The sequence below is a fragment of the Anaerohalosphaeraceae bacterium genome (assembly GCA_037479115.1).
Lineage (GTDB): Bacteria > Planctomycetota > Phycisphaerae > Sedimentisphaerales > Anaerohalosphaeraceae > JAHDQI01.
On sequence record JBBFLK010000012.1, the window covers coordinates 1 to 57,671 of the forward strand.

General features: G+C 57.3%; 32 protein-coding genes (1 of these 32 running past the window's edge). 16 read left to right on the plus strand and 16 right to left on the minus strand.

What is annotated here, in order from left to right:
- Positions 1-384: 384 nt before the first annotated feature.
- The 6 genes from WHS88_07290 to WHS88_07315 all read left to right on the plus strand — a co-directional run bounded on the left by WHS88_07290 (position 385) and on the right by WHS88_07315 (position 18,530).
- Entirely contained in the window at positions 385-2,511 is a 2,127-nt protein-coding gene (locus tag WHS88_07290) for a carbohydrate-binding protein (protein MEJ5259974.1), read from the plus strand.
- 45 nt (positions 2,512-2,556) lie between these two features.
- Complete coding sequence (locus WHS88_07295) at positions 2,557-7,368, plus strand: family 43 glycosylhydrolase (GenBank protein MEJ5259975.1); 4,812 nt, start codon at positions 2,557-2,559, stop codon at positions 7,366-7,368.
- Between the two features lie 159 nt (positions 7,369-7,527).
- On the plus strand, positions 7,528-12,495 hold the full coding sequence (locus WHS88_07300) for a family 43 glycosylhydrolase (GenBank protein MEJ5259976.1): 4,968 nt from the start codon (positions 7,528-7,530) through the stop codon (positions 12,493-12,495).
- A 22-nt stretch (positions 12,496-12,517) separates the two neighbouring features.
- Complete coding sequence (locus WHS88_07305) at positions 12,518-14,086, plus strand: glycoside hydrolase 43 family protein (protein MEJ5259977.1); 1,569 nt, start codon at positions 12,518-12,520, stop codon at positions 14,084-14,086.
- A gap of 21 nt (positions 14,087-14,107) precedes the next feature.
- A complete protein-coding gene (locus tag WHS88_07310; GenBank protein ID MEJ5259978.1) occupies positions 14,108-16,180 on the plus strand; it encodes an alpha/beta hydrolase-fold protein in 2,073 nt (690 codons plus the stop codon).
- A gap of 28 nt (positions 16,181-16,208) precedes the next feature.
- A complete protein-coding gene (locus tag WHS88_07315; GenBank protein ID MEJ5259979.1) occupies positions 16,209-18,530 on the plus strand; it encodes a glycoside hydrolase N-terminal domain-containing protein in 2,322 nt (773 codons plus the stop codon).
- A 72-nt stretch (positions 18,531-18,602) separates the two neighbouring features.
- On the opposite strand, the gene WHS88_07320 is transcribed toward WHS88_07315, so the two are convergent.
- From WHS88_07320 to WHS88_07340, 5 genes are all read right to left on the minus strand, one after another.
- The gene (locus WHS88_07320; GenBank protein MEJ5259980.1) at positions 18,603-19,427 is read right to left on the minus strand and encodes a DNA methyltransferase; all 825 of its coding nucleotides are present in this window, start codon (positions 19,425-19,427) and stop codon (positions 18,603-18,605) included.
- Positions 19,428-19,545: 118 nt separating this feature from the next.
- Positions 19,546-20,289 carry a hypothetical protein gene (locus tag WHS88_07325; GenBank protein MEJ5259981.1) on the minus strand — a complete coding sequence of 248 codons (744 nt, stop codon included), beginning with the start codon at positions 20,287-20,289 and terminating at the stop codon, positions 19,546-19,548.
- 407 nt (positions 20,290-20,696) lie between these two features.
- Entirely contained in the window at positions 20,697-21,032 is a 336-nt protein-coding gene (locus WHS88_07330) for a hypothetical protein (GenBank protein ID MEJ5259982.1), read from the minus strand.
- A gap of 299 nt (positions 21,033-21,331) precedes the next feature.
- The gene (gene recJ, locus WHS88_07335) at positions 21,332-23,071 is read right to left on the minus strand and encodes a single-stranded-DNA-specific exonuclease RecJ (GenBank protein ID MEJ5259983.1); all 1,740 of its coding nucleotides are present in this window, start codon (positions 23,069-23,071) and stop codon (positions 21,332-21,334) included.
- A gap of 91 nt (positions 23,072-23,162) precedes the next feature.
- Positions 23,163-24,263, minus strand: coding sequence for a MauE/DoxX family redox-associated membrane protein (locus WHS88_07340; protein ID MEJ5259984.1), 1,101 nt, complete (start codon positions 24,261-24,263; stop codon positions 23,163-23,165).
- A gap of 181 nt (positions 24,264-24,444) precedes the next feature.
- Here WHS88_07340 and WHS88_07345 point away from each other — a divergent pair, with 181 nt between their 5' ends.
- The gene (locus WHS88_07345) at positions 24,445-25,638 is read left to right on the plus strand and encodes an acetate kinase (protein ID MEJ5259985.1); all 1,194 of its coding nucleotides are present in this window, start codon (positions 24,445-24,447) and stop codon (positions 25,636-25,638) included.
- Here WHS88_07345 and WHS88_07350 read toward each other — a convergent pair.
- The 3 genes from WHS88_07350 to WHS88_07360 are packed head-to-tail and all read right to left on the minus strand — an operon-like array spanning position 25,629 to position 30,045.
- The gene (locus tag WHS88_07350; protein MEJ5259986.1) at positions 25,629-26,570 is read right to left on the minus strand and encodes a DMT family transporter; all 942 of its coding nucleotides are present in this window, start codon (positions 26,568-26,570) and stop codon (positions 25,629-25,631) included. The genes WHS88_07345 and WHS88_07350 overlap by 10 nt on opposite strands.
- A 5-nt stretch (positions 26,571-26,575) precedes the next feature.
- Complete coding sequence (locus WHS88_07355; protein ID MEJ5259987.1) at positions 26,576-28,321, minus strand: hypothetical protein; 1,746 nt, start codon at positions 28,319-28,321, stop codon at positions 26,576-26,578.
- Positions 28,321-30,045 (minus strand): AAA family ATPase, encoded by a 1,725-nt coding sequence (locus tag WHS88_07360; GenBank protein ID MEJ5259988.1) that lies wholly within the window; start codon positions 30,043-30,045, stop codon positions 28,321-28,323. The genes WHS88_07355 and WHS88_07360 overlap by 1 nt, the downstream gene beginning before the upstream one ends.
- A gap of 214 nt (positions 30,046-30,259) precedes the next feature.
- Between WHS88_07360 and WHS88_07365 the strand changes: the two genes are divergently transcribed.
- A complete protein-coding gene (locus WHS88_07365; protein ID MEJ5259989.1) occupies positions 30,260-33,148 on the plus strand; it encodes a glycoside hydrolase family 2 TIM barrel-domain containing protein in 2,889 nt (962 codons plus the stop codon).
- Between the two features lie 28 nt (positions 33,149-33,176).
- On the opposite strand, the gene WHS88_07370 is transcribed toward WHS88_07365, so the two are convergent.
- The 4 genes from WHS88_07370 to WHS88_07385 form a co-directional block, all read right to left on the minus strand.
- Positions 33,177-35,411 (minus strand): ATP-binding protein, encoded by a 2,235-nt coding sequence (locus WHS88_07370; protein ID MEJ5259990.1) that lies wholly within the window; start codon positions 35,409-35,411, stop codon positions 33,177-33,179.
- 16 nt (positions 35,412-35,427) lie between these two features.
- Positions 35,428-38,121: a response regulator gene (locus WHS88_07375; GenBank protein ID MEJ5259991.1), complete on the minus strand. Its 2,694-nt coding sequence runs from the start codon at positions 38,119-38,121 to the stop codon at positions 35,428-35,430.
- 298 nt (positions 38,122-38,419) lie between these two features.
- Positions 38,420-39,361: a bile acid:sodium symporter family protein gene (locus tag WHS88_07380; protein MEJ5259992.1), complete on the minus strand. Its 942-nt coding sequence runs from the start codon at positions 39,359-39,361 to the stop codon at positions 38,420-38,422.
- Positions 39,362-39,721: 360 nt separating this feature from the next.
- On the minus strand, positions 39,722-40,606 hold the full coding sequence (locus WHS88_07385) for an AraC family transcriptional regulator (protein ID MEJ5259993.1): 885 nt from the start codon (positions 40,604-40,606) through the stop codon (positions 39,722-39,724).
- Positions 40,607-40,809: 203 nt separating this feature from the next.
- Here WHS88_07385 and WHS88_07390 point away from each other — a divergent pair, with 203 nt between their 5' ends.
- The 6 genes from WHS88_07390 (at position 40,810) to WHS88_07415 (ending at position 47,167) form a co-directional block, all read left to right on the plus strand.
- The gene (locus WHS88_07390) at positions 40,810-41,829 is read left to right on the plus strand and encodes an aldo/keto reductase (protein MEJ5259994.1); all 1,020 of its coding nucleotides are present in this window, start codon (positions 40,810-40,812) and stop codon (positions 41,827-41,829) included.
- A gap of 43 nt (positions 41,830-41,872) precedes the next feature.
- On the plus strand, positions 41,873-43,570 hold the full coding sequence (locus WHS88_07395; GenBank protein ID MEJ5259995.1) for an alpha-L-fucosidase: 1,698 nt from the start codon (positions 41,873-41,875) through the stop codon (positions 43,568-43,570).
- The gene (locus tag WHS88_07400; GenBank protein ID MEJ5259996.1) at positions 43,567-44,631 is read left to right on the plus strand and encodes a zinc-binding dehydrogenase; all 1,065 of its coding nucleotides are present in this window, start codon (positions 43,567-43,569) and stop codon (positions 44,629-44,631) included. The genes WHS88_07395 and WHS88_07400 overlap by 4 nt, the downstream gene beginning before the upstream one ends.
- A gap of 497 nt (positions 44,632-45,128) precedes the next feature.
- On the plus strand, positions 45,129-45,716 hold the full coding sequence (locus WHS88_07405) for a DUF4433 domain-containing protein (GenBank protein MEJ5259997.1): 588 nt from the start codon (positions 45,129-45,131) through the stop codon (positions 45,714-45,716).
- Positions 45,717-45,731: 15 nt separating this feature from the next.
- Complete coding sequence (locus tag WHS88_07410; protein ID MEJ5259998.1) at positions 45,732-46,850, plus strand: macro domain-containing protein; 1,119 nt, start codon at positions 45,732-45,734, stop codon at positions 46,848-46,850.
- 74 nt (positions 46,851-46,924) lie between these two features.
- Positions 46,925-47,167, plus strand: coding sequence for a hypothetical protein (locus WHS88_07415; GenBank protein MEJ5259999.1), 243 nt, complete (start codon positions 46,925-46,927; stop codon positions 47,165-47,167).
- A gap of 34 nt (positions 47,168-47,201) precedes the next feature.
- Here WHS88_07415 and WHS88_07420 read toward each other — a convergent pair whose 3' ends face one another.
- The 3 genes from WHS88_07420 to nadB form a co-directional block, all read right to left on the minus strand.
- Positions 47,202-48,284, minus strand: coding sequence for a glycoside hydrolase family 88 protein (locus WHS88_07420; GenBank protein ID MEJ5260000.1), 1,083 nt, complete (start codon positions 48,282-48,284; stop codon positions 47,202-47,204).
- 20 nt (positions 48,285-48,304) lie between these two features.
- The gene (locus tag WHS88_07425; protein ID MEJ5260001.1) at positions 48,305-49,858 is read right to left on the minus strand and encodes a hypothetical protein; all 1,554 of its coding nucleotides are present in this window, start codon (positions 49,856-49,858) and stop codon (positions 48,305-48,307) included.
- Between the two features lie 86 nt (positions 49,859-49,944).
- Positions 49,945-51,558: an L-aspartate oxidase gene (nadB, locus tag WHS88_07430; protein MEJ5260002.1), complete on the minus strand. Its 1,614-nt coding sequence runs from the start codon at positions 51,556-51,558 to the stop codon at positions 49,945-49,947.
- Between the two features lie 508 nt (positions 51,559-52,066).
- On the opposite strand from nadB, the gene WHS88_07435 reads away from it, so the two are divergent.
- Complete coding sequence (locus tag WHS88_07435) at positions 52,067-52,594, plus strand: sigma-70 family RNA polymerase sigma factor (protein MEJ5260003.1); 528 nt, start codon at positions 52,067-52,069, stop codon at positions 52,592-52,594.
- On the plus strand, positions 52,591-56,289 hold the full coding sequence (locus WHS88_07440) for a carboxypeptidase regulatory-like domain-containing protein (protein ID MEJ5260004.1): 3,699 nt from the start codon (positions 52,591-52,593) through the stop codon (positions 56,287-56,289). The genes WHS88_07435 and WHS88_07440 overlap by 4 nt, the downstream gene beginning before the upstream one ends.
- Before the next feature lie 8 nt (positions 56,290-56,297).
- Here the strand turns inward: WHS88_07440 and dnaA are convergent, their stop codons facing one another.
- A protein-coding gene (dnaA, locus tag WHS88_07445) for a chromosomal replication initiator protein DnaA (GenBank protein ID MEJ5260005.1) crosses the window boundary here: on the minus strand, positions 56,298-57,671 show its 3' portion. It continues 9 nt past the right edge of the window; the window shows 1,374 of its 1,383 coding nt (coding positions 10-1,383); its start codon lies off the right edge, out of view; its stop codon occupies positions 56,298-56,300.

Genomic DNA, 57,671 nt, shown 5'->3' on the forward strand with positions numbered 1-57,671 from the left:
CGGTGGAGATTGCTCAGGAGTACATGGCGGTAACGGGTGTGCCGTCGGTCTGCAACCGGGAAATCTACGACATGGGCATGTATGACGCCGACGGCGACTGCCGGATTACTTTGGCGGACTTTGCGGCGTTTGCAGCCCGGTGGCTGGAAGACGACCGCATCTACCGGAATCCGTAAGCGTTTGATACCGGGGACAGCGCTTCTGTCTTCCTGAGAAATGATTCGAAGCACCGCTCCGGCCAAAACAGCGGCCGGAGCGGTGTCTTCCGAATTCGGAAGACAGCAAGGATTCATAAGATTCAAAAGGGCTTTTCATACCAGGCGGCAGGAGAAAAACAAGGTCTTATAAACGGTTGATAGTCCTGACTCCGCAAATGGGGGGTTTATGAGCAGAAAACAAGGTCGGCTGTTTCGATTCATTTTTTGTCTTGTTTCAGCGTTTCTCTTTCTTGGAAGCGGCTACGGCTGGCAGTCTGACAACGGCGACGGAACGTTTACCAATCCGATTCTTTATGCGGACTATCCTGACCCGGACATCATCCGGGTCGGTTCCTATTTTTATATGGTCACCACGACCTTTGCGGACTCTCCGGGCCTGACGGTTCTGCGTTCGGAGGACCTGGTGAATTGGGAGATTCTTTCCCATGCGGCCTCATTTCTCGATATGGGGCCGGAATACAATATGCAGAATGAAACGACGGCGTACCGCCGCGGGATGTGGGCCTCGAGCATTCGCTATTACAACGGGATGTTTTATATTGTGGTCAATCCGTGGGGAGCGCCGGGCGCTCGGGTGTACTATGCTTCCGACCCGGCGGGGCCGTGGAATTACCATCAGCTCGACCGCGGCGCCCACGACCCGGGATTTTTCATCGATGATGACGGAACGGGATATATTTTCTATGGGTCGGGATGGATTTCCGTCCTGACGCTCAACTCCAATTTTTCGGCGGTGGTCGCTCAGACGAACAACGTTGTCAACGGCGGCGGGGAAGGCTCGCACGTCATCAAACGCGGCAATTATTATTATCTGTTTAACGCCAACCCCGGCACCTGGCCGTTTCAGCTCCGCTGCTCGCGGGCAACCAGCATTTTCGGTCCGTGGGAAACCGGACGGATTTGCCTGCTGGCAACGACGGGCGGCCACCAGGGAGCCATCGTTGACATCGATGACAACGACAACTGGTACGGCTTTGTGATGCAGGACAGCGGGGCAGTCGGACGGATGACCCGCATTGGGCCGGTCTTTTGGGAGAATGACTGGCCGGTTTTCGGAACGCCGACTGAGCGGGATGTAATGGCGGCAACATATCCCAAACCGATTCAGGGCAAACCCATCATTCAGCCGCCGACCAGCGACGATTTCGATTCGCCCGTTCTGGGGCTTCAGTGGCAGTGGAATCACAATCCGGACAACAGCCGCTGGTCGCTGACGGAGCGGCCCGGCTGGCTTCGGCTGCGTCCGACCCGGGCCTCGGGCTTCTGGACCGCCCGCAACACGCTCACCCAGAAGGGACAGGGGCCCTGGAGCCGCGGCCAGGTCAAGCTGGACCTGCAGAATCTTCAGACCGGCGACATCTGCGGCTTCGGAACGCTCGGCAAATACAGCGCCCACATTGCTGTTCATCGGGATGCCGGCGGAAGCCTCTTTTTGAGAATGAATGTCCTGCAGGACACCACCAGCGGCATTCAGACGGAAACCCGCGTGTCGTCGGTTCCGATTTCCGCAAGCATTCTTTATCTTCGGACGGATATGAATTTTCAGACCAACAAAGGGCTGTGCTCCTACAGTCTCGACGGGCAGAGCTGGACGGCGCTGGGCGGGGAGTTTCCGCTGGCTTTCGACTGGCAGACCGGCACGTTTCAGGGTGAAAAATACGCCCTTTTCTGTTATAATCCCAATACCGCCGCCAGTCCCGGCTGGGTGGATGTGGACTGGTTTGAGTTTTTCGACTCGCCGCCGCCTCGTTCGGCCTTCCGGCTGATTGAAGCGGAGGATTTTGACGAAAAATCCGGCACCCAGACGGAATCCTGCAGCGAAGGCGGCCTGAATGTCGGATATATCCAGAACGGCCATTATTTAGTCTATAAAAAAGTGAATTTCGGCCGCGGGGCGGTTTCATTTCAAGTCCGGGCGGCTTCGGCAACCGCCGGCGGAACCATTGAACTGCGTCTGGATTCGCCGAGCGGCCCGCTGATTGGGACCTGCCCGATTTCCAACACCGGCGGCTGGCAGACTTGGCAGACACGCTCCTGCGCGGTCAGCGGGGTTGCCGGTATCCGCGATTTGTATCTGAGATTTACCGGCGGCACCGGCTATCTTTTCAATCTCAACTGGTGGCAGTTTATTCGCTACGGCGACCTGAATGCCGATACGATTGTGGACAAGAGCGACCTGTCGGCCTTTGCCGATTTGTGGCTGCAGCCGCACAGCGGCCTGGACCGGGACGGCAACGGTCTGCTCAACCTGACGGAGTTTGCCGACCTGGCCGCCGTCTGGCTGGAGGAATGAATGATTGGTATGCAAAAAAATCATAACTGTACAAATGGGGGAATTATGAAAGTCCGAAAAACAGACAAGGGGTTCAGAAAAAGTTTGCAATGGGTCTTTGCGGTGCTGTGTCTGGGGTGTCTTTCCGGTTCGATGCGGGCGGATTATCCGATTATGTCGCATCACTACGCCGCCGACCCGACGGCCGTCGAATGGAACGGACGACTGTACGTGTACTGCTCCAACGATGAGGAAAACGGGGAGAACACCGGCTACATTATGAGGTCTATCGTCTGTTTTTCAACGGATGATTTGAAGAACTGGACGGACCACGGTGTGGTCTTTCATGCCGACCAGCTGTCCTCCTGGTATTCCGGGACCGCCTGGGCCCCCTGTATCGTCTATCACAACAACAAGTTTTATCTGTACTTCGGGGATGCCTACTGGGGCATCGGCGTTGTAACGAGTGATTCGCCGCTCGGACCGTTTACCGCCCCGAAAAACGCGCTGGTCGTGACCCGGTCCACGCCGGGGGCAAACAGCACCTGGATGTTCGACCCGTGCGTGTTTGTGGACGATGACGGCACACCGTATCTGTATTTCGGCGGCGGCGGCCCCAATCAGGGGCGTGCGATTCAGCTGCATACAAATATGATCGATACGGTCGGGTCGGCTATCTCGATTGACGCCCCGGACTTCTTCGAGGCGTCTCATATGCACAAATACAACGGCGTCTATTACTACTCTTACGCCGACAACTACGAAGACTGGACCCCTTCGTCTCAGATTGGGTATCGGACCGGACCTACTCCGCTGGGGCCGTTTACCTATCAGGGGGTTGCGGTTCCTCAGCCGCCGTACAATTACGGCAACAACAATCATCACTCTTTTTTCACATTTCAAGGCGAATGGTACTGCGTTTATCACAACCGCTATCAGGCGACGATCGACGGCGTATCCACCACGGAACACCGGAATATCGGCCTGGACCGGCTGTATTACAACCCGGACGGCACCATCCAGCCGCTCGTGCATACCCAGGACGGGCTGCCGCAGCTGAAATTCTTGAATCCGTATGTGCGGGTAGAAGGGGAAACGCTGGCCCAGCAGAGCGGCATTCGCACACAGGTCTGTTCGGAAGGGGGGTTGAATGTCACCGCCGTCGATAACGGCGACTGGATTCGGCTTCGGGGGGTGGATTTCGGCACCGGTGCCGGCAGCTTCAAGGCCCGTGTCGCCTCCACCAAAACCGGCGCAGCCATCGAACTGCGTCTGGATTCTCTGACCGGCCCGCTCATCGGCACCTGTTCGATTCCGAATACCGGCGGGCCTCAAAACTGGACAACGGTTTACTGCAATGTCAGCGGTGCCGTGGGCGTACGGGATTTGTATCTGAAGTTTACAGGGCCCGCCGGCGGCGACCTGCTCAATCTGAACTGGTGGCAGTTCCAGACCGAACCGCTGACAATGGTGCCCGTCAACATCAATCCGGCCATCCTCTTTCAGACCATCGAAGGTCTGGGCGGCGCGATTTGTTTCTACAACGGCTGGGTGACCGCTCATCCGTATAAATCCGAAATTTACACCCATGCCTTCGCCGGACTGAATCTGTCGATGCTGCGGGTGGGCAACTGGTGGCGGGGCGTGAACGGTCAGGATACGGCGATTTATGAAATCGTGGCCGCCGCCAATCAGCGGCTGGGTCGGCCTGTGCCGATTCTGATGTCCTCCTGGTCGCCGCCGGCCTATCTGAAAAGCAACGGCCAGACCGGAGGCGGCGGCACCCTCATCCAGGTCAACGGTCAATACGACTATGCGGGATTCGCCGAGTACTGGTACCAGTCTCTTCAGGACTACATCTCCCGCGGGGTCAACCCTACCTGGATTACCATTCAGAACGAACCGGACTGGACGGCGGATTACGATTCCTGCCGGTTTGACCCGACGGAAGGCCAATACGCCAGTTATGCCCTGGCTCAGGACGCTGTGTTCTATCGGCTCCAAAGCATGGCCTCGCCGCCCAAACTGCTCAGCCCGGACTGTGTGGGGCTTTGGGGCAACGCCGCCGGCCTGCGCAATTACCTGAATGCCCTGAATCCGAATACCTTCTACGGCATTGCCCACCATCTTTACGGCGGCAGCACCGACGGAACGCCCGACGGATACAATTCCGCCTTTACGACGGTCTTGAATACCCGGAATACGCAGTTTCCCGGCAAGCCGATTTTTATGACGGAGTTCGGGGATATCAAAGGGCTGATTCCGGTGGCCAATTTGATTCACAACTCCCTTGTGGTTGAACAGGTCAGCGGCTATAACCACTGGTGTCTGGTCTGGCCCGGCGACATTGGGCTGGTGGAGATTGAATTCCCCTGGAGCTACTACGGAACAGGCGGCTCCTGGACACATCCCAAAGGATACTGGCTGAATCCCTCCTACTGGTCGATGAAGCATTATTCGTACTACGTCCAGCCGGGATTCCGCCGCACCCAGTCGTCCAGCGGCCATTCGAATCTGCTGGCGTCCTCGTTTTTATCTCCGGACGGCAAACGGCTCGTGGCGGTGCTCATCAATCGTCTGGAAACGGAAACCCTGTACGCCAACCTGAACATCAGTTCGTTTGCATATAATTCCTCCAGCGTCTTCCAGACCGTCGGCGACCAGTATTTCCAGGCCCTGGGGCCCATGGGGTCTCCGGTGGTCCTGCCGCCGCTGTCTGTGACGACGATTGTTTTGGACTGCTACGGTCCGGCGGCTCCGACGGGGCTGGCGGCGACGGCGATTGTCGATTCGCAGATCAACCTGACCTGGACAGCTTCTCCCGGCGCCCTGTCCTACAATGTCAAGCGCTCCACCGTCAGCGGCGGGCCCTATACAACCATCGGTACGAACATCACAGGCACCGCATTCAGCGATACCCGCGTGGAGCCGGGGATGACCTATTATTATGTGGTCAGCGCCAACACGCTCAGCGGTCAGAGCGCCGACAGTGCGGAAACCAGCGCTGCCCGCGTGCGCACGTATCTGCGGTTCAATGAAACCAGCGGCACGACGGCGGCAGATGCCACCGGCGGCGGACGAAACGGCACGCTGGTTAACGGCCCGACCTGGGGCGCCGGCAAGTTCGGCAACGCCGTCTATCTGGACGGAACCAATGACCATGTCACACTGCCGGCCGGCGTCGTCAACGGCCTGACGGACTGCACCATCTCTCTGTGGGTGTACCTGAATTCCGTCAGCACTTGGTCGCGGGTGTTTGACTTCGGCACCGGCACGACCGTCAATATGTTCCTGACCCCGCGGCACAGCAACACCTCCGGCACCGTACGGTTCGCCATTACCACAAGCGGCGCCGGCGGCGAACAGCGCATCAACGGCACGTCGGCTCTGCCGACCGGCGTCTGGACCCACGTGGCCGTTACGTTCAGCGGCAATACCGGCATCCTGTATGTCAACGGACAGGAGGTCGGACGCAACAGCTCGATGACGCTCAATCCGTCCTCGCTGGGCAATACCACGCAGAACTATCTGGGCCGCTCGCAGTACGCAGCCGACCCCTATCTGAATGGGCGGATTGATGAGTTCCGCATCTATTCGAGGGCTCTGAGCGATGTGGAAATCGCCCGTCTGTATGAAGAGCAGATTCCGACGGCAGTCCCGCCGGCCCCAACGGGCCTTTCGGCGACAGCGGTTTCCGGCACCCGCATCGACCTGACCTGGAACGCATCCGACACTGCAACAAACTATGACATCAAACGTGCGCTGACAAACGGCGGCCCGTACACCCATCTGACCAGTGTTTCCGGAACCTCCTGGAGCGACACCGGCCTGTCGGAGCAGACCGCTTACTATTATGTCATCAGCGCCGTCAACAGCGTCGGCAGCAGCGCCAACTCGGCGCAGGCCCAGGCCGTCACACTGGCCGACCCGCCGGCCGCCCCGACCGGCCTGACCGCCCAGGACATCGGCGGCGCCGTGCAGCTGACCTGGAATGCCAACACGGAAAGCGATTTGGCGGGGTATTACGTCTGGCGTTCCACAACCCCCGGCAGCGGCTATACACGGCTCAACAGCACTCCGCTGAACAGTCTGACGTTTACAGACAGCGCCATCACCTACTACACCCCGTATTATTATGTGATCACAGCGGTGGATACCGACGGCTATGAAAGCGGCTATTCCAATGAAGTGTCTGTCACGCCGGCGGACCCGCTGGTCATCGTCCTGACAGCCGTCGATTTTGAAAGCGGCTTCGGCAGCTGGGTCAACCTGACCGGTGTGGATAATCAGGACTGGCTCCGCAATTCCGGCCATACGCTGACGCCCAACACAGGGCCTTCGGGCGGAGCCAACGGAACCACGTGGTATGCGTATCTGGAAACTTCTCCGGGCTGGGCGTATATGCCCGGTGATACGGCCATTCTCGAAAGCCCTGTGCTGTACGGCACCCAGCGCCGGCTGACCTTCTACTATCACATGTACGGCGTGGACATCGGCTCGCTGTTTGTGGATGTCGAACACAACGGGACCTGGCAGTACGGCGTCTGGAGCCGCACCGGCCAGCAGCATACATCCAACAATGAGCCGTACTCACAGGCCGTTGTCGATTTAAGCGGTTTTACAGGCCCGATTCGAATTCGCATCCGGGCCGTAGCCGCCGGCGGTCCGCGCGGCGATACGGCGATTGATGAAATCGTGGTAACCGGACGCTGGCTCTACGGTGATTTCAACGGCGACGGAACAGTGGATTTGGAAGACTTGACGGCCTTCAGTGCCCTGTGGCTGGACACTCATTGCGAACTGGACCGAAATGGAGACTGCCGGATTGATCTGGAGGAAATGGCTGAACTGGCCGCCAACTGGATGAAGAGCCTCTGATTGAAAAACTCGATTCCGTCTTAACCGTATGACAGGGACTGTCGATTTGACAACAGATAAAAAGAAATAAAAAAAACAGCCGGAGAAAGGGTTGCCTGAACCGTTCTCCGGCTGTATCTTTGGAACAAAGGGATGTATCGGAAACAATGGAGGTTTTTTATGAAAAGGACGCTGTCTGCACAGGTTCCCGCCGCAAGTCTGTTTTGGCTTTTTGTGATTATTTCCGCCGTCGGTTTTGCCGCCGCTCCGATTGCCTTTGAGCAGTTTGAGTACAGCGGCCAGGACATCTACTCACCGGCTAACCTCGAAGCCGGACATTTTCGCAACCCGATTTTGGCCGGCTTTCATCCTGACCCGAGCATCTGCCGTGTCGGAGATGATTACTATCTGATTAACTCAACATTTCAGTATTTTCCCGGTCTTCCCATCTTTCACAGCAAAGACCTAGTCAACTGGAAGCAAATCGGCCATGTGATTCACCGGCCGGAGCAGTTAAACTACACATCCCGTCGAACCAGCGGCGGCTTGTTTGCCCCGGCTATCACATATCACAAGGGGCTGTTCTACGTTGTTTGCACAATGGTGGATAATCTGGGCAATTTTGTCGTCACAGCCCAAAACCCCGCCGGCCCCTGGTCGAACCCGGTCAAACTGGACTTCGGCGGCATTGACCCGTCCATCTTTTTCGATGAGGATGACCGGGCCTGGATTGTTCACAACGATGCCCCGCAGGGACCGCCGAAGTATGAAGGCCATCGAGCAGTCTGGATTCAGGAGTTTGACTGGAAGAATCTGAAGATGATCGGCCCGCGCAAGATGCTCATCGACGGCGGCGTGGACATCACCAAAAAACCCATCTGGATTGAAGGCCCGCACATCTACAAACGCAAGAACTGGTATTACCTTTGTTGTGCGGAAGGCGGCACGGGCCCGGGACATTCTCAGGTCATCTTCCGCAGCCGCAGTGTGGACGGCCCTTATACCCCCTGGGAGAAAAACCCCATTCTCACCCAGCGCGATTTAGACCCGGAAGTCCTCGGCGCTGTCACCTGCACGGGCCATGCCGACCTTGAAATCGGTCCGGACGGAAACTGGTGGGCGGTCTTTCTGGCTGTCCGGCCGTATCAGAGGGGCCTGTCGCCCATGGGCCGGGAAACCTTCCTGCTGCCCGTCACCTGGACGGAGGACGACTGGCCGACCATCCTGCCGACCGACCAGAGGGTTCCGCTGATTGTCAAATCGCCCAACGGCGTTTCCGTCCAGCCGTCCGATGCTCCGTACACCGGTTCCTTTACCTGGCGGGATGATTTTAAACAGAAAGACCTTTCCCTCGAATGGATTATGCTCCGCCAGCCCAAACAGACCTGGTGGCAGATTGATGCCGCCGCCGGACGGCTTCTGCTGACACCGCAGAACGAAAAACTGTCCGGCACGGGCAATCCGAGTTTTCTGGGCCGGCGCGTCCGGCATCCGGTTTACACCGCCTCGGTAACAGTGGAAGTGCCCAAAGAAAACAACGTCTCGGCCGGACTGGCTTTGTTTATGAACGAACGCCATCATTACTTCTTTGCCGTTCGGCGCATCGGCGGCAAGCCGCGCATCTTTGTGGAATGCGTCAAACGCGGCCAAACCAGCGAGTTGGCCTCTTTTGACCCACACGCCGCCCAGAGCGTTCGGCTGACCATCGAGGTCGACAAAGCGGTCTGTGCCTTCCGCTACCAGCTCCCCGGCGAAGAACGCAAGACCCTGCTGGAAAATGCCGATGCAACGATAATTTCCTTCTCGGTTCCGGATGCTCTGTTTCTGGGAGCCACCGTCGGCCCCCACGTGCGCCTCGATGCGTCACCCTTCCCGCCTCCGCTGGCCAGGGGCTCTGCCTTCCAAATTCAGGGCAATCCGATTTTCCGGGACGCCTTTACCGCCGACCCGGCCCCGCTGGTGGACGGCGACACCCTCTATGTCTATGTCGGCCATGATGAGGCCAAAGACGGCGAGCTGTTCAACATGACCGGCTGGCTGTGCTACTCAACGAAAGATATGAAAAACTGGGTAGCTCACGGGACGGTCCTGAGGCCCACAGACTTCCAATGGGCCGTAGGGGACGCCTGGGCCTCTCAGGTTATCAAAAAAGACGGCAAGTACTACTTCTTTGCAACTGTTCAGCACGGTCCGCCGCACGTCGGCAAGGCCATCGGGGTAGCCGTCTCGGACAGCCCGACCGGACCGTTCAAAGACGCCCGCGGCAGTGCGTTGGTTTATGACCAAATGACGCCCAACTCCAAAGTTCCCTGGGAGGACATCGACCCGACCGTATTCATCGATGATGACGGCACAGCCTGGATGGCCTGGGGCAACGGCGACTGCTATCTGGTCAAACTCAAACCCAACCTGATTGAGCTCGACGGGGAAATTCAGAAAATCGACTTGCCCTACTACACGGAAGGCCCCTGGCTTCACAAACGCGGCAATCTTTATTACCTGACCTATGCGGCCTTTGCGCATCAGGGCACGGCGGAAAAGATTTGCTATGCCACCGCTCCGGCGATAACCGGGCCGTGGACCTATCAGGGCATTCTGACCGGCTTTGCCAAAAACAGTTATACCATCCATCCGGGGATTGTTGAATTCAAGGGGCAGTGGTATTTCTTCTATCACAATGCCACGCTCACGCTCAATGGTCTGGGGCCCGCCACCGGGCGGCGAAGCGTCTGTGTCGAATACCTGTATTACAACCCGGACGGAACGATTCAGCCGATATCTCAAACGGAAGAAGGCATCACCGTCCCGCCCAAAAAGGAAAGCAGTGTTTCCTCCTGCTTTTTCCCCCTGAAGGAGGTGCGGCTTTTGCCGAGCCCTTTTTCCGAGGCCGTGGGGGTCAACCGGGCGTATCTGCTGGCACATAAGCCGGACCGCCTGCTGGCTCCGTACCGTCGGGAGGCGGGGCTGGAACCCAAGGCGGCTCCCTACGGCAACTGGGAAAGCAGCGGCCTGGACGGGCATACCGCCGGACATTATCTGTCGGCCCTTTCGCTGATGATTGCGGCAGGAGCCGACCCGGACGGCGAGTTCGGCCGGCGGCTTGACTATATGCTCGAGGAGCTGGCTGATATTCAAAAGGCCAACGGCAACGGATACATCGGCGGCGTCCCCGGAAGCCGTTCGTTCTGGAAAGGCGTCTCCGAAGGACGCATCGACCTGTTTCGCACCAAATGGGTGCCCTGGTACAATGTCCACAAGATGTTCGCCGGACTGCGGGATGCGTATCTGCACGCAGGCCGCCCCAAGGCCCTCGAGCTGCTGACGGGACTGGGCGACTGGTGCGAATCGGTCGTCGCCGGCCTCAACGAACAGCAGATGCAGCAGATGCTCGATACGGAATACGGGGGGATGAACGAGGTGCTGGCCGACCTGTATGAGCTCACCGGAAACCGCAAGTACCTGGAACTGGCCAAACGATTCAATCACCGCAGAATCTTCGAGCCCCTCGAAAACCGCCGGGACCGTCTTACGGGACTTCACGCCAACACGCAGATTCCGAAGATTATCGGGATGCAGCGAATTGCGGCCCTGACCGGCGATGACAAGCTGCACACCGGGGCCTGCTTTTTCTGGGAAACCGTCACCCGCAATCGCAGCGTGGCCTTCGGGGGCAACAGCGTCAGCGAGCACTTCAACGACCCGAAGGACTTCAGCGGAATGATTGCCCATCGGGAAGGCCCGGAAACCTGCAACACCTACAATATGCTCCGGCTGACTGAAGCGCTTTTTGAAGCAGAGCCGAAGGCCGAGTACGCCGACTATTACGAACGCGCCCTGTACAATCATATTCTGGCTTCGATTCATCCCCGCAGACCGGGCTATGTGTATTTTACACCGATTCGTCCGGAACACTATCGGGTGTATTCGCAGCCGGAGGTGTGCTTCTGGTGCTGTGTCGGAACAGGGATGGAAAATCCCGGTCGGTACGGCCGGTTTATTTACACCCGGGCTCAGGACGGGCTGTATGTGAACCTGTTTATTCCGTCGGTGCTTACGGCGGCGGACAGGGGACTGGTGCTCAAACAGGAAACCTCGTTTCCGGACGAGCCCCGTACGAAAATATCCATTCAGCTGGCCAAGCCGGCGGACTTTACCCTGTATATTCGTCATCCGGTCTGGGTCAAAGCGGGCGAATTTGTTGTGAAAGTCAACGGACAGCGCTTCAACGTGTCCTCTGCACCGTCCTCTTATGCCGCCGTCAAGAGGGAATGGAAGGACGGCGACACCGTTGAGGTGGACCTGCCGATGCACCTGTACACAGAGCGTCTTCCGGACGGCTCCGATTGGGCGGCGATTCTGTATGGGCCGATTGTGCTGGTCCGGCCGGCCGGCACAGACCGACTGGACGGTTTGTTTGCCGACGGAAGCCGGATGGGCCACGTCGCCCATGGGCCGATGGTGCCGCTGGACCGCGTGCCCGTTCTGCTGACCACAGAAGAAGGTCTGCTGAAGCATATTGCACAGGACCCCTCCGCCGGCCCGCTGCACTTTCGAATCCAAGACATTGTCGAGCCGCCTGCGCCGCAAGGGCTTTTGCTGATGCCGTTTTTCCGCCTGCACGAGCAGCGCTATCAGATGTACTGGGAATTGACAACTCCGGAGAAGGTGGCGGCCCGACGGGAAAAACTGGCCGCGCAGGAGCGTGCCCGACAGGCCCTGGAAGAGGCAACCCTTGACCGGGTGGCCGTGGGAGAACAGCAGCCCGAAACCGAACACGACCTGCAGGGCGAGGGGCTGGAAACCGGCATTCACAACGGCCGGCGCTGGCGGCACGGCTCCTGGATTCAATACACGCTGGACCCGAAGGGGGCCCAGGAGGTTATCCTGTCCGTCACCTATTCCGGCGATGACCGCGACCGGGAGTTTGATATCCTGGTCAACGGCACCGTCATTGCCACCCAGCGGCTGACCGGCGAAAAACCGAATCACTTCATCGAAAAGCGGTACCCAATCCCCGCAGAGATTCTTCGGGCTGCCGCAGGCAAACGGCTGACGGTTCGTTTCGTTGCCAAACGCTGGCTGGCCGGCGGCCTTTATGATGTACGTCTGATTCGTCCGGGAGCTCCGGAAATCGAGCCGTTTCAATGAATCTTTTTTCTGAGGGAAAACAATGAATCGAAACTCGCTTCCAATGGTTTTGTCGGCCTGGCTTGTCTGTTTTTCAGGAGGTCTGCTTCAGGCCGAACCGGCCCGCAATCCGATTATCTGGGCCGATGTGCCCGATGTGGCCGTCATCCGCGTCGGCGATACCTATTATATGAGCAGCACCACGATGCATATGAGTCCGGGCCTGCCGATTATGAAGTCCAAAAATCTGGTCAACTGGACGCTCGTCGGCTATGCCTATGACCGGCTGGTGGAAAACGACGCGATGAATCTCGAGAACGGCAAAAACGCCTACGGCGCCGGCTCCTGGGCCAGCTCGCTTCGGTATCACAACGGCACATACTACGCCTCCACGTTCTCCAGCACCAGCGGCCGCACCCACATTTACACCACGCAGGACATCGAGAAGGGCCCCTGGAAGGAAATTTCGTTTGCCCCGTCCCTGCATGACCATTCGCTGTTTTTTGATGACGACGGGCGGGTGTATATGGTGTACGGCGGCGGCGACATTCGGCTGGCGGAACTCAAAAGCGATCTGTCCGGCCTGAAAGAAGGCGGCTTCCACGACATCATCATCAAAAACGCCAGTGCCGTGGCGGGCCCCAATATCGGTCTGCCCGCCGAGGGCTCCCAAATGCTCAAGGTTCACGGCAAATACTACCTGATGAATATTACCTGGCCCCGCGGCGGAATGCGGACGCAAATCATCCACCGCGCCGACAAAATCACCGGCCCCTACGAAGGCAGAGTCATCCTGCAGGACCGCGGCATCGCACAGGGCTGTCTGATTGACACCCCCGACGGCCGCTGGTACGCCGTCCTCTTTGAAGACAACGGCGCCGTCGGGCGAAGCCCCTGGGTGGTGCCTGTTCAGTGGGTGGACGGCTGGCCGGTGCTCGGCACAAACGGCAAAGCCCCCGATGTGCTCGACATCGAGGACAGCGGCGAAGGCCTTTCCAATCTGGTCTGCTCGGATGAATTCGACCGCGAACCGGGCAAGCCGCTGCCGCTGGCCTGGCAGTGGAATCACAACCCGGATAATCGCTTCTGGTCCATCGGTGTTCGCAAGGGGCATCTTCGCCTGACGACCGGGCGCACCGACAGCAGCGTCCTGCAGGTGCGCAATATGCTCACCCAGCGCACCTTCGGGCCGGTCTGCTCGGCCCGCACCAAACTGGACACGGCCGGCATGAAAGACGGCGACTGTGCCGGACTGATTGCCCTGCAGAAACGGTACGGTTTTGTCGGGGTGCGAATGGAACAGGGCGCCAAATCCATCGTAATGGTCAGCGCCCAATCCGACAACCCGCAAACCATGGAAACCATTCCGCTCCAACAGGATATTGTATATCTGCGCATCGACTGCGATTTCCGCAAACGCACGGACAAGGCCTATTTCTACTACAGCCTGGACGGCACAACATGGACCCGCATCGGTTCGGTTCTGCAGATGGCCTACACGCTGCCGCACTTTATGGGCTACCGCTTCGGCCTGTTCAACTGGGCCGCACAGACGCCCGGCGGCTTTGTCGATTTCGATTACTTCCGCATCAGTCCGCAAATCATGGAATAATTTTTTCGAAGGAGACTTCTGATGAAACACAAAGGACTCGTTTGGCTGATTTTATTGAGTATCGGACTGTACGGCCGGGCCCAGACGGATGCGCCCGCCCCCAAAGACGATTTCAGACCGTCCCCCCTGAACCAGCCGGGCCGTCAATACCCTCAGGTTAATTCGGAAGGACGCGTTCTGGCCCGGATTTCCGCACCCGAGGCCCGCAGCGTCTTTCTGGACATCGGCGCCGTCAAATATCCGATGACCAAAGATGAAGAAGGGGTCTGGACGGGCATGTCCGCCCCGCAGGACGAAGGGTTTCATTATTATCAGCTGATTATTGACGGGGCGGCGGTGCCGGACCCGGGCACTCTCTATTTTTACGGCGCCAGCCGCTGGGGCAGCGGCGTGGAAACTCCCGCCCACGACCAGGATTTCTACGCCCTGAAGGATGTCCCGCACGGACAGGTCCGCCAGCACATCTATTTTTCCAAAATCACCAATGCCTTCCGTCGGTGTTTTGTCTATACACCCCCGGATTATGAAACGAACACCTCTGCCCGCTATCCTGTGCTGTATCTGCAGCACGGCGGCGGAGAAGACGAAACCGGCTGGTCCAACCAGGGTCGGGTCAATCTGATTATGGACAATCTGCTGGCCGAAGGCCGTGCCGTGCCGTTTCTGATTGTGATGGACAACGGGACCTGGACGGCGCCGGGACAACCCCGCCCGCGGCGGGAAGAAGGCCGCCCCTGGCCGCCGCCCGGCTGGGCCGATACCTTCGAAAAGGTGCTCCTGCAGGAAGTCATCCCGATGATTGACAGCCAATACCGCACCCGGGCCGAGCAGCCCTATCGGGCCATGGCGGGTCTGTCCATGGGCGGCATGCAGACCAATGTGATCGCCATGCGCAATCTGGATGTGTTCTCGCATATCGGCATCTTCAGCGGCGGCACCGTCGGCGACCCGGCCACAGCCCACGGCGGCGTTATGGCCAACGCGGAAGAATTCAACAAAAAGGTCAAACTGATTTTTGAAAGCTGCGGCTCCAAAGAAAACCCCGACATGATTCGAAACCATGTCGAGCAGCTGAAGGCCGCCGGCATCAACGCCGTCTGCTATATCTCCCCCAATACCGCTCACGAGTGGCAGACCTGGCGGCGCAGTTTCTATCAGTTTGCCCAGCTGGTCTTTCGAACGGATTCCAAATCGCCCGCTGCTTCTGCCGCCTCCGCCGCTTCGTCGGAACCGCCTGCTCCTGCGTCCCGCCGACCCGGCGGATTCGGCCAGCCCGTCGCCCTCGAAGCGGATGACAAGCCCGTCTTTGATGAACCGCCGGCGGGCTTTAATCAGAAACGCGACGGCATCCCGCGCGGCCGGATGGAGATGATTGAGTACGATTCCAAAACCGTCGGCACGCGCCGCAAGATGCTCGTCTATACCCCGCCGAATTATTCTCCCGATCGCAAATACCCTGTGCTGTATCTGCTGCACGGCATCGGCGGCGATGAAACCGAATGGCAGCGCTTCGCCTCGCCCGATGTCCTGATGGACAACCTGCTGGCCGACGGCCGCGCGGTGTCGATGATTCTCGTGATGCCCAACGGACGGGCCCAGCCCAACGACCGGGCCGAAGGCAACGTGTTCAGCCACGCTCCCGCCTTCGAGCGGTTCGAGCAGGACCTGCTGAACGATGTCATCCCGGCCATCGAAAGCCGGTATTCGGTGCTGAACGACCGCGAACATCGTGCGCTGGCGGGTCTGTCGATGGGCGGAGGCCAGACCCTCAATTTCGGCCTTAAACACCTCGACAAGTTTGCCTGGCTGGGGGCCTTTTCCGCCGCTCCCAACACCAAACAGCCGGCGGAGCTCGTGCCCGACCCGGACAAAACCCGCACTCAGCTGAAGCTGCTTTATCTGGCCTGCGGCAGCCAGGACGGCCTGCTGCCCATCGGCCGCCGTCTTCATTATTATCTGAAGGAACACAACATCCCCCACATCTGGCATGTGGATTCGCACGGCCATGACCCGACCGAGTGGCAGAACAACCTGTACTGGTTCCTCCAGCATGTCTTCCGCTCGCCGGCGGATTTCCCGAAACCCAAATCGTAAGAAAGCGACATCTCTTTCGGAGAGCACTATGCCTTCCCAACGGATTCGAATCATTCCGGCGGCGGTCTGGATGGCTCTGGCCGCCGTCTCGCTTGCGGAAAACCGCAAACCCCTGACCCTCTGGTACACCCAGCCCGCCCGGCAGTGGGTCGAGGCCCTGCCGGTCGGAAACGGCCGTCTGGGGGCGATGGTCTTCGGCGGCCTCGATACAGAGCGGCTTCAGCTCAATGAAGATACGCTCTGGGCGGGCGGTCCCTATCAGCCGGACAACCCCGAAGGCCCGCAGGCCCTCCCCGAAATCCGCAGGCTTATCTTCGAAGGCCGCTACCGAGAAGCCGCCGACCTGGCTTCCCGGACGATGATGGCCCGCCCTTTGCGGCAGATGCCGTATCAGACCGTCGGCGATTTGCGGCTGTCCTTCGGCTCCGTCGAACCGGTGCAATCGTATCGGCGCTCGCTGCAGCTCGATACGGCTGTTGCCGAGGTCTCCTACAAAAAAGACGGCGTGCTCTTCACCCGGGAGGTTTTCTCTTCGCCGGTTCATCAGGTTCTCGTCTGCCGGCTGGCCGCCGACAAACCCGGGCAAATCTCCTTCCGGGCCTCCTTTAAGACCCCGCAGCAGGCCCGCGTGGAAACCGAAGACGACTGTACGCTCGTTGTCCGCGGAACCAACGGCTCCGCCGAAGGCATCGCAGGCGCTCTGAAGTTTGAGGCTCGCATCCGGATTCTCCATCAGGGCGGTCAGTGCCGCGCCGACGGTGACGCCCTGAGCGTTTCCGGCGCCGACAGTGCGGTGATTCTCATCGCCGCCGCCACCAGCTACAAAAATTATGAAGATGTCAGCGGCGACCCGCAGGCCCTCACTCAGGAACACATTCGAACGGCCGCTGCAGTGTCTTATGAGCAGCTCAAAGAAGCCCACATCCGGGAGCACCGGCGTCTTTTTGACCGTGTGCAGCTTGATTTGGGCACCACGCCGGCGGCGGAGCTGCCCACCGACCGGCGAATTGCCCTGAACAACCCGGCGGACGACCCGGACCTGGCCGTGCTGTTCTTCCAGTACGGACGCTATCTGCTGATTTCTTCGTCGCGTCCGGGCGGTCAGCCCGCCAACCTGCAGGGCCTCTGGAACGAGAGCATGACCCCGCCCTGGGGCAGCAAATACACCATCAACATCAATGCGGAGATGAACTACTGGCCCGCCGAGCCGACGAATCTGCCGGAGTGCACGCAGCCGCTGTTTGGAATGATTAAAGACTTAAGCCGCACCGGCGCCCGAACCGCCAAAGTCACCTGGGGCGCCGGCGGCTGGACGGCTCATCACAACACCGACCTGTGGCGGGCATCGGCGCCCATCGACGGCGTGTTCTGGGGACTCTGGCCCACCGGCGGGGCCTGGTTGTGCATCCATCTCTGGGACCATTATGAATACCACTTCGATAAGGAATTCCTGAAAGAGTACTACCCCATTTTGAAAGGAGCGGCTCAATTCTTCCTCGATACGCTCGTGGAAGAGCCCCGGCACAAGTGGCTGGTCACCTGCCCGTCTCTTTCGCCGGAAAATGCCCACCCGAAAGGCGCCAGCATCTGTGCGGGCCCGGCGATGGATATGCAGATTCTGCGTGACCTGTTCGCCTGCTGCATTCAGGCGGCGGAGATTCTGGATATCGACGCGGACTTCCGCGCCCGGCTGGCCGCCGCACGGCAGCGTCTGGCCCCGCATCAAATCGGGACCGCCGGCCAGCTGCAGGAATGGCTCGAGGATTGGGATATGCAGGCGCCGGAAATGAATCACCGCCATGTTTCGCACCTGTACGCGCTCTATCCGAGCTGGCAAATCAACCGCTTTGACAGCCCGGAGCTGGCACAGGCGGTCCGCAAATCTCTGGAGATTCGCGGCGATGAATCCACCGGCTGGGGACTGGCCTGGCGGCTGAATCTCTGGGCCCGACTGGGCGACGGCGAGCGGGCCTACAAAATCCTTCAGATGCTTTTGAGCCCCGACCGCACCTATCCGAACCTCTTTTCCGCTCATCCGCCGTTCCAGATAGACGGCAACTTCGGCGGCACGGCGGGCATCACCGAGATGCTCCTGCAGAGCCGGCGGGCCGGCGACGTCTGGGAGCTGATTCTGCTGCCGGCCCTGCCGAAGGAGTGGCCCTCCGGCTCCATTAAGGGTCTCTGCGCCCGCGGCGGCTTTGTCGCGGATATCCGCTGGAAAGACGGGCGGCTCGAGCAGGCCGTCATCCAGTCCCGATTCGGACATCCCTGCCGCATCCGCTATGGAGACACCCTGCAGACCCTCACCGTTCCCAAAGGCCAAACCGCCGTCTGGAAACCGGCGCCGTAGAGCATCCGACGTCTTTTGTGGTTCGGATAAGACTTTCCGTCATCGGTGAAGGCCCCTCCTCGAAAGGGGCCTTTAGCATTTGGCAGGGCGGCGGGAATCCTTCAGCCGGCTCAGGTCCTCCCGCGGGGCGGGTTTGCGGAAGACAAACAGGTGCTCGTGCATAATCAAATAAAACCGATTCCTTCGCGCTGCGGCAATCCACCGTCCCGTGCACGTGCAGTTGTGCTGGACCTTGATGATGTCCTCCTTGAGAACGAAACCGACCTCCAGAAACTGCTCCATTACGCGGAAGGCCAGCGGGACAAAATGGCGGCCCCGGCGGGTGTCGCCGATGAGGATGGCGCAGAAGCGGCCGCCTTTGAGCACGCGGTACAGTTCGGCGGCGGCCTCCCGCATCGCCCGGCAGAATTTGTCCACACTGGAAATGTTGGACAGGTCGCCGGAAATCCGGCCGCTGGAATAGCGAATCAGATTCAGATAGGGCGGATGCGTGAGAATCAGGTCCACGGACGCGTCGGCCAGAAACGACAGGTCCCGCACATCCGCACAGACGATTTGTCCGCCCGCATCGGGACCGTCCAGCGGAAAATCGACCGCCTGTTCGCACAGGGCCACAGCTGCGGGATTGATGTCGCAGCCGATGTAGCGGCGGCCCAGCAGACGGCACTCAATCAGCGTGGTGCCGCCGCCTGCCATCGGGTCCAGCACCGTCTGGCCCGGCTGCGAATACATCTGGATGATATTGCGGGCCACCTGCGGAGCAAAATTGCCCCGATAGCGGCTGCTGTGCGTCGCCCACGAGCCCCGTACCGGAAACGACCAGACCGTCGTCGCCTCCGGCTGACTCGGATTTTTTACATGAGCAACAATCGATGGCCGTATCTTGGATTTTCTCATAACCAATCCTTCCATAGGTTTTGTGACACTGACTGCGCAGTATCATAGAAAGGAAAAAAGGAAGATCGACAGACTATAGACTGCAAAAATGAAAATTATCTTATTAGATGCCGGTCTTCTATGAAAAGTTGGGAAAATCGAAAGCGGAAAGAGCCGACTGTTTCTCGTAGGTGGCGGATAAATCCTGGTAACTCCAAAATCGAACAAAACGAGCAATCGGCTCAAACGCACGGGAATGAAGCACCTCTTCAAACTCCCGCCTGCGGTGCGCATCGGCCACGATGGTCATTTCAGTTCGAAAATCCGCCAGCTCAACGTATTTAATCAGCGAATTTTTTATGTCCGTGGAATGCTCCACTTCAAAAACGGCCATGGGCAGTTTACGATTGTTAAACCATATAACGTCCACACTTTTGACCCGATTGACTATGTCAGGATAGGTGAAGGACGGTATTTCCGTTTGTCCGGCCATGGAACCGAGAGTCTGTTTCTCCAGAAAGCGGCGGTTTTTGTCCTGGGCAGGGATATACGTGATGTAATTTTTCCAATTGCCCAGCTGAACCAAAAGTCCCTGATAGTAAGTATGGTCGAAACGGCGTCTTTCTTTAGTGTCTTGTCCGGCTTTTTTAGAGGCCTGCAGCGGTGCAGGAAGTTTTTCTTTGTATTTCTTCAGTGCCCACAAACCCGGGCGAATTTTGAAAAACTCTTCATGCTCCTGAACAATTCGACGGATGGAAGCACAGGGGGTTTTCGTACCCCACTTGACACCGGGAATTTTCAGAGTGGCCGCATAGAGTTCACCTAAAGTTGCATACCCTCCCAATTGTTCGAGCGCCATGATCACCGCTTCGTATTGTTTCATAAACAAATCTCCTTCACCTCGCCTCTATCTTAATCCGGAAAGTGCCCGACAGCAAGAACCCCGGTTGCTCTTTTCAGGATGAAACAGTCGGTTTCTGTTGTGTCACCCCCGCGGCTTGTGCTCCGAAGCTTCAGCGAAGGAGGAAGGCGGGGGTCCAGAGTTTTGAATTCCTGGATTCCGGCCTTCGCGGGAATGACGGCGGCTTGGGCGTGGGAAATAGCCCCGGGCGACAAGCCCGGGGAAAGAAACGGCGCACCTCCTCTCTTGCTCTTTTTCCCCGCCCTGGCGGGCGGGGCTATCTTTCGGCGGACAGGGTTCAGACGCCAGCGGCCAGTTGCCAGTTATCAGTTATCAGTCATCAGTTATCAGTTATCAGTCATCAGTTATCAGTCATCAGTTATCAGTCATCAGAATTCGTTTGCTTTTTTTGAATCTGTGGAACCCCCGCAATCTGTGGTGAATTGTTTCGGATTTCGAATTTCGGATTTTTCCATCCGCTGGATTCCCGCCTTCCTTCTTCGCTGAAGCTTCGGAGAACAAGTCGCGGGAAAGGCCTGGATTCCCGCCTGCGCGGGAATGACGGCGGCCTGCGCGGGAAGGACACGGGCCTGCGCGGGAATGACGGCGGCCTGCGCGGGAATGACGGCGGCCTGCGCGGGAAGGACACGGGTCTGCGCGCGAATGACGACGGCTTGGGCGCGGGAAATAGCCCCGGGCGACAAGCCCGGGGAAAGAAACGGCACGTCCCCTACCTGCTCTTTGTCCCCGTCCTTTCGGGCGGGGCTATCTCCCGAGGGACATTGTCCAGACGCCAGTGTCCAGCCTCCAGCGGACAAGCCGCGGACTCATAATCCTTTCTGTCTATACCCTTCCTTCTTTTTCGAGTATCGGATTTAAAATTTAGGACTTCAGAATTCCCCGTCTTTCTTCCTTCAGCTTTTTTTCCCCTTCCTTTTTTAATCCGTGTAATCTGTGAAATCCGTGGTGAAAAATTCCTTCCTTCCCCCAATCGGTGAAATCTGCGGTTCAAAACCCAAGAGGGTTATTCAAACTGGATGTCCTCGAGGACAAACTGAAGGGTGGTTGAGCCGTTGTAGGTGTTGTACTGAGGCTGGTAGGCAATGTGGAAGGCATCGGTTTCGAGCAGTTTCTTTTCGAGCGAGCCCATCCCGAATCCGATGCACCGCACGGCGCCGGTTTTGTCCTGAATCGACAGCTGCAGGTGGTCGTTTTTGGCCCCGCACCGCCGCGGGGGCGCAATCAGCCGCACCCCTCGCGTGGCAAACACCGGCCGCGGATTGCCCTGCCCAAACGGCTCCAGCGACGCCAGCTCCCGCATAAACTGCCCGGAAATCTCCCGCACGGACGCCTCTGCATCAATCGTCAGGGCCGCCGCGGGCGGCACATCCGCACATTGCCGGCGGGCGTATTCCTCCACGGCCTGGGCAAACGCGGCCACCTTGTCGGCCTGAATGCGAAGGCCCGCCGCCATCTCGTGCCCCCCAAAGCGAATCAGATGCTCTCCGCAGGCACACAGGGCCTCATACAGATTAAACCCCTCCACCGACCGTCCGGAGCCCTGGCCGGTGCCGTTTTCCAGATTAATCAGGATGGCGGGCTTGCCGAACTCCTCAATCACGCGCGACGCCACAATGCCGATGACGCCCGGGTGCCAGTTTTCGCCGGCCAGAACAATCGTCCGGCGGTCCGGATGATTCAGCCCCGCATCCAGAATCCGCTGGCGGACCTGTTTGAAAATATCCCGCTGGCATTTCTGGCGGAGCTTGTTCTGCTCCTTCAGATACTGAGCAATCTGCATCGCCCGGTAGGGGCTGTCAGTCGTCAGCAGCTCCACAGCCAGCCGGGCGTGCCCCATTCGGCCGGCGGCATTGAGCATCGGGGCCAGCGTAAAGGCAATGTCATAACTGTCCAGCCCGCGTCCGGCCAGGTCGGCCGCCTCGATGAGGGCACGGATGCCGCACAGATTCGATTCCTCCAGGGCCTTCAGACCAAAGCCCGCAATCACCCGGTTTTCTCCGCGCAGCTCCACCACGTCGGCAATCGTGCCCAGCCCCGCCAGCGTTGTGGCATTAAGCAGGTACTGGCGCAGTTCCGGCGGCATCTGTCCGCCGCGCCGGTACGATTCGGCCAGCGCCCAGGCCAGCTTAAAAGCAACCATTGCACCGGCCGCATTTGGATTCGGATAATCCGCGTCCAGAAGCGGATGAACAATCGCCTGCGCCTCCGGCAGCACAGGCCCCGGGCGGTGATGGTCCGTAAGAATCACATCCATTCCGAGTTGACGGGCCAAAGCCGCCTCTTCACAGGCACTGATGCCGCAGTCCACCGTAATCAGCAGTTTCATCCCCGCTTCGGCCAGCTGACGAACGGCTTCGGCGTTCAGCCCATATCCCTCATCAACGCGATGGGGAATGTAGTAATCCGCCCGAACATTCAGCAGACGGAACAAATGCCAGAGGATTGCCACGCTGCTGATGCCGTCCACATCATAATCCCCATACAGAACAATGGGTTCCTGACGCTCGATGGCTCGACGGATGCGCTCCACGGCCTCCGTCATCCCCGGCAGACGCCCCGGCTCAATCAGGTCCGTCAGCTTCGGCGACAGAAACGACTGGGCACTCTTCGGGTCGGAAATCTGCCGATTCAGAAGCACCTGAGCAAAAAGCGGCGTGATTTTGAGCTGTTCGGCAAGGGTCTTGGAATGGGCACAGCGAGGGCGAATCTCCCAGATTTTCCGCTGCATCCTTGCCTGAGCCATCGAATCAATCCCTCGCTGAATGACAATTTACGGTACTTAGGCAAACTATACAACCATAGGAGAGGATTGTCAATCGAAGCGGGGCAAAGAATCAGGGGTGCTCAAAGATTTCATCGAGGATGGTCTCGGGCTGGGGAGCCGTACCCTGCGGCCAGTCTCTCACAAACCCGCCGTCAACCAGGGCCACTACATAGGGGCTCATAATCGCCCATTTTTGCTTGTCGCTCAGCCGACCCTTCAGGCAGGGGGTGTCCGCCGGTACAGGCCCGGCCTCGCCATAGGGAGGCACTGCCACAAAGGCGATGGTCATCAGCGTCTCACCCTGCTTAGCCATCTCCTTAGCATACTCATCGTACAGCGGAACCATCTGGGCACAGGTGGGGCAGTCATGATGATACATCAGAATGACCGCAATGCCGCTTTTGAGCTGGTCGGCAATATCAATATACTGAAGCCACGGCCATTGGGGCACTTCTGACCGAACCGCCGGAGTTTCCTTGACAGGCTCCTCTGGGGTTTCCGGAACGACGTTATCGGGCGTTGCCGGCTCTTTTGTGTCCGGCTCTTCTGTTTGGGCAATCTGGGTATTCTGGGGAATATTTTCCGGCTGGGGCGTTTCCACTTTTGGCGGAAGCGGAATGAGTATAGGACGAACCGGTTTCGCCACCGGCGTCCACTGCTCCGGTTTCTTAAATTCCGGACGAAGTGCAACCAGAATGGGGGCGGCAATCGCCATAAACCCGATTGCCGGAACGGCCGTCGCCAACGCGTGCAGAGGATGCGGCCAGGGCGGCGGAAGCAGTTTTTCCCCTTTCGGACGGAAAATCAGCAGCAGAACAAAGAACGGGATGTCAATCAAAGTCAAGGTGTACCAGGGGTTTACGTGAATTCGACCGAAGCAGCCGCACGATTCCGCCCCAACCAGCGCCTTGCCCAGCGTCACAAAAATAAAGGCAAAATAGGCGCACGTCGCCGCCAGCCAGGAGGCCTTGCGGAACACTCCGGAAACAATCCAGACCCCAAGCGCAAACTCCAGCGGGATTTGAAACAGGAAAAACTCGTACGATTCCCAGATGCCGTGTTCCCGCCAGGAAGGGATGTAAACGGTGAGGACCTCGTGGAATTTTAAAAGCGCCGCCGCGGCCAGCAGCAGGCCTGCCAGAGTCATCACAATTCGATTGCCAAGCTTCATTGGCTCAATTATGCCGCATTTATAGGGCCATTGTCTATAAAAAAGATGCCGTTTGCTTCGTTTTAGTACGGCAAAAAACGGCGGCCTGTTCAGGAGATTCTCATCTGTTCGTCGTTGACCCGTATCAGAAGAGGGGTATAATCCTTCCTTTCGTTTCTAACTGATTTTTGGGGATTCGGCAATGAAGATACTGGTGATTAACGCCGGCAGCTCTTCGATTAAGTTTCAGCTGTTTGAGATGCCGGCCGGAACAATTGCGGCCAAAGGAATGGTCGAGCGGATCGGACAAGCGGAGGCGCAGCTTCACTATTCGGCAAACACCCATCAGATTAGCCGGTCTGTTCAGGCGGCCGACCATCAGCAGGCCATGAAAGTCATCCTCGCCATTTTGGCAGATGCTCACGTGGGTGCGGTCAAAGACGCCGCAGAGATTCAGGCGGTCGGGCACCGCGTTGTACACGGGGGCGAAGAGTTTACCGGTTCGGTCAAAATTGACGATGCCGTGCTCAAATCCATTGAACGGTTTGCGGACCTGGCGCCGCTGCACAACCCGCCGAATCTGACGGGCATTCGGGCCGCTCAGCAGGCCCTGCCGAACGCCGTTCAGGTTGCCTGTTTCGATACGGCGTTTCACGCGACGATTCCGCAGACGGCTTATCTGTACGGTCTTCCGTTCGAGATTTACGAGAAATACCGCGTGCGGCGATACGGCTTTCACGGAACCAGTCATCGGTATGTTGCGCGGCGGGCGGCGGAACTGATGGGACGCGACAAGTACGCCCTGAATGCCATCACCTGTCATCTGGGCAACGGCTGCTCGATTACCGCCGTCAAAAACGGTCGGAGCGTCGATACCTCGATGGGCCTGACTCCGCTGGAAGGCGTCATCATGGGAACCCGCTGCGGAGACCTCGACCCGGCGATTGTGTTTTATCTGGCGGACAAGGGCTACTCCGTCGCCCAGCTGAACGAAATGTTCAACAAAAAGAGCGGTTTGCTGGGCATTTCGGGCGTTTCCAATGACATGCGGAATCTGACTGAGCAGGCCGCCAAGGGGCACCCGCGGGCTCAGCTGGCGATAGACATCTTCTGCTATCGAATCAAAAAATATATCGGAGCGTACACGGCCGTTCTTGGAACGCTGGATGCTGTGATTTTCACCGGCGGCATCGGGGAAAATAACGCCGCTATTCGCCGGCAGATTTTGTCGGACCTGCCGCAGCTGGGGATTGAGGTCGATGCAGCCCGCAACGAGGCCCGCGAGCCCAAAGAGCGGCTCATCAGCACAGACTGCTCGCGCGTGAAGGTCTATGTGATTCCTACAAACGAAGAAGCGGCGATTGCGGCGGACACCTATCGGCTGGTTCAGTCCTGAGCGCCCAGCGGCGCGGAGGGGGCTTCGGCCTGCCGCTGCTTCTGGGCCAGAACAAAACAATACGAACCGCCGATGAGGATGCATCCGAAGAGCCACTGCAGGGCGGTCAGGCGCTCTGCAAACAGAAAGGCCGAGACGACCAGCACGCTGAACGGCCGCAGCAGCAGAAACATTGTGGGAATGCTGGCCCCGATGCGGCGGATGGCCGCATAATAGAGGACATGACCGATAGCGATGCCCGCCAGGGCCGAAATAACCACGTGGCTCCAGCGGAGCCAATCCAGCCGAAGGGCATCGGACGGCCGACCCATCACAAAGGCCAGAATGCCCAGTCCCAGCGCCGTGTAAATCGTGATAACGGAAAAACTCAGCCGGCTGTCCACCTCGCCCAGCAGGGCCTTGACGGAGACGGTATAGCAGCCCCAGCCGACCGCCATCAGGGCCGCCAGCAGCGTCCCCAGCAGTGTCGCCTTCGCTGAAAACTCCGGATGAAACATCACCACACCGCATACCCCCGCTATCGAAAGAGCCGTGCCGACCCAGAACGGAACGCTTCGCAGCAGCCGCCTTTCCGCCGGGAACAAAATCATCGAAAACAGGGCCACCCAGAAGACCAGCGTCATCGTCACCAGCGTCACGAAACCAGGGTCGGCGTAGTAAAACGCGGCGGCATAGCAGCTCTGGCCCGCTACATTGAAGGCGGACGGCACCAGTGCCCGAACAAATACTGATTTGGGCAGGCCGTCCCGCGCGGAGGTCCACAGCAGAAACGGAAGCCAGAACAAAAAGGCCGTCGAATAGCGAAGGAAATTCTGTGTCCAGGAGTCGAGCACACCGGTCAGCGTCTTGATATACAGCGGCGCAATCGTCCAGCAGACCATAAAGCCGACACAAAAGAAGACAACGGAGGGCAGACGCAGACGTGTGTTCATCGGAGTCAGTCAGCGAAATAGGCATCGGGTTCCAGGCGGATTCGTTTGTGCAGGCCCTTGACGGACTCAAACAGATAATCCCGGTCGGCTCGCAGACAAACCGTCGGCCCGTCAATGTCGAGGGTCATCGTCCGCTGCGGATGGCGCCGCCGCAGAACATTGGCCAGATAGAAGGCCTTTTCGATGCCGTCGCCGGTTTTGAAGTTGGCCACCTCATCGGGCTGGGCCAGCCGCGGGCCGTCATAAATCGACTCATTGGACATCTCGCGCAGAAACTCATACACCTGCTCATCCGAGCGAGCCGCCGCCTGTTCAATGGAGACCGGCGAGCGCTCCAGCGCCGCCTTGATAAACGGCTCCCACCGGCAGCGCGTCATATCGCGATAGGCATAAAACGCCAAATCGGCCGTCGGACTCTTGGAGCGAATCGATTCGAGATAATCGAGAATCTCCTCCCGCGAAAAATCCGGTGAGATTCGAATCGGCTCGGCGGGCTCATACTGTTTTTCCGGAGACGGCAGACGCGGGTCAATGTGCAGGAACTGCCTGAGCTCCTCCACCAGTTTTTCGGCCTCCGGCACGAACGGCGATAAAAACCTTGCCAGCTTGAATCGGTGGTCCGGATTCTTAATATCGATTTGTTCGGCCTCGATAAAACGAGCCAGCTGTTCGCAGCACAGGCGGCCTTCAATGGGATAAGGACTGAAATCCTCCTCTTCGACCTCTTCGAGCAGTTTGTCAAAGGTCGCATCGAGAATCCGATAGCGGCTGCCGTGCTCATAGCCGAACAGGACCTCGGATTTGACAAACATCCGCTCGCCCCGGCGGTGCCGGCAGAACTGGAAATACGGCTGATAGGGCTTCTGTGAGCGGAGAAAATTGGCAAAATTCAGCTGCGTAAGCGGGGCGTCCAGATAGTCCCGAAGCAGCCGCTGAAGCCGCTGATACTGCTGCGGGTCAATCGTGGCTTTGTCATAGAAGCAGTGAATACAGCCGGTGACATGGCCGACCACGGTCACCTGTTCGTTGCGCAGCGCCCGCTGGGCCTTGTTGGAAATCTCTGTGCCGTTAAACCACATCGCCTTGGTCACCAGCCGGCGGTTGTTCGTGATGACTCCGTCCTGAATGTCGATAAAGTTCTGCGAATGCAGGGGGGTCAGAATCAGGAAGATATCCTCCAGCGGGATGCCGCAGACGATAAAGGCCGCCGCCGCATACAGGGCCGACAGGGATACGCACTCGCCGGCGCCGGTCTGGTAGCCCTCTTTGCGGCGGAAGGCGGCCATCGCCTCCACCGTCTCGGTCTTCCAGTAGGGAATGACGTCGCCGTCATATTTGTCCAGGCCGAAATGCCGGCGGATGTCCACATCAAAATAGTATTTGTCGCCGGTGTAGCCGAACAGGGCGTTGGAGCGGGCGATATCCTCCGGCGAGATGACGTCCTTAAACCGGTTCAGCTCCACATCCTTGCGCGTCAGCCCCCAGGTGTTCAGGTCGAGGTTAAACTCGAACTCATCCATAATATACTGACGCAGACGCATCAGCCGCCGCCAGGGATTTTTATTTCCCAGTTTGACAAAACACTCTTCATCGCGCCAGCGCCAAATCAGCGGGCTCATCAGATTCGCCAGCACCAGCGAAACCATCAGCTCCGGATACACAAAACACTCCATATCCGACAGCGTCAGGGCGGAACTGTATTTTTCGAGCTCCCTGGCGTCCATTGCAGCTGAAGATAGTTTCTCTGACATTATTCAACCCACGTCGCTTTAGCCGACGATTTAATCTCGGCTATTCTGTCCAGTATTTGTATAATTTCCGCGTCAATCCTCTCTTTGGGAACAAATCGAACCAGTTCGTAAAACTGCTTCTTTTCCATCAGATTCGGAAGATGAAGTTTTTCAAAAAAGTTCTTAAACAGCGGCGACAAAAAATCATCGCTGGCCTTGATGTCCGCATCCCACGGCCCCGGTTTGTTTAGGATTTTCAGAGAAGCGGTAATTTCCTGAATACACTGTTCCATTATTCGGCGCCGTTTTTGGGCATCCCCCTGAGCGAATAAGTCCCCTGCACTGTTTCGCTCCCCGGCGGACTGGGCATATCCGTACAGTGTCTCCGGAAAACAGAAATAATTTTCAATCTCCCTCTTTTTTGTCATATACCCTTCGGCCCCCAAATCGTCCGGAAGCTCTTTATCCAGCCGGTCAAAAATCGCAATTCCTTTCAGATGCGGGACGGCATAACGAAGTCCCCAAAAATGCCTGCGGACATCAACCGGCTGCTGTTTGTACTTGACAAAAGGCCGTTCCAGCGCCTTCATCGCCTTGTCGTGTCCCAACTTTTCCGCAAAGGCCCGGAGAATCGCCAAATCGGTTGACCCCTCCAGATACAAAACCCACCCTGTCTGTTCGGCCAGATAGTAATCCTCAAAGTCGATTTCTTTCAGCGATTTGAGAAGCTGACTGCCCCGGTCGTCAATCCGCCGGGGTTTTCCCAAAAAAGCGATTACCAAGTCGCGGCCGGCGGCTTCATTCAAAAGCACTTCGGAATGACTGGCTGCAATAATCTGGCTACCGTTTTCCGCCGCAACCTCACTGAGTACCGCATAAACCTGTCTTTGCCGCAGGATTTCCAGATGGGCATCCGGTTCGTCCAGAAGCAAAACCGCTCCGGGGTTCTGAACCATATAGGCTAGGAGCAGAAGAATCTGCTGCATTCCGCGTCCGGAGGACGACAGGTCAAACCGGCACCCCCGCTCTTTATAAAAAGCGACGATTTCTCCCCGTTCCGGAATATACTGGGGTTCCTCCATCTCCACCCGAAATAATTCAAACAGGCGTTTTTTGACGGCCTGCCATTGAGAAGGATTTTCCTGCGCAGCCGAATAACACAAGTTCCGCAGTACTTCGGCGGTTCGACCCTCCCCGATTTTGACATTGACCGCTCCCCGCTCCAAACGGATTTCATTGGCGGCCAGGCCGGACATAGGCGGCAAAAAGGCCACGGTTGTTTTTTCCGCTTTTTCCGGGACCGGCAATCGGCCGGAACCTTCTCGCAGAGGCCGGCAGTAGAAGGACTCTTCATTGGCATAATCAAATTCAAATCCGCATTTCCAGCTTTCGCCTTCCGTCAGGCCCTCCACAAGAATGTCAATCCGAATATTTTGCGTTCTCTGATGCCCGTTGTCTTTGGATACTTCACGGACATGGAGATTTCTCCAGAGCAGATTGGCTTCCGGAACCGGCACGGCGATCAGGTCTTTTCGGTTGATTGCCACGCCCGGTCTTTTTTCAGGATTGGGTTTGCCTCTGCGTTTTTCCGCCCATTTCCTCAACCCGGCTTCCCACAGCGCCAGGGCCTGCAGGGCGGATGTTTTGCCGGAGTTGTTGGGTCCGATGAAAACAACAGGATTTCCCAGTTCAATTTCGACTTCTTCGAAACGCTTGAAGTTTCGAATCATTAACTTGGTCAGCATACCCCTCTCCCGGCTAATCCTTTCAGCTCGCTTTTACCAGGCGACGGCGCCGGACTATTTTTCTCGTTCCTATTCTGACTTCTTTGGAGGCATTATAGCCGGCGCAGCGGTGTACAGCAAGAATGGAAAGAGATTCTTTCTTGCCTTGACGGGATTTGCCGGTATAGTATGAAAGCGTCGGCAGTCAGGATAGTTTGATAATAAGGAGAATCCGATGAAATCGACCCTTTCCGTAATGATTCTGGCCGGGGCGGTCCTTCTGAGCAGTTCCTGCGGACGGCAAACCGCCGGCAATCAGCGAGGCAAGCGTATGACAGAAGAGCAGGGGCGTATCGTAAAGAACTTCAACAGCGGCTGGCGGTTCTGCAAAGGCGAACAGCCGGCCCAGGCGGCCCAGATGGATTTTGACGACAGCAAATGGGAGGCGGTTCGGCTGCCGCACGACTGGGCCATCCGCGGCCCGTTCAACCCCGACGAGCACGGCTACGCGGGCAAGCTGCCGTGGAAGGGCGTCGGCTGGTACCGCAAGACTTTTGAGCTTCCCGCCGACTGGCAGGGCCGCCGGGTCTATCTGGACTTTGACGGCGTGATGGCCTTCCCCAAGGTCTATATCAACGGGCAATTGGCGGGTGAGTGGGACTACGGCTATATGTCCTTCCGCGTCGATGCCACGCCTTATGTGAAATTCGGACAGAAAAATCTGGTTGCCGTCCGCGTGGACACCCGCAATCAGGGTACCCGCTGGTACCCCGGCGCCGGCATCTACCGCAAGGTGACCATGACGGTCTGCCATCCGGTTCACCTCGGACACTGGGCCACGTTTATCACCACACCCGAAGTGGCCGACCATCAGGCAACCGTCCATATCCAGACTGTCCTGGAAAATCATCTCGAAATTCCGCAGCCGGCAACACTGCAAGTCGTCATCCGAGACCCGAAGGGCGGCCCCGTTGCACAGGGAATGCAGGACATCGTCGTGCCGGCAAATGGTCAGCAGGAAATCGCTCAGTCTTTCCAGGTACTTAATCCGGTTCGCTGGGATATTACCAGCCCAAACCTCTACACAGCCCAAGTAAGCATCCAGACCCGTGATAAACTGCTGGATGCAGAGACGCTCTCCTTCGGCATCCGCACCTTTGCATTTACCGCTGATGATGGGTTCCATCTGAACGGACGGCGCGTCCAGATACACGGCGTCAACCTGCACCACGACCACGGCCCGCTGGGGGCGGCGTTTTACCGCCGGGCGATGGAGCGGCAGCTGGAAATCATGCGGGATATCGGCGTCAACGCCGTTCGAACCAGCCACAATCCGCCCGCCCCGGAACTGCTGGAGCTGTGCGACCGGATGGGCTTTATCGTCTGGAATGAGTGCTTTGACAAATGGGATGACAAGGCCGGACGCGTCAACGGTCAGCCGCCGCTGGAGGAATACGGCCACAGGCAGATTCGCAATTTCGTCATGCGCGACCGCAATCATCCCTCCGTAGTCGTCTGGTCCATCGGCAACGAAATCAGCAACTACCCCCACGACCGCGAAGGCAAATCGCCGGAGCGGGTGACGATGATGCGGGATTTCGTTTTGAAATATGACGCCACACGTCCGGTCGGAATGGCCTGCCACATTCCCCAGACCGCCAACCAGCCGATTCTCGATTCGCTGGACCTGATGGGCTGGAACTACGCCCGTCGGTATTCCATCTATCGCCAGCGCTATCCGCACAAGCCGATTGTGTACAGCGAGTCGGCCTCCGCCCTGAGCACACGCGGCTTTTATGAACTGCCGCTGCCGAAGGTCAAAACCGACTACTCCGAAACCTATCAGGTCTGCTCGTATGATTTGAACGCCGCCCCCTGGTCGGATATCGTCGATGTGGAATTTGCCCTGATGGAACAGGATTCCTTCGTCGCCGGCGAGATGGTCTGGACGGGGTTTGATTATCTGGGCGAACCGACGCCGTTTGATGCGGAAGCCCGCAGCTCCTACTTCGGAATTGTGGACCTGTGCGGCATTCCGAAAGACCGCTATTATCTGTACCGCAGCTACTGGCGGCCCGATACAACAACCGTACATATTCTGCCGCACTGGAACTGGCCGGACCGCATCGGAAAGAACGTGCCGGTGTTTGTCTATACCAACGGCGACAGCGCCGAGCTGTTCCTGAACGGAAAGTCCCTCGGCCGGCGCGTCAAAGGGCAGGTCCCCGAACGGCCGGTCAATCTGGCCGAGCGCAAAGCCGTTCAGGCCTCCAGTGTTCAGACGGAACAGGGACACCTGCCTGAAAACGCCGTGGATGGAAACAGCCAGACCCGCTGGTGCGCCGCCTCCGGAGAAACAAACCAGTGGCTGACGGTGGATTTGGAGCGCATCGAGCCGATTCGGTGCGTTCAGATTGAGTTTGAACGCGAGGCCAAAAACTACGGATGCCGCATTGAGCTGTCCGAAGACGGCCAAATCTGGAAAACCGCCGCCGAAAAGCAGACCAGCCGCGTGCCGCAGTGGGGCGGCGCCCGGGAGGCTTTCTTTGAGATGGACGCCGAAGCCCGATATGTCCGGGTCGTCTTTACCGCCCTTCAGGACAACTGCTGGGCCTCGATTCGACGGCTGGGTGTCTATTCAAGAGACGTCGAGTCGGATTACTATCTGCCGACATACCGCTATCGTCTCCGCTGGAATGATGTCGTCTATGAACCCGGCGAACTGAAGGCCGTGGCCTACAAGGACGGCAAAGTCATCGGCGAGGCGGTCATGCGCACGGCCGGAGCCCCGGCTCGTCTGCGTCTGACGCCGGACCGAACCATTCTGGCGGCAACCGGAGAGGATTTGTCCTATGTCCTCGTCGAAGCGCTGGATGAAGAAGGCAATCTGTGTCCGCTGGCGGACAACCTCGTGCGGTTTACTGTGCGGGGTCCGGCGGAAATTGCCGGCGTCGGCAGCGGCAACCCGATGTCGTTTGAGCCCTTCCAGGCGGACCGCCGCAAGCTGTTTTACGGCAAAGCGATGCTGATTGTCCGCACCCTCGAAGGCCGAACGGGAAACGTCCGAATTCAGGCCGTATCCGACGGGCTTCAGGAGGCGGTTGCAGAACTGACGATTCGATGAACCCAGACTCATTCTGCGAAAACCTGTTTTAATCGCGCGGGTTTTCGGATGGCTCGCAGCGAGCGATCTGAACCGACGTGGGAATGCGCTCCGAGAGCAGATATTTCTGAAGGGTCTGCAGCAAAGCGGCCCGGTTAATCGGTTTGGTCAGGTAGCCGTCGCAGCCGGCCTGGAGGCACTTGCTTTCGTCGCTCTTTAAGGCGCTGGCCGTCAGGGCGATAATCGGAATCACGCAGCCCTGCTCCCGCAGGAGCCGCGTGGCGTCATAGCCGTTCATCTCCGGCATGTGCATATCCATCAGAATCAGGTCGTATGAACCCTTCAAAGCTTCCTCAACCACATGCCTCCCGTTGTCGACAATGGTTACCTCCAGTCCGTACTTCTCGAGCAGTTTGCGGATGAGAATCTGGCTGGCGGCAGCGTCTTCGGCAACAAGCACATGGCCCCAGAGGCGAATCGGCTGTGCCTCCGGAACAGCTGCTTCCGACGGTCCCTTCTCAAACAGCTCATCAGAAAACACCGCTGTGCAGCCCGGCGGGCTGTCTGCCGGAAGACGCAGTGTAAAGACCGAGCCCTCTCCGACCCGACTGTCCACGCTGAGGGTGCCGCCCATCAATTCCGTCAGCCGGCGGGTAATCGTCAGCCCCAGCCCCGTGCCGCCGTAATGCCGCGTCGTACTGTCATCGGACTGCACAAAGGGCTCAAATATTTTCTCCAGACGGTCGGGAGGAATTCCAATCCCGGTATCCTCCACGGCAAAACAGAGAACCGGCCGCTCGTTTTCCGTCTGAACAAACAGACGCAGATACACATGCCCCCGGCTGGTAAACTTCACAGCATTGCCCAGCAGATTAATCAGACACTGACGCAGCCGAAGAGGGTCTGTCACGATTTCCGCCGGAATCGGCCCCTGCGGCATAATTCGAAAATCCAGGTGTTTCTTCATCGCCGCCGGCTCCATCATCGCCTTGACGCTCAGGAGCAAATCCGGCAGGGCACACGGAATCTTCTCCACCGTCAGCCGGCCTGCCTCAATCTTCGAAAAATCGAGGATGTCATTAATCAGGCCCAGCAGATTCTTTCCGCTGTCCACAATCAGCTGCAGAAAATGCCGCTGCGAAGCATCCAGATGCGTCTCGCAGAGCAGCTCGGCAAAGCCCAGAATGGCGTTCATCGGCGTGCGGATTTCATGACTCATATTGGCCAAAAAAGAACTTTTGGCCTGATTGGCCTGCTCGGCCCGGCTTGCCCACTCCTCCGCCTTCTTCTTTTCTTCGGCCAGCTCAGCAGTCCGAAGAGCCACAAGCTGTTCCGTACGAAGGTTGCGCTTATGCAAATCCCACAAATACAGCGTGAGCATCGAAGACAAAAACAGCCCGCCCGAAAGAATCATCCACGGCACCTGCACGACAAACCCCGCCTGGTAATTGGCCCTCGGCCGGCAATGCAGCCGCCAGAGCCGATCGCCGCAGGGAATCGTTTCTGAATAAGAAAATGCGGCGGGATTAATGCGGAAGGTATCAAGCCACTTTGCCGGCGGCGGAAGGCGGCGGAGTCCGTAAAGCCAGACATTGTCCGGATTGCCGGAGCAGTCCTGCAGAGCAAAAGACAGCCCCTCTTCCGCCGCCCATCGGGTGTTCAGAAAACGCCCCACCTCAAACAGCCCCACCAGGCATGCCCCGGCGGCAGCGGAGGATTCGCCGTTCTTGGGGTTTATCGGAATGCAGACCGCTGTCCGGAAAAGCCCGGGCCGGTTTGTATCCAGGTCCGGATAGCAGACAAACGGTTTTCTGCTCTGCTGGGCCCGCCGGAGGACCGACGGGTCGGGATTCCAGAAGAGTTCCCGCTGCCGGGCTCCGCTGACCGACGGCTCTCCGAATCGGAAAACCGATGATGGATTTGACGCCTCCGAAGCGGAAATGTCAAACCAGCTGACGGACAGAAGGACAGGAGAGTTCTTCAGAATCGGCTCGACAAAATCCCGAAATTCCTGTGCCGTTACTTCCTCGGAACATTCAATAAAACGCTCCAGCGAACCGAGGTCGAAAAACATCCGCTCGAGAAGCGTGCGAAAGGCCGTTCCGCCGGCTTCGGCCTTTTGGGAAAAGTCGCGAACCGCCATCCGCTCCACGGCCGTCAGAGAGCCGAAAAAGGCAAACACAGACAGAATCAGCCCCGCCAGTGCCGTCAGCCAGATTCCGGGTTCCGACCAGAACGTCGGCAGCCGAAACGAAACAGACTGTCTGGACGATTCCTCTTTCACATGGAGGCCCTTGGGTTCAACAAGAAGGCGGAGAATTCGGCGGTCCCGCTTCCGCGGCGGCGGCGACGGGCAGTTCAGCTTTTGCGGACGTTCCCAGATACCGGCGGAGAATCTGGGCCAGCTTCTTTCGGTCGATCGGCTTGCTCAGATAGGCATCACAGCCCGCCTGCAGGCACTTTTCCTCATCCCCTTTCATCGCATTGGCGGTCACAGCAACAATCGGCGTCATACACCCTTCTGAACGAAGGGTCTGGGTGGCGTCGTAGCCGTTCATCCGCGGCATCTGCATATCCATCAAAATCACATCATATTTCTGCCGGCGGGCCTCCTGAACGCCTTCCAGTCCGTCATTGGCCAGCGTAACCTCCAGCCCCATCTTTTTGAGCAGCATCGATATCAGAATCTGATTGGACGGGTTGTCCTCCACCACCAGCACGTGCCCCGCCAGGCAGTTGTCCTCCGCCGCCGTCCCGGACAGAGACGCCGCGTCATATTTGTTCCAGAGCGGATTGGCCTGCGGCGAAGGCACCAGCGGCAGCGACAGCGTAAACACCGAACCGACCCCCGGTGTGCTCGTCAGCCGCAGCCGTCCCCCGAGCATATGCACCAGATTCCGCGTAATCGCCAGCCCCAGGCCCGCTCCCCTGGCTCCTCGCCCGGAACGGTTCTCCACCTGAATATAGGCGTCAAAAATCGAGGAATGATGCTCCGGCGAAATGCCGATGCCCGTATCCTCCACCGCAAACTGAATCCAGGACTGGCCGTCTTCGTCCAGTTTGGACACATTCAGGTACACATGACCTTTTTCGGTAAACTTTACGGCGTTTGAAAGCAGATTCAGCAGACACTGACGCAGCCGCAGCCCGTCGGTACGAATCTTTTCCGGCAGCTCCTGACACTGGAGAATCTGAAAATCCAGATTCTTGCGGCTGGCCTGCGGACGCATCATCGAGTCCAAATCCTCCAGCAGCCCCGGCAGATGACAGTCCGCAATCTCCACCTTCATCTTGCCGGCTTCGATTTTGGAAAAGTCGATAATATCATTCAGCAGCGACAGCAGATTGCAGGCGCTGTTCTGAATGACCTTGACATAATTCATCTGTTCTTCGCTGAGCGGCTCCTGCGCCAGCAGGTCCACAAACCCGAGGATGGCGTTCATCGGCGTGCGGATTTCGTGGCTCATGCTGGCCAGGAAGTTGCTCTTGGCCTGATTGGCCGAAACAGCCGAGCGGGCCTCCTGACGAGCCTGCCGCTCCGACTGACGATAGGAACGGTTCAGCAGAACCAGCGAAATCTGGTCGGCCAGTTCCGCGGCAAATCGAATTTCCAAATCGGTCCAGTGTCGTTTTGTTTCCACACTCTCTGTGCTGAACACGCCGATAAACTTGCCGGAAAAACGCACGGTGGCATCCAGCAGCGAGACCACCCCCAGCGGACGCAGATAGGTATCCAGCAAATCCTGCGTGCGCGGGTCTCTCCAGGCATCGTCTGCATCAATCACCCGGCCGGTCTGCAGGGCCTTCAGATAGTCCGGGCATGTTTCGCCCTTGACAATAAATCCGCTGCTGTGTTCTCCCGTCCGGGCATCATACAAATCCTGGCAGCGAAGCTGATTGTCCCGCTCTTCATACAGCCAGAAACTGCATCGCCGGACCTTCAGGAGCCGTGCCCCTGCCTCTGTCAGATACCGGGCGACCGCCTCCACGTCCCCGTTGATAAACGCCGGCATCGTGGTCAGCTGCAGGAGGGCCTGCTGCTGCGCCTGCACGGCCTCGGCCTCCTGAATCCGTATCTGCTCCTCCTGTTTTCGCCGCGTCAGGTCTCTGGCAAATGCACAATGATATTCTTTGCCGTCGCACTCAAAGTGCGTCAGGGCAATTTCCACCGGAAAACACGTGCCGTCCTTGCGCCGGTGCTCCGTCTCAATCAGCATTTGTTTCTGCCGCCGAGTCGTTTCCCAGTGCTTCGGCCAGTTTTCCGATGGGAAATGGGGGTCAATTTGGGCAATCGTCATCCCCAGCAGCTCGCTGCGCGAATAGCCCAGCCAGCGGCAGGCCACGTCGTTGACATCCGCAATCCGCCCGTCTGCCTCCACCAGATAGACGGCCTCGCCGGCGTGGTCCACGATAAACTGGCGAAGCATCAGGTCTTTTTCCGCCTGACGGCGGCGCTGAATTTCCTGCTGACGGCGGCTCCGAATCTCCTCGAGAGCCCGATTCTGACGGGTCAGCGTTTCTTCGAGCGCCTGATAGGACGGACGTATTTTCTCCAGAAGGGCATTCACGCCGCGGGCCAGTGCGGCTGCTTCATCCGTCCCGTCAAATCCGATGGGGGTCAGATTCAGATGTCCTTTCGCATCTACAATGCCCTGGAGGTTTACGGCAAGGTCTTCCAGTCGCTGTTTCAGACGGCGCTGGCGGGCCATGTACAAAAAGCAGATGACCAGCCCAAACTCCACCAGCAGAAAGAGAAACGCCTGCAGAAAAATATTCAGATGAATTTCTTCACCGAACTCCTTCAGCAGTGCCGCCGTCTGAGCTGAGCCGGACTGGGCCTGGCGGATGGTCAGATAATCCAGCATCTGAATATTGGCATGCCAGATGCCGTATACTCCGATAACGCTGACAATACCGACGACGGCAGCCGCCAGCCAGAACAGCCGATTGGATGCCGCAGACAAAAGTCTTTTCCGAAAATTCGATTGCATCATAATGATCCCTCTATGGACCGAAAACCGCCAGACGGATTCTTCCTTTTTTTCAGAGAGGCGGACGATGTTTATTTCGGAAGGTTTGCAGGTCGGATTCAGCGGCCTTTTGGCAGCATCCTTCCGAACCGAAACCGAGAAAACCGCCCCAAGAAAGCCCGATAATTCACCGACCCGCCTGAGTGAAAAGAGAATCCCCCAGCGTCAATTCGTTCGGGGACGGATACTTCCGGAAAAATCCGGACACGGAAAATTGTTCCCCCTTCCTGAAAAGCCCGATAATCCCCCCGACAGAATCCGCCTACGGAGAAGGCACCGACGGCCTGTTTTTCCAGATTTCCACCAGAACCGCCGCCGAGATGATGCAGACAAAGACAAAAAAGGCCGTCGGTACAGCCGCCTGCGGCCCGAACTGATTCAGCGCCAGCGCCGTGCCCAGCCCGGCATTCTGCATCCCGATTTCGATACTCAGCGTCCGCCGCTGCGCAATGGGCAGGCCGAACAGCCGCCCCGTCTGATAGCCGCTCGTCAGTCCCCACAGGTTTAAAAGACACACCGCTGCCAGCGCCGGACCGGTCACCTGCAGCAGACGCTGATGATTGTTGGCAATCACATAGGAGCAGATGAAAATAATAAACGTCACCGACAAGGCCGGGAAAATCTCTTGAATGGTCTTGACGAACGCCCCGAAGAAATACCGCACGGCAAACCCGGCCGCCAGCGGCACCAGCACCATCCAGACAATGTCCGAAACCATCGCCCAAAAAGACACCGGCAGAATCGCCCCGGCCAGCCATTTCGTCAGCGCCGGCGTGACCAGCGGACACAGCAGCGTCGAAACCGTCGTCAGCGAAACCGAATACGCCGTATCGGCCCCGGCGATATAGCTGATGACATTGCTGGACATTGCCCCGGGCGCACAGCCGGCGATAATCAGCCCTACCGCCAGCTCCGGCGGCAGCCGAAGAAGCTTGGCCAGCGCAAACGACCCCAGCGGCATCAAGGTAAACTGGGCCGCCGTACCCAGCAGCACCAGCCCCGGACGGGCGGCTATCCGGCGAAAATCCGACGGCTCCAGGACCGCCCCGATTCCGAACATCGTGACGGCGAAAAAGAGCATGTTGTACTTCTTGTCAATCTGCAGCGGCTGCGGGAAAAAATACGACAGCACACCAAACAGAATCACCCAGACCGCAAACAGCCGGGTATAAACCCCCACGATTTTGTGCATCCATCCGCTCATCCGTCTCTAAAATCCTATCGCCGCGGACGTGCTGTGTCCAGCGGATGAAAGGAGAGAATTTTTAACCACAGATTACACGGATTAAGAACAGGGAAGGGAAAAAATACGAAGGAGAAAAACAAACAAATTTGCAGGATAACTGCTCACTGATGACTGCTCACTGATGACTGCTCACTGATGACTGCTCACTGATGACTGATAACTGATGACTGATAACTGATGACTGATAACTGATGACTGATAACTGATGACTGATAACTGATGACTGATAACTGATAACTGGTCACTGGCGACTGGACGCCGGACGCTGAAGAATAGCCCCGTCCGCCAGGGCGGGGAAAAAGAGCAGGAACGGTGCGTTCAGGAAGCGATGTGCTGTCTGCGGTATCGGCCGGGAGCGGTGCCGGTGATTTTTCGAAACAGGCGGGAGAAATAAAAAACATCGCGAAAGCCCACCTCCGCAGCGATTTTCTTCAGGGGTTTGGAGGTACCCAGCAGGAGCCGCTGGGCCTGTTCCATTTTGCGGCGATTGACAAACTCAATCGGGCCGGCCCCCATCATTCGGGAAAACAGGTGCGAAAAATAAGCCGGACTGAGCTCAGCCAGTTCCGCCAGTTCCGCCAGTGTGATTTCTCGATGCAGATTCTGATGGATATGCCGCAGGACCCGCTGAAATCGGCTGTAGCCGCGCAGGGCGGTATCGGTGCCGGCGGGGTTGGCGGTTCGCAGAAAGGCGGCCAGAATCAGCCGAATCAGGGCGTTGGTTTCCATCAATTCGGCGGCCGTCTTGGTTTGGTGGAGCTCTTCGCTGCGGCGCAGGACGGATTCGTAAATGGGCTTGTTGGCGTCCCGTTCAATCAGTTCCAGACCCGGGTTCAGCTCCAGCAGCCGGTCGAAAATCCAGCGTCCGATGCCGTACTTTCGGGCCTCAATCTGATACTCGCAGTCCACCAAAGCAAACAGGTTCACCCCGTCCGGCAGAAACGTCGTCAGGTGGATGTAATAGTGTTCGAAGGTATCCGGACAGGCCATGTCCACAGTGGTAAAGGCGGGAATCAGATACAAAAAGCCGCTTTGGAGGGGGTAGGTTCGGCCGTGGTGCCGCAGGGTGCCTTCGCCGTCGGTAATCAGATAAATCCTTGAATAGGGACTGTTTACGTTTCGGTGGTTCCATTCCCGATGCACGCGGTACAGTTCGATGTTCAGGATGTTGATTTCCAGATTGTCCAGCAAATACTTGAGCATAGGATAAGAATAGCAAAAATCAAAAAATAGTCCATAAATTAGAAAAATAATCCATTTTTTCCTGATTCAAAGAGAGGTATTCTGTTTTCTTGTTTTGCGTGAATTTGAAAGTTTTTCGCCGCCGACCGGTATGATTTTCGGCATCTGCTGACCGAAAAATAATACAGAGCCCCGACGGCGGCTGACGCGTTCAGGAGGTCCGGATGAATTTTGACCATATCCCGCAGGCCGTTGAGCCCTCGAAGGTGCCGGTTCGGGTCTTGTACACGGGGGCGAAGATTCCGGCCATTGGGCTGGGCACGTTCGGGTCGGACCGCTTTTCCGCCGAGCAGGTGGCGCAGGCCGTCGGGGAAGCGCTGGCGGCGGGCTATCGTCATATTGATTGTGCGGCGGTGTACGGCAACGAAAAGCAGATTGGCCGGGTGCTGCAGTATTATTTCCGCAGCGGCCGGCTGAAACGAAGCGAGCTGTGGATTACTTCCAAACTCTGGAATGATATGCACCAGCGGGTCGAAGAGGCCTGCCGGCGCTCGCTGGAGGATTTGGGGCTGGAGTATCTGGATTTGTATCTGGTGCACTGGCCGTTTCCCAATTATCACCCGCCGGGATGCGATGTCCACTCGCGCAGTCCGGACGCCAAGCCGTATATTCACGACAATTATATGAAGACCTGGCGTCAGATGGAGCGGCTGGTGGAACAGGGGCTTGTACGGCATATCGGCACATCGAATATGACCATTCCCAAGCTCAAACTCCTGCTGCGGGATGCCCGCATCAAACCGGTCTGCAATCAGATGGAGCTGCATCCGCATTTCCAGCAGCCGGAGCTGTTTGCCTTCTGCGTGGAGCACGGCATTGTGCCGGTCGGGTATTGTCCGCTCGGCTCGCCCGCCCGTCCGGACCGGGACCGCACCCCCGACGATACGGTGGTGCTCGAGGACCCGGTGCTGCGGGAGATTGCTGCTCGGCGCGGAACGACCGTTGCCGCAGTGTGCATCCGCTGGGCGATTCAGCGGGGACAGATTCTAATTCCGTTCTCGCTGCATCACTATGCCGACAATCTCCGTGCGGCGGTCAGCGAGCCGCTCCGCGAAGAAGAGATGGAGCGGATTCGGCGGATTGACAAAAACTGCCGGCTGATTAAAGGGCAGGTCTTTCTGTGGAAGCCCAATCAGTCCTGGGAGGACCTGTGGGACCCGACGGGAGAGATTACGCCGCCGTAAGAGCGGCTGGAATGGAACATCGAGCAGATAGAAAGGAGTCGGTATGAGAAAATCGGTTCTGTCGGCAGTGCTGGCGGCGGCGGTGCTGGGGGGATGTGCCGGACGGGAACGGGTGGAGCGGATGCAGACCGGGCCGTTTGAGCCGACCTGGGAATCGCTGAGCCGTTATGAAACGCCGGAGTGGTTTCGGGATGCCAAGTTCGGCATCTGGGCGCACTGGGGGCCGCAGTGTGCTCCGGAGCGCGGCGACTGGTACGCACGGTTTATGTATATGGAAAACGCGCCGAGCTGGGCGGGCGATATTTTTGCCTATCATCGGCAGCGCTACGGCCATCCGTCGCAGTTCGGCTTTAAGGATGTGATTCATACCTGGAAGGCCGAAAACTGGGACCCGGACAAACTGCTGGCACTCTATAAGCGGGTCGGGGCACGCTATTTTGTCGCCCTGGCCAATCATCACGACAATTTCGACAACTGGGACAGCCGATACCAGCCGTGGAACTCGGTGAAGGTCGGCCCGAAGAAGGATTTGATAGCGGGCTGGGCGGAGGCGGCGCGCCGGCATGGGCTGCGCTTCGGCGTCAGCGTCCACGCCTCGCACGCCTGGACCTGGTATGAGCCGGCGCAGGGGGCGGACAAAACCGGACCCTATGCCGGTGTGCCGTATGACGGCACACTGACAAAGGCCGACGGCAAAGGGCTCTGGTGGGAAGGGCTGGACCCGCAGGATTTGTACGCCCAGAACCATCCGCGCAGTGCGGATGCGGAGGACCCGACGGCGATTCACCGCCAGTGGGAATGGGGAAACGGGGCCAGCATCCCGGATGAGGCGTACTGCCGCAAGTTTTACAACCGCACGCTCGATTTGCTCAACCGCTATCGGCCGGATTTGATTTATTTTGATGATACGGCCCTCCCGCTGTATCCGGTCAGCGATGTGGGACTTCGGATTGCCGCACACTTTTACAACAGCAGCATCCGCTGGAACAAAGGGAAGCTGGAGGGCGTGCTGAACGGCAAGGTGCTCACCCCCGAGCAGCGACGGTGTATGGTCTGGGATATTGAGCGCGGCGCCAGCCCGCAGATTGAGCCGCTGCCGTGGCAGACCTGCACGTGTCTGGGCAGCTGGCACTATGACCGGCGGATTTATGAGCAGCGCCGCTACAAAAGCGCCAGGACGGTCGTTCATATGCTGGTGGATATTGTCAGCAAAAACGGCAATCTGCTGCTCAGTGTTCCGCTTCGAAGCGACGGCTCGCTCGATTCAGAGGCAGAGCGGATTCTGCAGGAGATTGCGGCCTGGATGGATGTAAACGGGGAGGCGATTTACGCGACGCGTCCGTGGAAGGTCTTCGGCGAAGGACCGGCCATGAAGGAAGCAGCCCCGCTGCAGGGGCCCGGATTCAACGAGGGACGCGGCAGGCCGCTGACCGCCGAGGATGTCCGCTATACCGTCTCCAAAGACGGACGGACGCTGTATGTGTTTCTGATGGGAAGGCCCGCCGCCGGACAGACCGTTGTTCTGAAAACGCTGCGGCTGAACAATCCTTCCGGCCAGGGACGTGTGAACCTTTTGGGCTGGACGGGCTCGATGGACTGGAGCATCGACTCGGCGGGGCGATTGACCGTGAACTGGCCGACCGTGGAGCCGGCGCGTCCGTTTGACGCCTATGCCAGTGTGCTGAAAGTCAGCGGGTTCGAAATGGATATAGAGGAAGCGGATGCAGGGGAACAGTTATGAAAGGGAAAATGAAAGGGGCGATTCTGCCCGGCAACAGTACCGTCGTTCTCAAAGAGTTTGATATTCCGGTGCCCGGACACGGCGAGGTGCTGATTCGGATGAAATCTTCAACCATCTGCGGCTCGGATATCCGGTGCATTTATCACGAGCATCTGGGCAAAGGGCCGGAGGGGTATCAGCCCGGGATGATTGCCGGACACGAGCCCGCCGGACAGATTGTCGAGGCGGGACCGGGATGTCGGCGGTTCAAGGAGGGCGACCGGGTGATTGTCTATCACATCTCCGGCTGCGGACTGTGCAATGACTGCCGGCGCGGGTACTACATCTCCTGCACCAGCCCGTATCGGCGGGCGTACGGCTGGCAGCGGGACGGCGGAATGGCCGAGTATCTGCTGGCCGAAGAGAAAGACCTTATTGCGCTGCCGGATGAGCTGAGTTATTCGGACGGGGCCCAGGTGGCCTGCGGGTTCGGCACGGTCTATGAGGGGCTGGAGAAAATCGGCGTCTGCGGCAATGATGCGGTCCTGATTACCGGTCTGGGGCCGGTGGGACTGGCATCGGCGATGCTGGCCCGGGCGATGGGAGCCCACAAAATCATCGGGATTGAGGTCATTCCGGAACGGCTGCGGATTGCCGAACAGCTGGGGCTGTTTGATGTGCTGCTGCCGGCCGGGCCGGACAACGTGCAGCAGGTTCGCGACCTGACCGGCGGGCACGGGGTCGAGAAGTCTGTGGACTGTTCCGCAAATGAAGCGGCGCGGCTGACCTGCATTCAGGCGGCCCGCAAGTGGGGCAAGATTGTCTTTCTTGGTGAAGGCGGCACCTGCCGGTTCCAGCCCTCGCCGGATATTATTCACGACCAGAAAACGATTTATGGGTCGTGGGTGACGTGTCTGTGGCGGATGGAGGAGCTGGTGGAGCGTCTGGTCCGCTGGAAACTGCACCCTGATCGGCTGATAACTCACCGTTTTGCCTTGGCGCAGGCGGCGGAGGCCTATGCGCTGATGGCCTCCGGCCGCTGCGGCAAGGTCGCCGTGGTTTTTGACGAAGAGCTCAAATAACCGCTCGGCTGATTTGCGAGCCGGTGTTTTTGTTTTACGGCTTGAGCTGATGGGCAATCAGCCACAGGACGGGGGCCTGCCCGTGCAGGTCGCCGACGACACGCGGCCGCTTCAGGTAAAACTCAATGTCATCCTGCTGGCCGGTGCGCAATACAGGATATTGTGAGTGGTCTGACAAAGAGGAGACAGTCAGAATTAGGAATCGCTGAATAAACGAGCAACGGCATTTTTACTTTGGGGAAAAGAAAACAGAGCTCCAGAAACAAGTGGGAGCGGGGGTTGGCTCCGCCGGTTTTTTCTTTGTATTCATCGACGGTCAGCATATTTTGCAAAGATAAGCCATTTTGTTTTTTGGGGAATATATTGGTTGCTGTGACATTCTAATCTGATATGATATTGTTGATAGGAGGTTTTGTGTATTTTTTGTTGTATAGAGAGAAGAGGCGCTAGCGCAGAAAATTCCCAGTCAGAACCTTGGCACAACATTCTGAATGGATATGAAAGTTAAAGAACTGTACTATATCATGCCAATAGACAACATTTCTTCGGTAATAGAGCATGGGATTCTTTCTAACCAGGAAATAAGGAGAAGAAAAATTCCATGTCAATCTATTGCCGATGAAAATGTTCAGAACCGTAGGAAGAATAAATCTGTTCCGGGAGGAAAGCCGCTGCATTATTATGCAAATTTATATTTTGATGCGCATAATCCCATGTTGAGCAGAGTTCGGAACAGAAACAAAGAACTCTGTGTTCTCAGGATTGATACGGCTGTGATGCATCTGCCGGGAGTTGTTATCACGGACATGAATGCCGCCAGCAAGTATGCGAGGTTTTATCCTTATCCTGGAGGGTTGAAGTGTCTGGATTTCGAAATGATTTATGCCAGATGTTGGCTCCATCACGATGATATTTTTTTGGGATGGCGACACAAGTCCGTTAAATGTGCAGAAGTTCTTGTGCCCGTGTGCGTCGAGAGGAAGTATATAATAGGAGCATATGTATATGACGAAGAAGCAAGACTGAAATTGAAGTCAACTGGTTTTGATGGTATTATAAAAATCAAAAGGGAGTTATTTTTCTAATAAACAGGATGGGGTATGTCTATAAAAATATTAATCGGCGATTTGTTTTCGTCCAAAGCCCAGACTCTTGTTAATACGGTTAACTGTACAGGGATTATGGGGAAGGGGATTGCCCAGCAATTTAAAGAGAGATTTCCGGATATGTTCAGGGACTATGTAGCACGCTGTGAACGAAATGAGGTTCAGCTCGGACGGCCGTATTTGTATAAAGATTTGTATGGTGTTTCTATTGTGAATTTTCCAACTAAGAAGCATTGGAGGTCCGTATCGCGTGTCGAGGACATTATCAAGGGTCTCCAATATTTTCTCGAAAAGTATAAAGAATGGAAGATTACTTCCGTTGCTTTTCCTCCCTTGGGATGTGGGAATGGAGGTCTTGAGTGGGATATTGTGGGCCCCATTCTTTATCAAAATCTTTCACAAATTGATATTTCTGTTGAGATTTATGCGCCTTATGGAACGCCTTCACAAAAGCTAACTCACGATTTTTTATCCAAAACCGTTGAACGTTGGACGGAAAAAACTTTGAATGCTTCAAAAGAGAAAGTAAAACAGGAATGGTTTGTATTACTTGAGGTTTTATCGAGACTTCAGCAGCAGCCGTATTCATTGCCTGTTGGAAGGACCATCTTTCAAAAAATATGTTATGTAGCGACTGAAATGGGTTTGGATACGGGTTTTCGATACAAACAAGGGACCTATGGTCCATTTTCCTCACAAATTAAGCCGGCCATCTCTGTTTTGGCGAACGCCAATTTAATATTGGAAACACAATCGGGAAGAATGATACATTTAAAAGTTGGCCCACAGTATGAATCGACGAGAAAACATAAGCTTGATTTTTTAGAAAAGCATCAGAATCTCATAGAAAAAATTACGGATTTATTTTTGCGAATTAAAGATACAGAGCAGGCCGAAGAGGTGTCAACTGTTCTCTATACCGTACAGGAACTTACACGAAGAACAAATCAATCTTTAATTTCTGAACAAGAAGTTTATGATTTTATTATTCAGTGGAAAAAGTCTTGGAATACCGAAGAGAAGAGAAAAGCGGTAGCTGATACAATACGAAGTCTTGGTATGTTGGGATGGATAAAAACAGAATTTAGTGAAAGTCTCTTAGTTGATGCCTAACATGCAAAGCCAGTAGGTTGTTTTACGCGGCTGCAGCTGTTGCTTTTTTAATTGTTTTTCACCAAAGGGACCCTATGAACTCTCTTTTTCCGGTCGGGCCGGATATTATCCACGACCAGAAAACGATTTATGGGTCGTGGGTGACCTGTCTGTGGCGGATGGAGGAGCTGGTGGAGCGTCTGGTCCGCTGGAAACTGCACCCTGATCGGCTGATAACTCACCGTTTTGCCTTGGCGCAGGCGGCGGAGGCCTATGCGCTGATGGCCTCCGGCCGCTGCGGCAAGGTCGCCGTGGTTTTTGACGAAGAGCTCAAATAACCGCTCGGCTGATTTGCGAGCCGGTGTTTTTGTTTTACGGCTTGAGCTGATGGGCAATCAGCCACAGGACGGGGGCCTGCCCGTGCAGGTCGCCGACGACACGCGGCCGCTTCAGGTAAAACTCAATGTCATCCTGCTGGCCGGTGCCGACGCAGACCTCGCGGACATTGCCTTCCCGGTCCACGTGAGCAATCAGGGCCTTTTTGGCGGCTTCGACGGCCGGCATATACTGCGATTTCTTCAGCCAGCCGTGTTCGACGCCGACGGCCATCGCATAGGCAAACATCGCCGTGCAGGAGCTTTCCGTCCAGGAATACGGATTATCAATCAGCTGCCGCCACATCCCGTTGTCGGATTGATACCGCAGCAGCGAGGCCATCATCTTTTTGTAGCCGGCCATGATTTCGGGACGGAGTCGATGGTCGGCCGGCAGAGAACTGAGCACCTCGGCCAGCGAGGCGGCCACCCAGCCGTTGCCGCGTCCCCAGAAGTAGTGGAAATCGGGCCCGTGGAAGAACAGGCCGTTGGGCTGCTGGAGTTTCTTCAGATAGGCCGCCAGCTGCATCGCCGCCCGGTCGGCGTATTTGGGATTGCCGGTCGCCCGGTAGGCCTGAATCTGAAGCATCCCGACCATGTACATATCGTCAATCCACCAGCGGGTCTGGCTGGTCAGGCCGTCCTCCTGCGTGGTTTCCCACTGGCTGTCGGCGAAGGTCAGACCCAGTTCGAGCCATCGCTTATCGCCGGTAATCCGATAAATCTCGAACGGCACAATGCCTTCGACATTGTGGTCCACGTGCGAATGACGCGAAATCAGGATGCTGTCCGGCTCGAGGAATTTCTCATAGCGGGCGATGACTTTTTGAAGCAGGGCCTTGTCGCCGGTATAGTCTGCAAACCGCAGGGCCCCGACCGCCGTACAGGCCTCGGCATAATGAAGCCCTTTCCCGGGCCGATAGAGCGAATAATCCTTGCGGTCCAGCAGATTCTGGACGACACGCCGGCCGACTTCCTTCAGTTCCGCCTCGGAGGTCGGTTTGGTTTTTTTCGGAGCAGCGGCACAGGAAGCACACAGCATCAGTCCGGCACACAGAATCGGCAGCATTCGTTTCATCATCAGTCTCCTGCAAAAAAAGGTTAAGGGTTCTCTCGTTCTGTCAGTCGATAGCTCACAAAGGCAAATTCCCGGCTGTCGGGCGACCAGGAGGGCACATTGAGGGTGCCCTGTCCGCCGAAGAGCCGGGTCAGCGTGCGCGGTTCCTCTTCACGGTCGGTCGGCAGAAGCCGCAGGACGACCTCCTGCTGAGCCGGATGGCCTTTGACGTGTTTGTCATAAGAAAGAAAGACAATCCATTTGCCGTCCGGCGACGGATGCGGGAACCAGTCGTTGTACTGGTCATCAAAGGTCATCAGGACGGGGTTGGTTCCGTCGGCATTCATCCGCCAGAGAAACATCGGGCCTTCCCGGTCGGAGTTGAAATAGATGAATTTGCCGTCGGGGGAGTAATCCGGCCCGTCTTCATGGGCGGGAGTATTGGTCAGCTGCCGCTCCGGGCCGCCTTTGAGGTCGATGGCATAGATGTCGTATTGTCCGCCGCGCTGGGCACAATAGACCACGGTTTTGCCGTCCGGCGAAACGCCGTGCCAGTAAGACGGACCCTGCGGGGTAATCAGTCGAGGCCTGCCTCCTTTGGAAGGCACGCGGTAAATCTTTGATACGCCATTGTCATCGTGGCTGAGAAAAATCCATTTGCCGTCCGGCGCAAATCCGTGGTCGTTGTTGCACCGGTCGGCAAAGCCGGTGTTAAGCCGCTTGGGCGTGCCGCCCTCGACGGGGATTGTATAAAGCCGTCCGCCGCTGTTGAACAGCAGCGTTTTGCCGTCGGGCGACCAGTTCGGCGCCTCGATGTGCATTTCGGTTGTCGAGAAGACGACGCGCCGCCGTCCGGTTTGGATGTTGAAAATTTCCAGACTGCTTTCGAGCATCCGGTTTTCCTCCTCAACCAGCCCCCTCGTTCGGATGAAAACGTTTTTGAAGACGGCCTGGGCCGTTTGCGTGTTGTCGTGCGAACAGACAATCAGACCGGCGTAAACGGGTTCGCTCATCGAAACGACGACGGTGCCGACCGGTTCGAAGGTTCTGCCGTCTTCGGAGACAGACATCGTGAAAAGCCGGCCCTGGCGGACCAGGCGGATATACGGGGGATTCGGCAGACCGCAGGGCACCTCCATGGTCGGGCCGTCCTGCATCCGGCGAAACTGAAGCGCCGCCGCGCCGCTGCCGTGAATGACGGCATCGACGTAGGCCGCATCGTGGTCCATGTTTTGACGAATCATCCAGCCGGCCTTGCGGTGGGGGTGGGTGCCGGCGGCCCATTCGACCCGGGCGGTCAGTTCGACATCGCCGACGATTTGCTTCCAGGCGAAGTGAAAGGCGTCGCTGTGATACCAGATGTTTTCGCCGCTGCCGGTCAGTCGGTAGAGTCCGCCGGAGGGGTCATATTCGGTTCGGCCGGCGACAGCGGTTTCGCCGACATCGCGCGAGCCCTCAAAAAGTCCCAGGGAAGAGCCGCTGCACGCGCAGCCGAATGCGGCGGCACGGAACAGAAGAACGGCCGAAAGCAGAACCCCCGAACACGGCAGGGCGGTTTTGTGTCCAAACACTGTCTGGTTTCGGCTTTTTCGTTCCATCGGTTCTCTTCCCGGCTGACCTGTCCAGCCGCAGAAGATTGTAGCCGACCCGCCCCGTTCACGCAACCTGTTTGTCTGAGTTTCGCTCAGCGGGACAGTTCGATGTGTTTGAGGAAGCGGTCGTTGTCAGGGGCGGGGTAATCCTGCCGGAAGTGGACGCCGCGGGATTCCTTTCGCTCCTCGGCAGCGCGGGCCATCAGCAGGGCCAGCGTGAGCATATTCTGGCATTCCCACCCGAACGGCGCATCGAAGACCTTATCCATCACATAGCGCTGCCAAAAGCGGATAATCTCCTGGGCTTCGACGAGGGGCGTTTCTTTGCGGGTAATGCCGACATTGCGCCACATCAGGGCCCGCAGTGAATTGCGGACGTCGTCGGTGTCCAGATGACTGCGGCCGGAATGCGCAATATGAAATTCGATTCGTTTGGGACGCAGATGTGTTCGCGTGCGTTTGAGACCTTCGGCGGCGTGCCGGCCTGCAATCCGGCCGTACACAAGCCCTTCCAGAAGCGAGTTGCTCCCCAGCCGGTTGGCCCCGTGCAGTCCGGTAGAGGCCGCTTCGCCGCAGACATAGAGGTTGGCAATATTGGAAGCGGCGTTTCGGTCCACCTTGACGCCGCCGATGAGATAATGAGCACTGGGGCGGACGGGAATCATCTCCCGGCTGATGTCGATGTCGAACGACTCGCACAGTTCGCTGATGACCGGAAAACGCTTGCGGAAATGCTCCTTGTCAAAGTGGCGGATGTCCAGATAGACATGGGTTGAGTTGGTCTTGAGCATCCGGTCGAGGATGGCCCGGCTGACGACGTCGCGCGGGGCCAGCTCCGCATCCGGGTGATAATCTTTCATAAAGGCGATTCCGTCGCGGTCGCGCAGGATGGCGCCTTCACCGCGCAGCGTCTCGGTAATCAGAGCGCGCGAAGCGCCGGCGATATACAGCGTCGTCGGATGAAACTGCATAAACTCCAGGTCCCGCAGGACCGCCCCCGCGCGGTAGGCCATTGCCAGTCCGTCGCCGGTGGCGTTTTCCGGGTTGGTGGTTTCCCGATACAGCCGGCCGGCGCCGCCGGTGGCCAGAATCGTCCGGGCCGCCCAGATGATTTGCAAATTGCCCGCGCGTTGCCCGATGACGCCCAGGCATTCATTTTCGTCGTTGGTCAAAAGGTCAATCGCAAAAAAGTGCTCGAGGATGCGGATTTGCGGCATCGAACGGAGTTTTCGAATCAGGCCTTCGGCGATGCCGCGGCCGGTCGAGTCGCCGTGGGAGTGGATGACGCGCGGATGCGAATGGCCGCCTTCGAGTGTGGCGTCCAGCACGCCGTTTATTTTGTCAAATTCCGTCCCCCAATCCAGCAGTTCGCGAATGAGGGCCGGACCTTCGGAGACCACCTGACGGACGACCTCCGGTTCACACAGACCGGCGCCGGCGGCCATGGTGTCGGCGATGTGGCTGTCGATGCTGTCTTCAGTCCGCACCACAGCGGCAATGCCGCCCTGGGCGTTCCAGGTATTTGAGTCGGCCAGCGTTCCTTTGCAGACCAGCGTGACCGAAGCACCGCACAGAGCGGCTTCAATCGCCGCCCGCAGTCCCGCAATCCCAGACCCGATGACCAGACAGTCCGTAAAAAACTGCTGCGTGGACAAACTGTCAATCGGCACCAGATACCGCCGAAATTCCGGCTGTTTCGAAGGCATTCAAATCCCTTTCTTCAAACGATAACGATATACAGTAGAAGATGGAAGCAAAGGTTTTTCCATTATACATCTGCACGAGAAAGGCAGAAAAAAAATCAAAAAATTTTTTCCGTCTGATAAAAAAGCCGCTGCGAACGTCAAATAAAAGTTTGCGTAGTAATACTGGAAGACAAAATTATTTATGTTTTTTCAGACGATTGCCGAAATACCAGACAGCAAGTTAATGGCTCTTAATCAGTGACCCAAAAGGCCATCTTAGCCGGGGAAGGGACGGCGAAAAGTGACCCGCACACAAGGCCGATGGTAAACGCCCGCCGCAAATCCCAAGGCCCGCTAAGCCCTGTACGAGAAGAGCCATTCAAACCAAAGAAGGGAGAGCATCGGCGGCCCTCCCTTCTTTTTTTGTCCCCTCAATATCGACATACTCCACCTTGAATATTCATCTGTTTTTTTGATAATTTTCTCTCAGAACGGTGTCTATAAGTAAGGAGAGCAGAAAGGAGTTTTTTTGGCGGCGGCGGAAGACAACCTTGTACAGCAGGCCCAGCAGGGCAGCCGGCAGGCCTATGCGGACCTTATCCGCAAATACTATGGGTCTGTCTATATGGTGTGTTTGGGGTATTTGGGAAATCCGACGGATGCGGAGGATACGGCTCAGGAGGTTTTTTTGAAGGGATATATGAAAATTCGAACCCTCCGCTGTCCTGAACAGTTTGAAGGATGGATCCGTCGGATTGCCAAAAATGAATCCCGTAATCTCCTTCGCCGCCGGCGAAAAGAGACGTCCTTGTTTTCTTTTCCGGCGGAGATTTTTGCCGCAAAAGACTGTTTGGAAACATCTTATGAAGAACTTCAATCGGCGATTGCCGGGATGCCGGCGGATTTGCGAGTGCCTTTGCTGATGTACTATTTTGACGGCCGTCGGGCTGACCACGTGGCCCAGGCCCTCGGCGTGTCCCGCATCAGCATTTATCGGCGGCTCAAAGAGGCCGTCGGGCTGCTGGGCGAAGTGCTCCGGAAAGGACGGGAAGGATGAAGGATGCCTGCCGGGACATTTGCGAACTTCTTGCGGAACGGCTGCTGGGGCCGCTTGCTCCGGCGCAGCAGGAGCGGCTCGAACGGCATCTGGAGGGGTGTGCTGCCTGCCGACAGCTTGCCCGGCAGCTGGAAAAACACGACCGGTATCTTTCGGAGTGGAGTCAAACGATGCGTGCCGATTTGTCGGACAAGGCGGAGCGGGCCGCAGAGGCCTTTCTGGCGGCTGGACCCATTCGCCAGAGCCGTCCGCTCCGCTGGGGCTGGGTTGTTTCGGCGGCGGCGGTGGTGATGACAGGGGCGGCCGTTTGGCTGATGCTGCCCAGCCGCAAAGACATCGAATTCCGGCACGAACCGTTCAAAGGAAAAGGGATTGTGTCGGAACCGGCTCCTGCCGACCGGATTTCCGCTGTGCCGGTTGTGCAGAATCAAAATCAGCTGGAGGAACAGACGAAAATCCAGCTCCGTCAGGCCCGGTATTTCTTTGACACGAAAAATGTCCCGGCCCTGGCGGCGCTGTATCAGACCGGCGCGGAGCCGACCCGGCTGGCGGTGCTGGATTATCTGGCTCAAATCAATACGCCCGAGGCCCTGCGGGTCCTGGAAGACCTGCAGAAACAGTCTGTTCCGCCGCCGCCGCCGCCCGCCGAGCCCAATCAGCATTCTGCGATTGTGCCCCGCGCCGGTTCGGTGCCGGGGGCTGAAAAAGAGCAGACCGAGCCGCCGGCCGCAGCGGCTGTCGCACCGGCCCGACCGGTTTGGTTTGACCCCAATGCGGTCGATGCCGACAACTGGCGGACCGGTGTGCTGGGCATTCAGGTCGTCGATGCCGTCACCGGCGAACCCATTCCCGGCGCCGAGCTGAAATTTGATATGAATCCCAAAATAAATATTCCCAAAAACGCCTTTACCAATCAGTTCGGCCGGTATGAGCTGAACTATTATGAGTCAAAGATGGCTTTTCTCGAAGTGAAGATACGCAAAGCACCCTATGTCGGAGCTCAACTGTACTGGGGTCTGAATTCTCCCGGCGATACGTTGGTTTTGCCGCTTCAGAGGCGGGTTTCTCTTCGGCAGGGATGCTCAGTGGGCGGCCGAGTGGAAACGATCGATGGCAAACCGGTGGAAGGGGCAGCAATCGATTTTTCCCTTCATCAAACCAGCCAAGAGGAAGAATATCCTCTGATTGAGGATGCCGAGCTCAAAACTGATGCAGACGGAAAATGGGAACTCCAATCCTTCCCATGCGATTTAGTCTATGGGACCTTCAGCATTGCCGTGAAACATCCGGAGTATGTTCCGGAAAATCCGTTCAGCATTCAGCCGCTGCCGGAGGATTTGCGGAATAAGACGTTTCGAGTCCTAATGAAGCAGGGACTCGTCATCTCGGGTCGGGTGACGGATTCTGAAGGCCGTCCGATTGAGGGAGCCCGTGTCTTTGCAGGGGCTGACCGATTTATGCGGGGTGTAAAAGAAACAAAAACTGATGTGGATGGTCGCTACAGACTGACAAACTGCACAATTCAAAATCTGACCATAACGGTAACCGCACGCGGGTTTGCACCGGCCCTGCGGGAGCTGAGCGTTGAAGAGAATCTTCAGGACGTGAATTTTACCCTGAGCTCCGGATATCAGGTTCTTGTGCGAGTCATCGACTCGAAAGGATATCCAATTCCGTCTGTGATGCTGCGGGCGGATAGCTGGGGCTATTCATCTCTGTTCTCCATAGGAGCTCGAACGCTTCCCCACCAGGTCCAGACGGATGCAACGGGATTCTGCATCCTCGAAGATTTGCCGCCGGATGAAGTGAAGTTTTTGGTCCAGAAAGAAGGATATGTTTTTTATCAGGCTTATCCAATAACCGCGTCACAGCAGAATCGGTATGAAATTGTTCTTTACCCAACAGTCAAACTGACCGGCCGCGTACTGGATGCCCAAACCGGTCTTCCGGTGGAGCGGTTTCAGATGACGCCCGGGATTGACTGGAATAACAGCCACCAGCCCGTTTGGCAAACCAGCCAGAGAAGAATTTGTACGAATGGAGTCTATGAACAGATGCTGTATTATCAGGATGTCGGCTGGGCGGTTCAGATTGAGGCCGAGGGGTATTGGCCTGCCCAAAGCAAGGTGTATATCAATCAGGGGCGGGACATCGTTGAGGATATCTTTCTTGCTAAAGGTCGGGGACCTGCCGGAACGGTGTATTTGCCGGATGGAGGACCTGCCGAATCGGCGGAGGTGTATGTCGTTCAGCAGGACCGCTCTCTTGCTCTGGAGAATGGGTATGTCCGGGATTCGACCCGCCGGGCGGCTCGTACCGATTCAGAAGGCCGGTTTGTGCTGCCGCCGATTTCCGGTGTTTATGCGGTGGTCGTTCTGCATAAGGACGGGTTGGCGATTGTTTCAGGTGAATCTCTTGAACAAAACGGTTCTCTGACTCTTCAGCAGTGGTCTCGGGTGGAAGGAAGAGTTTATCAAAACAGCCAACCGGTTTCGAATCAGACCCTTTCTCTTTATTCTTTACCCGTAATAGAGGGGCTGGCGTTTCCTTTTATGGCCTCTTATGACACGACAAGCGATTCGCGGGGGACCTTTGTTTTTTCCCGTGTTCTGCCCGGTCGGCTTCGGATCGCTCGTTCGCAGCCGGTTGGTGTTGGAATTATACGTTTTGCAGATACTATCCCGATTCAGGTTGAGCCCGGGCAGACTGTCTTTATAGAACTCGGCAGGGAAGGCCGCCGCGTGACGGGACGGCTGCGGCTGACGGAGGACATGCAGGGGCGTTCCGGGGAGCACATTTCCCTGTCGATTCAGGCCTCTGTGCCGCCAGCGGAACCGGAGCCGTTTCCGGACTTTGAAATGCCGGTCGATTACTTTCTGATGACGCCGGAGGAGCAGCAGCAATGGATTGCAGATTTGATGAAGACGCCGCAGATGAAAGCGTATTACCAAAAAACTGACCAAACCGAAGAGCCGTTCTTGATCGAGGCGGAAGTCCGGTCCGATGGAACATTTATCGCAGACGGGGTTCCGCCGGGAAGTTATATTTTGTCGGGAACGGTACACCGGCCGGGAGCTGTGCGTGATTCGGTGGAATGGCACTTCCAGTCTCTGGGCAAAATTCATACAGTTTTCGAGGTGCCTCCGGCCGTTAGGGAGGGGGATTATGAAAAACCTGTGGATATCGGAGAGATTGCGGTAAAGCCGTTCCGGGAATTGACAGTCGGAGAACCGCTGGAATTGCCTGCGATGGAAGACCTTCAGGGGCATCCGATTTTTCTGTCCGATTACACCGGCCGCTATCTGCTGATGGATTTTGTGATGATTTCCGGACCTTTCCAGCATGAGAAGACATTAGAGGAATTGAAACAGTTGTATCGGCTGCATCAGCCATCGGGTCGGCTGGATGTGCTGAGTGTATGCCTGGAGCCGTTTGCTGCCTATGAACGACGAAATACATCTGTACTCAAGGCCCTTCGTCATTTTTCTGAGAAGAGGGAAATCCCCTGGAAAATCGGGCTGCTCTTGAGTCCTCTGGATTTGGACACAGCCCTTTATCGAACCCTGTTTGCTGCTCGGGGTTCTTCCCTGTTTTTAGTGGACCCGCAGGGGCGGCTTGCGGCGATGGATATTTCGCCGGAGCGGCTGGAGGAAACCCTGGCTCGGTATCTGCCCGAGGTGCCGGCAAATCCCTGAGCCTCGTTTCAGGAGATTTTTTCGATGAGCCGCTCGAGCAGCTCCTTGGCAGGCACCGAGCGAAAACCCGCGGCGCTGCGCCACCGAAGCGGCGTATTCCGCTCGAGGGCCTCCTCAATCTTCCGGCAGGCCAGAATGACCGTGGCGTGATTCTTGTTGCCCATCGCCTTGCCGATTTCCGGAAACGACATCTTGGTAAACCGCCGCGTCAGGTACATCGCCAGCGAACGGGCCAGCGAGACCGTGCGTTCTTTCCGGGCCGAGTGAATATCCGCGGGCTTCAGGTCGAAAAACTCCGCCACAACAGACACAATGTCGGAGTTGTGCACCACCGGGTCGGTGCGGGCGATATGCTCCGAAAGGATTTGCCGCACTTCGTCCAGCCCGGCGGGTTTTTGGGTGAGTGTGCTGTAGGCCATCACCTTCAGCAGGGCCCCTTCCAGCTCGCGCACGCTCGAACTGACGGCACCAGCGATGTATTCGGCCACCTCTTTGCGAAGCGGCTGGCCCATTCGTTTTGCCCGGTGCATCAGAATCCGACAGCGCGTATCGAAATCCGGCGGGTCAATCCGAATCACCATCCCCGAGACGAATCGGTTGACCAGTTTCTCGCACAGGGCCCCGATTTCCTTCGGGTGGGCATCCGAAGCCAGCACAATCTGCTTGCCCGCCAAATCGATGCTGTTGAACGTATGCAGAAACTCTTCCTGCATCGCATTTTTGTTGGACAAAAAGTGGATATCATCGATAGCCAAAAGGTCCAGATTGCGGAAGCGGTTTCGAAAGGCGTCGAGTTTTCGTGTTTTCAGAGCCAGAACGTATTGATTAGCAAAGTCTTCCGCCGACAGATACAGCCATTTGGCATGCGGACGCCGGCGGGCGATTTCATTACAGATGCCCTGAAGCAGGTGCGTTTTGCCTACTCCATATCCGCCGTGATAAAATAGGGGATTGAACGGGCTTTTCTCCTGTTCAACAACCGTTTTGGCCGCATTGTAAGCCAGCTCATTTTTGGCCCCGACTACAAACGTATCCAGACTCATTTTCAGCGGTTCGGTGCGTTTGGCGGCAGATGCGCTCGATTTCGCCGCACCAGCGGAGCCGTTAGCGGTCCCATTGGGCTTGGCCGCAGGACTGAGCGTGCGGTCGGTGATGTACTGAATCGGACGTTTCTGATGCAGAACCGCCTCCATCGCCTTCTGCAGCGGCTTTTCAAAGTGGCTTTGAATCCACTGCGAGATAAACGGATTGGCCACGGCGATTTCCAGACACTCTTCCCGGAGCGTCATACGTGTGGCATTTCGAAACCAAATTTGATATTGCTGAGCACCAATCTGGCGAGCCAGATGGTCCTGAATCGCATTGATTTCTTCCGTGAAGAC

Bases quoted from the DNA above. Each gene is read 5' to 3' on its own strand.
- WHS88_07290 (MEJ5259974.1), top strand. From the start codon at position 385: ATGAGCAGAAAACAAGGTCGGCTGTTTCGATTCATTTTTTGTCTTGTT.
- WHS88_07295 (MEJ5259975.1), top strand. From the start codon at position 2,557: ATGAAAGTCCGAAAAACAGACAAGGGGTTCAGAAAAAGTTTGCAATGG.
- WHS88_07300 (MEJ5259976.1), top strand. From the start codon at position 7,528: ATGAAAAGGACGCTGTCTGCACAGGTTCCCGCCGCAAGTCTGTTTTGG.
- WHS88_07305 (MEJ5259977.1), top strand. From the start codon at position 12,518: ATGAATCGAAACTCGCTTCCAATGGTTTTGTCGGCCTGGCTTGTCTGT.
- WHS88_07310 (MEJ5259978.1), top strand. From the start codon at position 14,108: ATGAAACACAAAGGACTCGTTTGGCTGATTTTATTGAGTATCGGACTG.
- WHS88_07315 (MEJ5259979.1), top strand. From the start codon at position 16,209: ATGCCTTCCCAACGGATTCGAATCATTCCGGCGGCGGTCTGGATGGCT.
- WHS88_07320 (MEJ5259980.1), bottom strand. From the start codon at position 19,427: ATGAGAAAATCCAAGATACGGCCATCGATTGTTGCTCATGTAAAAAAT.
- WHS88_07325 (MEJ5259981.1), bottom strand. From the start codon at position 20,289: ATGAAACAATACGAAGCGGTGATCATGGCGCTCGAACAATTGGGAGGG.
- recJ (MEJ5259983.1), bottom strand. From the start codon at position 23,071: ATGGCTCAGGCAAGGATGCAGCGGAAAATCTGGGAGATTCGCCCTCGC.
- WHS88_07340 (MEJ5259984.1), bottom strand. From the start codon at position 24,263: ATGAAGCTTGGCAATCGAATTGTGATGACTCTGGCAGGCCTGCTGCTG.
- WHS88_07345 (MEJ5259985.1), top strand. From the start codon at position 24,445: ATGAAGATACTGGTGATTAACGCCGGCAGCTCTTCGATTAAGTTTCAG.
- WHS88_07350 (MEJ5259986.1), bottom strand. From the start codon at position 26,570: ATGAACACACGTCTGCGTCTGCCCTCCGTTGTCTTCTTTTGTGTCGGC.
- WHS88_07355 (MEJ5259987.1), bottom strand. From the start codon at position 28,321: ATGTCAGAGAAACTATCTTCAGCTGCAATGGACGCCAGGGAGCTCGAA.
- WHS88_07360 (MEJ5259988.1), bottom strand. From the start codon at position 30,045: ATGCTGACCAAGTTAATGATTCGAAACTTCAAGCGTTTCGAAGAAGTC.
- WHS88_07365 (MEJ5259989.1), top strand. From the start codon at position 30,260: ATGAAATCGACCCTTTCCGTAATGATTCTGGCCGGGGCGGTCCTTCTG.
- WHS88_07375 (MEJ5259991.1), bottom strand. From the start codon at position 38,121: ATGATGCAATCGAATTTTCGGAAAAGACTTTTGTCTGCGGCATCCAAT.
- WHS88_07380 (MEJ5259992.1), bottom strand. From the start codon at position 39,361: ATGAGCGGATGGATGCACAAAATCGTGGGGGTTTATACCCGGCTGTTT.
- WHS88_07385 (MEJ5259993.1), bottom strand. From the start codon at position 40,606: ATGCTCAAGTATTTGCTGGACAATCTGGAAATCAACATCCTGAACATC.
- WHS88_07390 (MEJ5259994.1), top strand. From the start codon at position 40,810: ATGAATTTTGACCATATCCCGCAGGCCGTTGAGCCCTCGAAGGTGCCG.
- WHS88_07395 (MEJ5259995.1), top strand. From the start codon at position 41,873: ATGAGAAAATCGGTTCTGTCGGCAGTGCTGGCGGCGGCGGTGCTGGGG.
- WHS88_07400 (MEJ5259996.1), top strand. From the start codon at position 43,567: ATGAAAGGGAAAATGAAAGGGGCGATTCTGCCCGGCAACAGTACCGTC.
- WHS88_07405 (MEJ5259997.1), top strand. From the start codon at position 45,129: ATGAAAGTTAAAGAACTGTACTATATCATGCCAATAGACAACATTTCT.
- WHS88_07410 (MEJ5259998.1), top strand. From the start codon at position 45,732: ATGTCTATAAAAATATTAATCGGCGATTTGTTTTCGTCCAAAGCCCAG.
- WHS88_07415 (MEJ5259999.1), top strand. From the start codon at position 46,925: ATGAACTCTCTTTTTCCGGTCGGGCCGGATATTATCCACGACCAGAAA.
- WHS88_07420 (MEJ5260000.1), bottom strand. From the start codon at position 48,284: ATGATGAAACGAATGCTGCCGATTCTGTGTGCCGGACTGATGCTGTGT.
- WHS88_07425 (MEJ5260001.1), bottom strand. From the start codon at position 49,858: ATGGAACGAAAAAGCCGAAACCAGACAGTGTTTGGACACAAAACCGCC.
- nadB (MEJ5260002.1), bottom strand. From the start codon at position 51,558: ATGCCTTCGAAACAGCCGGAATTTCGGCGGTATCTGGTGCCGATTGAC.
- WHS88_07440 (MEJ5260004.1), top strand. From the start codon at position 52,591: ATGAAGGATGCCTGCCGGGACATTTGCGAACTTCTTGCGGAACGGCTG.